53 protein-coding genes (2 of these 53 cut by a window edge) are annotated in these 55,151 nt (G+C 71.7%); 21 read left to right on the forward strand and 32 right to left on the reverse strand.

Features of this window, described 5'->3' with window-relative positions; translation table 11 throughout:
* Positions 1-17: the final stretch of an MFS transporter gene (locus tag ACWC2B_RS23465; RefSeq protein WP_450719610.1), read on the forward strand. Its footprint begins 1,366 nt before the window's first position; only the last 17 of its 1,383 coding nucleotides appear in the window; its start codon lies off the left edge, out of view; its stop codon occupies positions 15-17.
* A 47-nt stretch (positions 18-64) separates the two neighbouring features.
* Here ACWC2B_RS23465 and ACWC2B_RS23470 read toward each other — a convergent pair whose 3' ends face one another.
* The 6 genes from ACWC2B_RS23470 to ACWC2B_RS23495 form a co-directional block, all read right to left on the reverse strand.
* Positions 65-1,981: a helix-turn-helix domain-containing protein gene (locus tag ACWC2B_RS23470; RefSeq protein ID WP_450719612.1), complete on the reverse strand. Its 1,917-nt coding sequence runs from the start codon at positions 1,979-1,981 to the stop codon at positions 65-67.
* Positions 1,982-2,090: 109 nt separating this feature from the next.
* Positions 2,091-2,894: a 3-hydroxybutyrate dehydrogenase gene (locus ACWC2B_RS23475; RefSeq protein WP_450719614.1), complete on the reverse strand. Its 804-nt coding sequence runs from the start codon at positions 2,892-2,894 to the stop codon at positions 2,091-2,093.
* A 56-nt stretch (positions 2,895-2,950) separates the two neighbouring features.
* Positions 2,951-3,433: an NUDIX hydrolase gene (locus tag ACWC2B_RS23480; protein WP_450719616.1), complete on the reverse strand. Its 483-nt coding sequence runs from the start codon at positions 3,431-3,433 to the stop codon at positions 2,951-2,953.
* 34 nt (positions 3,434-3,467) lie between these two features.
* Positions 3,468-5,084 (reverse strand): apolipoprotein N-acyltransferase, encoded by a 1,617-nt coding sequence (lnt, locus tag ACWC2B_RS23485; protein WP_450719618.1) that lies wholly within the window; start codon positions 5,082-5,084, stop codon positions 3,468-3,470.
* Positions 5,085-5,151: 67 nt separating this feature from the next.
* Complete coding sequence (locus ACWC2B_RS23490; protein ID WP_450719620.1) at positions 5,152-5,739, reverse strand: hypothetical protein; 588 nt, start codon at positions 5,737-5,739, stop codon at positions 5,152-5,154.
* Positions 5,740-5,785: 46 nt separating this feature from the next.
* A complete protein-coding gene (locus ACWC2B_RS23495; RefSeq protein WP_450719622.1) occupies positions 5,786-6,568 on the reverse strand; it encodes a glutamate racemase in 783 nt (260 codons plus the stop codon).
* An 81-nt stretch (positions 6,569-6,649) separates the two neighbouring features.
* Between ACWC2B_RS23495 and ACWC2B_RS23500 the strand changes: the two genes are divergently transcribed.
* Positions 6,650-7,825, forward strand: coding sequence for a glycosyltransferase (locus tag ACWC2B_RS23500; RefSeq protein ID WP_450719624.1), 1,176 nt, complete (start codon positions 6,650-6,652; stop codon positions 7,823-7,825).
* Between the two features lie 6 nt (positions 7,826-7,831).
* Here ACWC2B_RS23500 and ACWC2B_RS23505 read toward each other — a convergent pair whose 3' ends face one another.
* Complete coding sequence (locus tag ACWC2B_RS23505; RefSeq protein WP_450719626.1) at positions 7,832-9,193, reverse strand: TerD family protein; 1,362 nt, start codon at positions 9,191-9,193, stop codon at positions 7,832-7,834.
* 244 nt (positions 9,194-9,437) lie between these two features.
* Here ACWC2B_RS23505 and ACWC2B_RS23510 point away from each other — a divergent pair, with 244 nt between their 5' ends.
* From ACWC2B_RS23510 to ACWC2B_RS23525, 4 genes are all read left to right on the forward strand, one after another.
* Positions 9,438-9,893: a DUF6643 family protein gene (locus tag ACWC2B_RS23510; protein WP_450719628.1), complete on the forward strand. Its 456-nt coding sequence runs from the start codon at positions 9,438-9,440 to the stop codon at positions 9,891-9,893.
* 57 nt (positions 9,894-9,950) lie between these two features.
* Positions 9,951-10,784, forward strand: coding sequence for an MOSC domain-containing protein (locus tag ACWC2B_RS23515; protein ID WP_450719630.1), 834 nt, complete (start codon positions 9,951-9,953; stop codon positions 10,782-10,784).
* Positions 10,785-10,922: 138 nt separating this feature from the next.
* Positions 10,923-11,528, forward strand: a complete 606-nt coding sequence (locus ACWC2B_RS23520; RefSeq protein ID WP_450719632.1) for an Rv1733c family protein — start codon at positions 10,923-10,925, stop codon at positions 11,526-11,528.
* 113 nt (positions 11,529-11,641) lie between these two features.
* Positions 11,642-14,044 (forward strand): right-handed parallel beta-helix repeat-containing protein, encoded by a 2,403-nt coding sequence (locus ACWC2B_RS23525; RefSeq protein ID WP_450719634.1) that lies wholly within the window; start codon positions 11,642-11,644, stop codon positions 14,042-14,044.
* Here ACWC2B_RS23525 and ACWC2B_RS23530 read toward each other — a convergent pair.
* Complete coding sequence (locus ACWC2B_RS23530) at positions 14,014-16,341, reverse strand: hypothetical protein (protein ID WP_450719636.1); 2,328 nt, start codon at positions 16,339-16,341, stop codon at positions 14,014-14,016. The two genes, ACWC2B_RS23525 and ACWC2B_RS23530, sit on opposite strands and share 31 nt — an antisense overlap.
* 190 nt (positions 16,342-16,531) lie before the next feature.
* Here ACWC2B_RS23530 and ACWC2B_RS23535 point away from each other — a divergent pair, with 190 nt between their 5' ends.
* Positions 16,532-17,392: a DeoR/GlpR family DNA-binding transcription regulator gene (locus ACWC2B_RS23535; protein WP_450719638.1), complete on the forward strand. Its 861-nt coding sequence runs from the start codon at positions 16,532-16,534 to the stop codon at positions 17,390-17,392.
* Positions 17,393-17,510: 118 nt separating this feature from the next.
* The gene (locus ACWC2B_RS23540) at positions 17,511-17,993 is read left to right on the forward strand and encodes an SRPBCC family protein (RefSeq protein ID WP_450719640.1); all 483 of its coding nucleotides are present in this window, start codon (positions 17,511-17,513) and stop codon (positions 17,991-17,993) included.
* 21 nt (positions 17,994-18,014) lie between these two features.
* Here the strand turns inward: ACWC2B_RS23540 and ACWC2B_RS23545 are convergent, their stop codons facing one another.
* From ACWC2B_RS23545 to ACWC2B_RS23555, 3 genes are all read right to left on the reverse strand, one after another.
* The gene (locus ACWC2B_RS23545; RefSeq protein WP_450719642.1) at positions 18,015-19,628 is read right to left on the reverse strand and encodes an FAD-dependent monooxygenase; all 1,614 of its coding nucleotides are present in this window, start codon (positions 19,626-19,628) and stop codon (positions 18,015-18,017) included.
* A gap of 144 nt (positions 19,629-19,772) precedes the next feature.
* Positions 19,773-20,678, reverse strand: a complete 906-nt coding sequence (locus ACWC2B_RS23550) for a universal stress protein (RefSeq protein WP_450719644.1) — start codon at positions 20,676-20,678, stop codon at positions 19,773-19,775.
* Between the two features lie 61 nt (positions 20,679-20,739).
* Entirely contained in the window at positions 20,740-21,840 is a 1,101-nt protein-coding gene (locus tag ACWC2B_RS23555; protein ID WP_450719646.1) for a PLP-dependent cysteine synthase family protein, read from the reverse strand.
* Between the two features lie 218 nt (positions 21,841-22,058).
* Here ACWC2B_RS23555 and ACWC2B_RS23560 point away from each other — a divergent pair, with 218 nt between their 5' ends.
* Together ACWC2B_RS23560 and ACWC2B_RS23565 are read left to right on the forward strand one after the other, a co-directional pair.
* On the forward strand, positions 22,059-22,388 hold the full coding sequence (locus ACWC2B_RS23560; protein WP_450719648.1) for a hypothetical protein: 330 nt from the start codon (positions 22,059-22,061) through the stop codon (positions 22,386-22,388).
* Positions 22,389-22,539: 151 nt separating this feature from the next.
* Positions 22,540-23,064 (forward strand): ATP-binding protein, encoded by a 525-nt coding sequence (locus ACWC2B_RS23565; protein ID WP_450719650.1) that lies wholly within the window; start codon positions 22,540-22,542, stop codon positions 23,062-23,064.
* Between the two features lie 82 nt (positions 23,065-23,146).
* Here ACWC2B_RS23565 and ACWC2B_RS23570 read toward each other — a convergent pair whose 3' ends face one another.
* The 3 genes from ACWC2B_RS23570 to ACWC2B_RS23580 are packed head-to-tail and all read right to left on the reverse strand — an operon-like array spanning position 23,147 to position 26,765.
* Entirely contained in the window at positions 23,147-25,702 is a 2,556-nt protein-coding gene (locus ACWC2B_RS23570; RefSeq protein ID WP_450719652.1) for an ABC transporter permease, read from the reverse strand.
* Positions 25,699-26,481 carry an ABC transporter ATP-binding protein gene (locus tag ACWC2B_RS23575; RefSeq protein WP_450719654.1) on the reverse strand — a complete coding sequence of 261 codons (783 nt, stop codon included), beginning with the start codon at positions 26,479-26,481 and terminating at the stop codon, positions 25,699-25,701. Before ACWC2B_RS23575 ends, ACWC2B_RS23570 begins: the two co-directional genes overlap by 4 nt.
* Positions 26,478-26,765, reverse strand: a complete 288-nt coding sequence (locus ACWC2B_RS23580) for an SHOCT domain-containing protein (protein WP_450719656.1) — start codon at positions 26,763-26,765, stop codon at positions 26,478-26,480. The genes ACWC2B_RS23575 and ACWC2B_RS23580 overlap by 4 nt, the downstream gene beginning before the upstream one ends.
* A 153-nt stretch (positions 26,766-26,918) precedes the next feature.
* Here ACWC2B_RS23580 and ACWC2B_RS23585 point away from each other — a divergent pair, with 153 nt between their 5' ends.
* Genes ACWC2B_RS23585 through ACWC2B_RS23595 form a run of 3 tightly spaced genes read left to right on the forward strand, consistent with a single transcriptional unit; the run spans position 26,919 to position 28,987 of the window.
* Positions 26,919-27,503 carry a TetR/AcrR family transcriptional regulator gene (locus ACWC2B_RS23585; RefSeq protein WP_450719658.1) on the forward strand — a complete coding sequence of 195 codons (585 nt, stop codon included), beginning with the start codon at positions 26,919-26,921 and terminating at the stop codon, positions 27,501-27,503.
* A gap of 33 nt (positions 27,504-27,536) precedes the next feature.
* Positions 27,537-28,109: a DUF4865 family protein gene (locus ACWC2B_RS23590; RefSeq protein WP_450719660.1), complete on the forward strand. Its 573-nt coding sequence runs from the start codon at positions 27,537-27,539 to the stop codon at positions 28,107-28,109.
* Positions 28,103-28,987: a phosphotriesterase family protein gene (locus ACWC2B_RS23595; RefSeq protein WP_450719662.1), complete on the forward strand. Its 885-nt coding sequence runs from the start codon at positions 28,103-28,105 to the stop codon at positions 28,985-28,987. Before ACWC2B_RS23590 ends, ACWC2B_RS23595 begins: the two co-directional genes overlap by 7 nt.
* Before the next feature lie 20 nt (positions 28,988-29,007).
* On the opposite strand, the gene ACWC2B_RS23600 is transcribed toward ACWC2B_RS23595, so the two are convergent.
* Positions 29,008-30,228 (reverse strand): ROK family protein, encoded by a 1,221-nt coding sequence (locus ACWC2B_RS23600; RefSeq protein WP_450719664.1) that lies wholly within the window; start codon positions 30,226-30,228, stop codon positions 29,008-29,010.
* Between the two features lie 266 nt (positions 30,229-30,494).
* Here ACWC2B_RS23600 and ACWC2B_RS23605 point away from each other — a divergent pair, with 266 nt between their 5' ends.
* The gene (locus ACWC2B_RS23605; protein ID WP_450719666.1) at positions 30,495-31,709 is read left to right on the forward strand and encodes an MFS transporter; all 1,215 of its coding nucleotides are present in this window, start codon (positions 30,495-30,497) and stop codon (positions 31,707-31,709) included.
* A gap of 114 nt (positions 31,710-31,823) precedes the next feature.
* Here ACWC2B_RS23605 and ACWC2B_RS23610 read toward each other — a convergent pair whose 3' ends face one another.
* Entirely contained in the window at positions 31,824-32,237 is a 414-nt protein-coding gene (locus ACWC2B_RS23610; RefSeq protein ID WP_450719668.1) for a MarR family winged helix-turn-helix transcriptional regulator, read from the reverse strand.
* Between the two features lie 161 nt (positions 32,238-32,398).
* On the opposite strand from ACWC2B_RS23610, the gene ACWC2B_RS23615 reads away from it, so the two are divergent.
* On the forward strand, positions 32,399-32,686 hold the full coding sequence (locus ACWC2B_RS23615) for a DUF6332 family protein (protein ID WP_450719670.1): 288 nt from the start codon (positions 32,399-32,401) through the stop codon (positions 32,684-32,686).
* On the opposite strand, the gene ACWC2B_RS23620 is transcribed toward ACWC2B_RS23615, so the two are convergent.
* The 3 genes from ACWC2B_RS23620 to ACWC2B_RS23630 form a co-directional block, all read right to left on the reverse strand.
* Positions 32,647-33,312, reverse strand: a complete 666-nt coding sequence (locus tag ACWC2B_RS23620; RefSeq protein ID WP_450719672.1) for a response regulator — start codon at positions 33,310-33,312, stop codon at positions 32,647-32,649. The two genes, ACWC2B_RS23615 and ACWC2B_RS23620, sit on opposite strands and share 40 nt — an antisense overlap.
* Entirely contained in the window at positions 33,309-34,571 is a 1,263-nt protein-coding gene (locus tag ACWC2B_RS23625) for a sensor histidine kinase (protein ID WP_450719674.1), read from the reverse strand. The genes ACWC2B_RS23620 and ACWC2B_RS23625 overlap by 4 nt, the downstream gene beginning before the upstream one ends.
* 119 nt (positions 34,572-34,690) lie before the next feature.
* The gene (locus ACWC2B_RS23630) at positions 34,691-35,389 is read right to left on the reverse strand and encodes a TetR/AcrR family transcriptional regulator (RefSeq protein ID WP_450719676.1); all 699 of its coding nucleotides are present in this window, start codon (positions 35,387-35,389) and stop codon (positions 34,691-34,693) included.
* A 170-nt stretch (positions 35,390-35,559) separates the two neighbouring features.
* Between ACWC2B_RS23630 and ACWC2B_RS23635 the strand changes: the two genes are divergently transcribed.
* Complete coding sequence (locus ACWC2B_RS23635) at positions 35,560-36,015, forward strand: nitroreductase family deazaflavin-dependent oxidoreductase (protein ID WP_450719678.1); 456 nt, start codon at positions 35,560-35,562, stop codon at positions 36,013-36,015.
* Between the two features lie 59 nt (positions 36,016-36,074).
* On the opposite strand, the gene melA is transcribed toward ACWC2B_RS23635, so the two are convergent.
* Genes melA through ACWC2B_RS23655 form a run of 4 tightly spaced genes read right to left on the reverse strand, consistent with a single transcriptional unit; the run spans position 36,075 to position 40,654 of the window.
* On the reverse strand, positions 36,075-37,385 hold the full coding sequence (gene melA, locus ACWC2B_RS23640; RefSeq protein WP_450719680.1) for an alpha-galactosidase: 1,311 nt from the start codon (positions 37,383-37,385) through the stop codon (positions 36,075-36,077).
* An 11-nt stretch (positions 37,386-37,396) separates the two neighbouring features.
* On the reverse strand, positions 37,397-38,284 hold the full coding sequence (locus ACWC2B_RS23645) for a carbohydrate ABC transporter permease (RefSeq protein WP_450719682.1): 888 nt from the start codon (positions 38,282-38,284) through the stop codon (positions 37,397-37,399).
* A complete protein-coding gene (locus ACWC2B_RS23650; RefSeq protein ID WP_450719684.1) occupies positions 38,281-39,279 on the reverse strand; it encodes a carbohydrate ABC transporter permease in 999 nt (332 codons plus the stop codon). The genes ACWC2B_RS23645 and ACWC2B_RS23650 overlap by 4 nt, the downstream gene beginning before the upstream one ends.
* Positions 39,280-39,310: 31 nt before the next feature.
* Positions 39,311-40,654, reverse strand: coding sequence for an ABC transporter substrate-binding protein (locus tag ACWC2B_RS23655; protein WP_450719686.1), 1,344 nt, complete (start codon positions 40,652-40,654; stop codon positions 39,311-39,313).
* Positions 40,655-41,008: 354 nt separating this feature from the next.
* On the opposite strand from ACWC2B_RS23655, the gene ACWC2B_RS23660 reads away from it, so the two are divergent.
* Positions 41,009-41,743, forward strand: a complete 735-nt coding sequence (locus tag ACWC2B_RS23660) for a TNT domain-containing protein (protein ID WP_450719776.1) — start codon at positions 41,009-41,011, stop codon at positions 41,741-41,743.
* Between the two features lie 40 nt (positions 41,744-41,783).
* On the opposite strand, the gene ACWC2B_RS23665 is transcribed toward ACWC2B_RS23660, so the two are convergent.
* Positions 41,784-43,049 (reverse strand): geranylgeranyl reductase family protein, encoded by a 1,266-nt coding sequence (locus ACWC2B_RS23665; protein WP_450719688.1) that lies wholly within the window; start codon positions 43,047-43,049, stop codon positions 41,784-41,786.
* Positions 43,050-43,226: 177 nt separating this feature from the next.
* On the opposite strand from ACWC2B_RS23665, the gene ACWC2B_RS23670 reads away from it, so the two are divergent.
* Both ACWC2B_RS23670 and ACWC2B_RS23675 read left to right on the forward strand, forming a co-directional pair.
* Positions 43,227-44,591, forward strand: coding sequence for a M20/M25/M40 family metallo-hydrolase (locus ACWC2B_RS23670; protein WP_450719690.1), 1,365 nt, complete (start codon positions 43,227-43,229; stop codon positions 44,589-44,591).
* Between the two features lie 92 nt (positions 44,592-44,683).
* Positions 44,684-45,394 (forward strand): MBL fold metallo-hydrolase, encoded by a 711-nt coding sequence (locus ACWC2B_RS23675; protein WP_450719692.1) that lies wholly within the window; start codon positions 44,684-44,686, stop codon positions 45,392-45,394.
* Here ACWC2B_RS23675 and ACWC2B_RS23680 read toward each other — a convergent pair.
* Positions 45,353-46,393, reverse strand: coding sequence for an NUDIX hydrolase (locus ACWC2B_RS23680; RefSeq protein WP_450719694.1), 1,041 nt, complete (start codon positions 46,391-46,393; stop codon positions 45,353-45,355). The genes ACWC2B_RS23675 and ACWC2B_RS23680 overlap by 42 nt on opposite strands.
* 244 nt (positions 46,394-46,637) lie before the next feature.
* Here ACWC2B_RS23680 and ACWC2B_RS23685 point away from each other — a divergent pair, with 244 nt between their 5' ends.
* Positions 46,638-46,814 (forward strand): hypothetical protein, encoded by a 177-nt coding sequence (locus ACWC2B_RS23685; protein WP_450719696.1) that lies wholly within the window; start codon positions 46,638-46,640, stop codon positions 46,812-46,814.
* Positions 46,815-46,852: 38 nt separating this feature from the next.
* On the opposite strand, the gene ACWC2B_RS23690 is transcribed toward ACWC2B_RS23685, so the two are convergent.
* The 7 genes from ACWC2B_RS23690 to ACWC2B_RS23720 form a co-directional block, all read right to left on the reverse strand.
* On the reverse strand, positions 46,853-47,776 hold the full coding sequence (locus ACWC2B_RS23690; RefSeq protein ID WP_450719698.1) for a phosphatase domain-containing protein: 924 nt from the start codon (positions 47,774-47,776) through the stop codon (positions 46,853-46,855).
* 8 nt (positions 47,777-47,784) lie between these two features.
* Complete coding sequence (locus ACWC2B_RS23695; protein ID WP_450719700.1) at positions 47,785-48,990, reverse strand: T4 RnlA family RNA ligase; 1,206 nt, start codon at positions 48,988-48,990, stop codon at positions 47,785-47,787.
* A 79-nt stretch (positions 48,991-49,069) separates the two neighbouring features.
* A complete protein-coding gene (locus ACWC2B_RS23700; RefSeq protein ID WP_450719702.1) occupies positions 49,070-49,342 on the reverse strand; it encodes a hypothetical protein in 273 nt (90 codons plus the stop codon).
* Between the two features lie 207 nt (positions 49,343-49,549).
* Positions 49,550-50,473, reverse strand: a complete 924-nt coding sequence (locus tag ACWC2B_RS23705; RefSeq protein WP_450719704.1) for a carbohydrate ABC transporter permease — start codon at positions 50,471-50,473, stop codon at positions 49,550-49,552.
* Positions 50,470-51,399 (reverse strand): carbohydrate ABC transporter permease, encoded by a 930-nt coding sequence (locus ACWC2B_RS23710; RefSeq protein WP_450719706.1) that lies wholly within the window; start codon positions 51,397-51,399, stop codon positions 50,470-50,472. Before ACWC2B_RS23710 ends, ACWC2B_RS23705 begins: the two co-directional genes overlap by 4 nt.
* 73 nt (positions 51,400-51,472) lie before the next feature.
* Complete coding sequence (locus ACWC2B_RS23715; RefSeq protein ID WP_450719708.1) at positions 51,473-52,768, reverse strand: ABC transporter substrate-binding protein; 1,296 nt, start codon at positions 52,766-52,768, stop codon at positions 51,473-51,475.
* 416 nt (positions 52,769-53,184) lie between these two features.
* Positions 53,185-54,138, reverse strand: a complete 954-nt coding sequence (locus tag ACWC2B_RS23720) for an ROK family protein (RefSeq protein WP_450719710.1) — start codon at positions 54,136-54,138, stop codon at positions 53,185-53,187.
* A 159-nt stretch (positions 54,139-54,297) separates the two neighbouring features.
* On the opposite strand from ACWC2B_RS23720, the gene ACWC2B_RS23725 reads away from it, so the two are divergent.
* A protein-coding gene (locus ACWC2B_RS23725; protein ID WP_450719778.1) for a LacI family DNA-binding transcriptional regulator crosses the window boundary here: on the forward strand, positions 54,298-55,151 show its 5' portion. The gene runs 184 nt beyond the window's last position; the window shows 854 of its 1,038 coding nt (coding positions 1-854); the start codon lies at positions 54,298-54,300; its stop codon lies beyond the right edge, outside the window.

A 55,151-nucleotide genomic window follows, 5' to 3' on the forward strand; every position in this document is an offset into this window, starting at 1 on the left:
ATGCCAGAACTGCCTGAATGTTGGCGGGAGTTGGGTGGGGTGCAGTGTGGTGGCGCCCCACCCTTCAGGGCGTTATGGCTGGTGCCGCCACATGGAGGCGCAGGGCCAGTTGGATCTCCAGGGCGCGGGCAGGTGTCTGCCAGTCGGAACCCAGGAGGCGGCCGATCCGCTCCAGGCGCTGGGCCACCGTGTTCACATGAACGTGCAGATGCTCCTTGGTGCGGGCCGGGCTCATGCCGTTCGCGAAGTACGCGTCGAGGGTGCGGACCAGGTCGCTCCTGCGCTTCCTGTCGTACGCCACGACCGCGCCGATCGTGCGGTCGACGAAGCCGCCGATGTCCTGGGTGTCCGCGAGCAGCAGCCCGAGGAAGCCGAGATCCTGGGCTGCGGCTCCCTCGCCTGCGCGGCCGAGCAGCCGCAGCGCCTCCAGGCAGCGGCGGGCCTCCGCGTACGCGGAGACGATCGCGGCGGGCGTCATGGCGGGAGCCGCGACGATGGCGGACGCGCCGACCGTGACCGGCTCGTGGAGCGCGGTGCTCAGCTGCTTCGCCGTCTGCCGGGCGACCTCGGCCGGGGTGTCGCCGGGGCCGAGCGGAAGGAGCAGCACCGTACCGCCGTCGCGGGTCGAGGCCAGGCCGTGCCGGGTCGCGGCCAGGTAGGCGGCGGCGGAGCCGATGCGCCGGCGGTCCGCGGTGCGGCGGGCGGCGGTGCCCGGGTCGAGGCCGTCGAGTCGGGCGGCGAGCACCACGTGCGGGGCGTCGAGGTCGGCCCGCAGCCTGGCGGCGCGTTCGCGCAGCAGCCGGGGGTCGCGGCCCGGCGCGTCCAGGAGGTCGTCCAACAGCTCGCCCCGCACCCGCTGTTCGGCCTCGCCCGCCGAGCGCCGGGCGAGCAGCAGGAGTGAGGTGACCATGGCGGCCCGCTCCAGGGTGCGCCGGTCGACGGGATCGAGGCCCGGCTGGCCGTGCAGGACGAGCGCGCCGAGGAGTTCGCCGCCGGCCGAGACTCCGGCGAGCCAGTCCTCGCCGTGGCGCATCGCGTGGCCGTCGGTGCCGCTGAGGCGCAGGACGGCGGTGTGCGGTGAGTCCGTGTCGGCGAACTCGACTGTCCCGTCGAGGACTTCGGACACCGCGTCGGCCACGTCGTGGACTCCACCGTCGCGCAGCACCAGTTCGGTGAGCCGGTCGTGTACCTCCGAGGCCCGTTCAAGGACCGCGCTGTGGTCCCGGATGGTCTCGTTGGCCTTCTCCAACTCGGCCAGCGCCGACCGGGTTTCGGCCAGGAGGTTGGCCGTGTCGATGGCGACGGCGGCGTGCGCGGCGAAGGAGCCGAGCAGGGCGATCTCCTCGCGGGCGAAGACCCGCGGGTGACGGTCGGCCGCGAAGAGCACCCCGATGACGGTGCTGCCGAGCATCAGCGGCACCCCGAGAATGGCGACGAGTCCCTCGTCGCGTACGCCGGTGTCGATGGTGTTGGTGTGCTGGAAGCGCTCGTCGTCGAAGTAGCTGGAGGTGACGTAGGGGCGGGCGGTCTGCGCGACGAGCCCGCCGAGCCCTTCGCCCATGCCGAGGCGCAGTTGCTGGAAGCGGGCGGCCACCGATCCTTCGGTGACCCGCATGTAGGTGTCGCCCGCCGTCGGGTCGTTGAGGCTGAGGTAGGCGACCTCCGTGCGGAGCAGCGAGCGGGCGCGCTGCACGATGGCGCGCAGCACGGCGTCCAGGTCGCGCAGGCCCGCGAGGTCGTGGGCGGTCTCGAACAGGGCGGACAGCTCGGCCTCGCGGCGTCTGCGCCCTTCGAGGTCGGCCCGTACGCGCAGGGCGAGTTGTTTCGCGGCGTCCAGGGCGGCGAGCGCCCCGGGTGGCGCGCCGTCGGCGCGGGCGAGGAGCGCCGGGCGGTCGTACGCTTCGGCCGGTGCGCCTCGTGCGAGAAGTGCCAGGTAAGGGGCTTCGGGGTGGTCGTGGGGATGTGCTTGATCGTGGGACATGGTCACAGGGATACCTGCCGGACGGGCGGCCTCGCCAGGCCTGTGGACAACTCTTGAGGGGTGCAGGACAAGGTGCGGAACGGACGGGGAGATCGGCGGCGACCGGCGTTCAGTGCGCGGTCCAGCCGCCGTCGAGGGCGAGTGAGGTGCCGGTGATGAAGGAGGCCTGCGGGGTGCAGAGGTAGGCGACCGCTTCGGCGACCTCGTACGGTTCGACGAGCCGCTTGAGCGCCGCGTCCTTGAGGAGTACCTCGGTGAGCACGCGCTCTTCGGGGATGCCGTGCGCCGTCGCCTGGTCGGCGATCTGCCGTTCCACCAGGGGCGTACGCACATATCCGGGGTTGACGCAGTTCGAGGTGACCCCGTGCGGGGCGCCTTCGAGGGCGGCGGTCTTGGAGAGGCCTTCGAGGCCGTGTTTGGCGGACACATAGGCCGACTTGAAGGCTGAGGCCCGCAGGCCGTGCACCGACGACAGGTTGACGATGCGGCCCCACCCCTGCCCGTACATGTGCGGCAGCGCGCCCCTGATCAGCCGGAAGGGGGCTTCCAGCATCACGGTGAGGACGGTGTGGAAGACGTCGGGCGGGAACTCCTCGATGGGGCGCACCAGTTGGAGCCCTGCGTTGTTCACCAGGATGTCCGTTCCGGCGGCGGCCTGTTCGGCGGCGTCGAGGTCGGTCAGATCGAGCACGAGGGGTTCCACGGTGCCGCCGAGTCCGGTGGCCTGAGCGGCGAGTTCTTCGAGGCCTGTCGTGTCCCGGTCCACCGCTGTGACCTTGGCTCCGGCCGCGGCGAGCCGCAGGGCGCAGGCCCGGCCGATGCCGCCCGCGGCGCCGGTGACGAGCGCGGTGCGTCCGCCCAGGTCGACGGTGACGGAGTGCGGGAGGGGCGCGGGGGTGAGGGGCGCGGTCATGCTCTCGACCCTAGGCAGGCCGCCCTTCACCGACCCATGTGGTCAGCGCACATACTTCAGGGGCCCGTACTGGGCTGGAACCATGTGGGGCTGTCCGACTGTGCCTGCTTGATGCGGAACAGCGCGAAGTCGCTGAGGTTCGGCAGTGCGTCCATGGCGAACCAGCCCACTTCGAGGGACTCCTCGTCGTTGACGCGGGCCTCGCCGCCGGTGGCCCGGCAGCGGAAGGTGATGTCGAGAAACTGGCACTGGTCGCCGTTGGGGTAGGTGATGGTGCTGTGCCCGGCCTCCACCAGGACCACCCGCTCGGCGACGCACCGTACGCCGGTCTCCTCGTACACCTCGCGCACCGCGGTGTGGGCGGGCTCCTCCCCCGGCTCGGGAATCCCGCCGATCGTCGACCACTTGCCGTTGTCCGCCCGGCGGCCGAGCAGGACCCGGCCCTCGTCGTCGAAGACGATCGCACTCACACCCGGCAGCAGGAGCAACTGGTGCCCGGCGAGGGCTCGGATGTCTTGAATGAAGTCAGGAGTTGCCATGCCCCGACCCTAGCGGCCGTCAGGAACCGGCCAGTCAGCTCCCGGTGTCGCGACGCCCCCGTACGGACCTGGTGATCGCCCAGGCCAGGCCCGCGGCGGCGGCCGCGACGAGCGCCCACTCGGGCAGCGTGCCCAGCTTGGTCGCGGGTGTCTGCGAGGAGCGCAGCGGCACCTTGGCGACGAGCGAGGCCGGGGTGAACATGGCGGTCTTCTGGACGACCTTGCCGTCGGGCATGATCACGGCACTCACCCCGCTGGTGACCGGAACGGTGACGGTCCTGCTGTGCTCGACCGCCCGCACCCGGGACATGGCAAGCTGCTGGTAGGTCATCTCGCTGCGGTCGAAGGTCGCGTTGTTGCTCGGCACGGAGATCACCTGGGCGCCCGCGGTGACGGTGTCGCGCACCGCCCAGTCGAAGGCGGCCTCGTAACAAGTGGCGATGCCGACCTTGGTGCCGCCCATGGTGAACAGGCCCGGCTTGGTGCCGCGGTTGAAGTCCTCGCGGACCATCGAGGTGTAGCCGGGGGTGAAGGTGCTGATGAGGCCGCGCAGCGGGATGTACTCGCCGAACGGCTGGATCTGCCGCTTGTCGTACGTCGCGACGGGGCCCAGCTTGGGATCCCACTGGACCTGCTCGTTGTAGAGCTTCGTGCCGAAGCCGCCGACGACCGCGCCGACCGAGATGGGTGCGCGTATGGCCTTGGCGGCCTGGTCGATGACGGCACGGGCGTCGTCGTCCACGAAGGGGTCGACGTCGGAGGAGTTCTCCGGCCACAGGACGAAGTCGGGCTGCGGCTCCTGGCCGGCCTTGACCTTGTCGGCGAGCCGCAGCGTCTCGCGTACGTGGTAGTCGAGCACGGCCCGGCGCTGGGAGTTGAAGTCGAGGCCGAGGCGGGGCACGTTGCCCTGGATCACGGCGACGGTCGCGGTGCCGTCCTGAGCCGTGTCACTGACGAGGCCTCGGACGCCGAGGGACGCCGCGACCGGCACGACGACCGTGAGCAGCGCGGCCGCCGCCGCTCCCTTACGGACGCTCCCGGTGCTCCGGACCTTGAGCGCCTGGCGGACGCATTCGTACAGTCCGAAACCGCACAGCGCCACGGCGAAGCCGAGTACGGGGGTGCCGCCCAGGGCGGCGAGCGGCAGGAAGGTGCCGTCGGCCTGCCCGAAGGCGACCTTGCCCCAGGGAAAGCCTCCGAAGGGGGCGCGGGCGCGGGCCGCCTCGGCGGCGACCCACATGGTGGCGGACCACACAGGCCACAGCGGAAGCCTGGAGACCACGGCCATACCCGCCGCGGCCGCGCCGATGAACAGCGCCTCGATCGCGGCCAGCCCCAGCCAGGGCCCGGGGCCGACCTCCACTCCGGTCCATACGAGGAGGGGGAGCAGGAAGCCGAGGCCGAAGAGGTAGCCGAGGCCGAGGCCCGCCTTCCAGCTTCGGCCGCGCAGGATCCAGCCGAGGACGGCGAACGCGGGCAGGGCCAGCCACCACAGGGGCCTCGGCGGGAAGCTCAGGTACAGGAGCACCCCACTGAGCGCGGCCGCGGCGGGCCGGGCGAGACGGTTCAGCAGTGCCCGCGGCCGCGAGGGTGCGGCAGGCTGCGGTCCGAGCTGTTCCGGCTCGGTTGTGGGGGTTTCGGTGGTGCTCACCCGGCGGAGTCTACGGCGGGTGGCTGTGTACCGGGGAGTCCGGTCTCACGGCACCCGGCGCGGAAGGTCAGGCCTCGACGGGCTTGCCGGTGCCGAGCAGCCGCAGCCGGTCGCGGATGACGCGTACCGCCGCTTCGGCGTCGTCGACGGTGACGGTGAAGACGCGACCGTCGCCGAGCTTGAGCGCCACGCCCTCACCGCGGCGTACGACGACGGCGGTGCCGATCTCGGGCCGCCAGCGATAGCCCCAGCCTCCCCACTGGCGCGGGGTGACGCGGGGGACGAAGTCGGCTCCGACCACATGGTCCAGGGGGATGGTGCGGCGCGGCAGCCCGATGTGGCCGCAGCGCACTTCCAGACAGTCGCCGTCGACCTTCACCGAGACGTGGACGAAGGCGAGGGTCCCGAAGAGCACCAGGAGCCCGGCCGCCAGGCAGCCGACCACGGACATCAGGAGCGGTGCGATGCCGGAGGTCCAATTGGAGTCGACGGCCAGCTCTACGCCGAGCGCGATGCAGGCCGCGCCGCCCGCCGCGAGGAGCCACTGGACGCGGTTGGTCGCCCGGCCGGTCCAGACCTCTGGCGCCTGCTCGGCGGCACCGGATCCGTGCTGGGACTCGGGGGGCGTGGGGTACTCCGGGGACGGTTCCCTCATGTGTAGCAGCGTACTCAGGTTCCGCTGCCGTGGCATCGTTCAGCGCTCAGTGAGCGGGACTGACGGCCTGTAGCAGGCGGCCTTCGGGGTAGGCGAGCGCGACGTCGGGCAGGGTGCCGGTGCGGCCGCTGAGCAGGACGGTCAGGCCTCCGACCTGGGCGGCTTCCGGTGCGGGGACGATTCCTGCCCGGCGCAGGCCCTGGGCGGCGACGGCCTCGGCGCTGCCGAAGAAGGTGAGCGGGCCGCCGTCCGGGCGCAGGGCCGTACGGATGCGTTCGGCGACCAGCTCGTAATGGGTGCAGCCCAGGACGACGGTCCTTACCTCCGGCGGCGTGAGAGCGGCGGCCACGGCGATGGCACGGTCGATCGCGGCGTCGTCGGCGTGCTCCACGGCTTCGGCGAGGCCGGGGCAGGGCACCTCGGTGACGGGGACGCCGTCGGCGAATTCGCTGATCAGTCCGCGCTGGTAGGGGCTGCCGGTGGTGGCCGGGGTCGCCCAGATCGCGAAGGGCTCGCGGCCGGCCGCGGCGGGCTTGATCGCGGGGACGGTGCCGATCACCGGGATCTCCGGTTCCAGGGCGGCACGGATCGCGGGCAGGGCGTGCACGGACGCGGTGTTGCAGGCGATGATCAGGGCGTCCGGTTCCAGGGCTGCGGCGGCCCTGGCCACGGCGAGGGCGCGCTCGGTGACGCCTTCGGGGGTGCGCGGACCCCAGGGCATGCCGTCGGGGTCGTTCGAGATCACGAGTTCGGCGTCGGGCCGTAGCCGGCGTACCGCCGCGGCCGCGGCGAGCAGGCCGATTCCGGAGTCCATGAGCGCGATCTTCACCCGGTCACCATAGTCGACGGGCTCCGGCGAAACCGGCCGAGGTCCCGTGTGGAGCACGGGATGTGGGGCAGACTGCGGCGGATGAGCGCCCTTGTGTGGATCGCCCTGGTGTCCCTGGTCGTCTGGCTCTGGCTGCTGCTCGGGCAGGGCTTCTTCTGGCGCACCGACCAGCGGCTGCCGCCCCGTGCGCGGCTCGAACATTGGCCGGATGTCGCGGTGGTGGTGCCGGCCCGCGACGAGGCGGAGGTGCTGCCGCTGAGCCTTCCGTCGCTGCTCGCGCAGGACTATCCCGGCCGCGCGGAGATCTTCCTGGTGGACGACGGGAGCTCGGACGGCACCGGCGAGCTCGCCCGTTCCCTGGCCGAGCGGCACGGGGGTCTGCGGCTGAGCGTGGTGCCGCCGGGTGAGCCGGAGGAGGGCTGGACCGGCAAGCTGTGGGCGCTGCGCCAGGGCATGGCGCTGGCGCGGGCGCGCGAACCGGAGTACCTCCTGCTCACCGACGCCGACATCGCGCACGCGCCGGACAGTCTGCGCGAGCTGGTCGCCGCGGCTCGCGGCGGCGGCTTCGACCTGGTGTCGCAGATGGCCCGGCTGCGGGTGGCGAGCGGCTGGGAGCGGCTGATCGTCCCGGCGTTCGTGTACTTCTTCGCACAGCTCTATCCGTTCCGCTGGATCAACGCCCGAAGGCCGCGCGCCACGGCCGCGGCCGGCGGTTGCGTGCTCCTTCGTACGGAGGCGGCGGAGCGGGCCGGGATTCCGGATGCGGTGCGCCAGGCGGTGATCGACGACGTGTCGGTGGCGCGCGCGGTACGCAGGTCCGGCGGGCGGGTCTGGCTGGGCCTCGCGGACCGGGTCGACAGTGTGCGCCCCTACCCGCGCCTCGCGGACCTGTGGCGGATGGTCTCGCGCAGTGCGTACGCGCAGTTGCGGCACAACCCGCTGGTGCTGCTCGGCACCGTCGCGGGCCTGGCGCTGGTCTACCTGGCGCCGCCGGTCACCTTCGTCGCGGGCCTTGCCACCTCCAGCGCGGGGGCCGCCTGGGCGGGCGGTCTCGCCTGGCTGGTGATGACCGGAACGTATCTGCCGATGCTCCGCCACTACCGCCAGCCGCTGGCGCTCGCCCCGACGCTGCCGTTCACGGCGCTGCTGTACCTGCTGATGACGGTCGACTCGGCCGTGCAGCACTACCGGGGGCGGGGCGCGGCCTGGAAGGGCCGCACCTACGCCCGGCCCGAGGCCGCGCCCGAGGAGCGGTGAGGCGGGCTACTTGCGGCCGGGCGTCCAGTTCATGCCCCAGCCGTAGGCCTGGTCGATGGTGCGCTGCGGGCTGACGCCGCGCGCGGGCACCAGATAGCGGGCCTCGCGCTGGACGACCAGGTCGCCGCCGTTGTTGGTGATCAGGGCGAGCGCGCAGACCGTGGAGGGGACGGTGCACTCGTCGAGGAAGAACTCGATCGGTGCGCCGAACTGCGGCTGAAGCGTCACAGTGGCGTGCAGATCGGCGAAGCTGCGGGCGCCCTCATAGATGGTGACGAAGATCAGCAGGCGGCGGAACTTGGCCTTCTGGTCGAGATTGACGGTGAGGTTCTCGCCCGATTCGACCGCGCCGGTGCGGTCGTCGCCGTCGAGATGGATGTACGGGGGCTGGTGGAGCGCGCCGAAGGCGTTGCCCAGGGCCTGCACGACGCCCTTGCGGCCGTCGGAGAGCTCGTACAGGGCGCACAGGTCGAGGTCGAGATCGGAGTGGTTGGCGGCGGCGCGCCCCAACTTGGCTCCCCAGCCGCTGAATTGCTTGCGGCTCTGCCAGTTGAGATTGACCCGCATCGCACCCGAAGTGCCGCCCTGTTTGGCGAGCGAAACCCTGGGCGCCTCCTTCGTGAGGGTGACTTTCGACAGGCGCACAGGTGACGGCTGCGTCAACGGCGGAGCCGTCGGAGGCACCGGAACCTGGCCGGCCGGCTCGGGCCACACAGGGGCCGGGGGCGGGGTGTAGGCGGCCTGGGCGGGAGGCGGAGCCAGGGTGAAGGGCGCCTGCGCGGGAGGCGGAGCCGGACTGACAGGCGCCGGGGGCGTGACGGGCGGCTGCTGCGGCTTGTCGACGGTGATCCCGAAGTCCGTTGCCAGGCCTTCGAGTCCGCTGTCGTAGCCCTGGCCGACCGCGCGGAACTTCCAGGCGCCCTGGCGGCGGTAGAGCTCGCCGAGGATGAAGGCGGTCTCGACGGTGGCGTCCCGGGGGTCGAAGCGTGCGAGCTCCGCGCCGGTGGCCGCGTCCAGGACGCGGATGCCGAGACCGGGGACGCGACCGAAGGTTCCGCCGTCGGCCGAGGCGGCGAGCACCACGCGCTCTACGGCCGGTTCCACCCGCGCGAGGTCGATGGACAGGGTGTCCGTCACCGCGTCGGGACCGGACCGCTTGCCCTCGTGGCGTACGGCGCCGGACGCGTGCGTGGGCTGGTTGTAGAAGACGAAATCGGCGTCCGAGCGCACCCGGCCGCCGGCCAGCAGGAGGGCCGAGGCATCCACGTCGGGGACACCGGGGCCGGACCGCCAGGCCAGTTCGACGCGTACCGAGTGCGCAGGCACCGGAACATTGGCTCCTTTAAGCATGGACATGCTCTCCCCCATCACTCGCCGCGGTGCCGAAAGATTTCTGCACCGTCAACCTAACGCCCGATCGCCCGCCGGGCACCTCTCCGGTCCACCCGCCGGTAACCCCTGATGACCTTGCCCTTTACAGGATTCCAACGCCGCAGCGCGACCGATTTTCCCAAGTTCGCTCACATTGATGACGCCCGGCCACTCCGAACACGCGAAACAACCCTCTTATCGGGCTCCCCAACGACCACATCGTGGGCTTAACTTATGTGCCATGACCTCCCCCCGCTCCACCTATGGCGGCGGTTACTACTCCGCGCCGTTCTTCCCGGACACCCCCATCTACGACTCCCTCGTCGCAGAACGGGGTACGCCTCAGATCGCCCCGATCCGAGTGCCTTCCCTCTACGACACCGGCAGCAACTACCTGCCGGCGCTTCCGTCGGCGCTGCCCGCGCTGCCGGCCGCCCCTTCGCAGCAGAGCCCTTCCTACGCCTCGTCGTACGGATACCAGCAGCAGATGCAGCAGCCGGTGCCGCTGCAGCACGCGCCCGCTCCGTACATTCCGCAGCAGCCCTCGGCCCCGCGCGGCTACCAGGGGCAGCAGGGCATGCCGCAGCGGCCGATGCAGGGCACCGGGTACGAGGCCATGCGGCCCGCGGCGCCCCGGCCGGCGCCCGCGCCGTACGAGGATCCGTACAACCGGCCTTATCAGGGCACCGGGTACTGATCAAGGGCGGGACCGGCCGCCCGGACACTTGTCCGAGGCGGCTGGCAGAATGTGTTTATGAGCAACGGACTTGATGCGGTTGTCCACGGGATGCGCATTCATCCCGTCAAGTCGGTCGGGGGATACGGCACAGCACAAGCGGCGGTCGAGCCATGGGGGCTCGCCGGGGACCGCCGCTGGATGCTGGTGGACACGCACGGCACAGCCGTCACTCAACGCGAGCAGCCGGGCCTCGCCCTGAGCAGTGCCGCCACACTGCCGGGCGGAGGCGTGCGCCTTTCCGCGCCCGGACGCGACGATCTGATCGTCGAGCCGCCGGAGCCGGTGGCGGCCGTCGGCGTCACGCTCTTCGGCAACAAGTTCAAGGCGGTGACCGCCGCCGATGAGGCCCATGCGTGGTTCAGCGCCTATCTGGGCACTGAGGTGCGGCTCATGCATCTCGACGATCCGGCACGCCGCAGGGCCATCAACCCCAAGTACGCGCCGAACGGCGAGACCGTCAGCTTCGCCGACGGATACCCGCTCCAGGTCGCCACGCGCGCCTCGCTCGACGCCCTCAACTCGCTGATCGCGCAGGGCGACCACCCCGCCGAGGGCCCCCTGCCGATGAACCGGTTCAGGCCCAATGTGGTCCTCGACGGGACCGAGGCCTGGGCCGAGGACACCTGGTCGCGGATATCGATCGGCGAGGTCGCCTTTCGGGTGGTGAAGCCCTGCGCCCGGTGTGTCATCACCACCACCGACCAGGCCACCGCGGAGCGCGGCAAGGAGCCGCTGCGCACCCTGGCCCGGCACCGCCGGATCGGCAGTTCGCTGGCGTTCGGCCTCCTGGTGATCCCGGAGGGCACCGGCACCATCCGCATCGGTGACCCGTTGAAGGTGCTCGCATAGCCCTGCGCCCCGTGGGAACTCCTTTGGGTAGCGGACGCGTTGGACAGGACAAGCCGGGTGGATCAGATCCCTGTTCGTGCCACCCGCGCGCATGCCGTCCCGTCTGGGCGGCACGAAGCGGAAGGGGGTGCGTGGCCCGTGCGAGCCATCACGGGAGTGTGGCGTTGGCGGCACAATCCGCTGCGCCGCCGCACCGACTTCGCGGAGGCCTGGGTGGCGCTCGTAGCCCTGGTGCTCATGGTGTTCGCCGTGCCCGCGGTGGGGGTGATCTGCGGATCCCTCACCGATGCGAGCCTGCGCCAGGCGGTCACCGAGCAGCGCCGGCACCGGCATGTGACCTCGGCAGTGGTGGTGCGCCGGGCCGAGCAGCGGGCGACCGTCGCCGAGCCCGACGGCTCGATGGGCCGCTCCCCGCGCACGAGAGTGGTCGCCAACTGGACGGCGCACGACGGCAGTTCACACAGCGGCACGCTGACCTCGCCGTTGAAGGCGCCCGCTCCGGGCGCCACTTTCGCGATATGGACCGATGACCGCGGCCGCCCCGCGCCCCGGCCGATGGCGCTGTCCGCGGCCGACACCCACGCGGTGTTCTCGGGGATCTGCGCGGCCGCGGCGGCGGCCGGACTCGTCGAGGGCGTACGGCGGTTGATCGTATGGCGTCTGATACGCCGGCGGTATGAGCGACTGGACCGGGCGTGGGCCCGGTACGGTCCGGACTGGGGCCGTACCGGCGCGGGCAGCTGACCGGTCAACTCACCGGCCCCGCGCGCGCTACGGTGGACCATCAGTCGCACATACGAGGTCACGGTCGAGGTGTGTGCGAGGTCGCACGCACGAGGTGGGGGCACGACAGCACCATGGCTCAGGGCACGGTCCAGGTGACGCACACGGGCACGTCGAGGTGGCGCCGCCGCACGGGTGAGTACGCCTCTCTGGCCGCAGCTCTGGAGGCCGCCGGCGACGGCGACGTCCTGACCGTCGCCCCGGGCACCTACCGGGAGAACCTGGTGCTGCGCCGCTCCGTGACACTGCGCGGCCCCGAGGGCGCGGTCGGTTCGGTCCGGATCGCGCCGGCCGACGGGGTGGCGCTGACCGTGCGCGCCTCGGCGACCGTGCGGGACCTGTACCTGGAGGGCCAGGACGCGGCGGCGCCGGCGCTGCTCGTGGAGGACGGTGCGCCCGAGCTCGTCGATCTGCGGGTGGTGACGCGCTCCGCGGTCGGCATCGAGGTCCGGGGCGGGGCGCGGCCCACGGTGCGCCGCTGCACGGTGGACAACCCGGGCGGCGTCGGCATCGGCGTATTCGACGGCGCGGGCGGGGTGTTCGAGGAGTGCGAGGTCGTCGCGGCCGGGCAGTCCGGGGTCTCGGTGCACAGTGGCGGACACCCCCGCCTTGAACGCTGCCGGGTGCACCACTCCGGCGGCGCCGGGCTGGCCGTCAGTGGCGAGGGCAGCGGTCTTGAGGCGCTCGGCTGCGAGGTGTACGAGATCAAGGGCGCCGGGGTGCAGATCGCCTCGCGCGCCTCGGCCCACCTCACCGACTGCACGGTGCACCGGACTTCGGCCGACGGCATCACCCTGGACACGGACGCGGTGCTCACGCTCGCCGACTGCGACATCCACGACATCCCGGAGAACGCGGTCGACCTGCGCTCGCGCTCGGTGCTCACGCTGACCCGCACCAAGGTCCGCCGCTTCGGGCGCAACGGCCTGTCGGTGTGGGACCCGGGCACCCGCGTGGACGCCGACCTGTGCGAGATCCACGACAGTACGGGCGACTATCCGGCGGTGTGGGTCAGCGACGGCGCGACCGCGGTCATGGAGGGCTGCCGCGTCCATGACGTACCGGACGCGATCTTCGTGCTCGACCGGGGTTCACGCGCCGATGTCGTCGACAGCGATCTCACCCAGGTCCGCAACACCGCCGTGTCGGTGAGCGACGGCGCGACCGCGCAGCTCGACGACTGCCGGATCAGGGAGGCGTCGACCGGCGCCTGGTTCCGTGACCACGGCAGCGGCGGCATCCTCGCCGGCTGCACCATCGACGGTGCGCAGACCGGCGTCATCGTCACCAAGGGCGCCGATCCCCGTATCGAGCGCGTCACGGTCACCTCCCCGGCCGAGGCCGGCTTCTACGTCTCCGCCGAGGGCCGGGGCACCTTCCACGGCTGCCGGGTGACCGGCAGCGGCGGCTTCGGCTTCCATGTCATCGACGGCTGCCGTACGACGCTGACGCGCTGCCGCACGGAGCGGTGTGCGCGCCGGGGGTATGAGTTCTCCGAGGACGGCGCGGTCGTCGAGGACTGCACCAGCGACGAGAGCGGCGCCAGGGCGGGGGCGGCCGAGCCGCCCGCCGTGCAGATCGCGACGCAGACCATGGGGCTGCTCTCCGCCGTCCCCGGCCCGCGCCCCGTCGAGTCCCCCGCAGCGGAGCCGGTCGCCGAGCCGACGCGGACTCCGGGTGCCGTGCTCGGTGAGCTGGACACGCTGGTGGGCCTGGAGAGCGTCAAGCGAGAGGTGCGGGCGCTCACCGACATGATCGAGGTCGGCCGCAAGCGGCAGCAGGCCGGCCTCAAGGCCGCCTCGGTCCGCCGACACCTGGTCTTCACCGGCTCCCCCGGCACCGGCAAGACCACGGTGGCGCGCCTTTACGGGGAGATCCTGGCCTCCCTCGGCGTCCTGGAGCGCGGCCATCTGGTCGAGGTGTCCCGCGTCGACCTGGTCGGTGAGCACATCGGGTCCACCGCGATCCGCACCCAGGAGGCCTTCGACCGGGCACGCGGCGGGGTGCTCTTCATCGACGAGGCGTACGCCCTGTCCCCCGAGGACTCGGGCCGTGACTTCGGGCGTGAGGCCATCGACACGCTGGTGAAGCTGATGGAGGACCACCGTGAGGCGGTGGTGGTCATCGTCGCCGGGTACACGGCGGAGATGGAGCGGTTCCTGAGCGTCAACCCTGGTGTGGCGTCCCGTTTCTCACGGACCATCAGGTTCTCGGACTACTCCCCCGAAGAACTCCTGCGCATCGTGGAGCAGCAGGCCGACGAGCACGAGTACCGGCTCGGCTCCGGTACGGCGGAGTGCCTCCTGAAGTACTTCACGGCGCTGCCGAGGGGCGCCGCGTTCGGCAACGGGCGCACCGCGCGGCAGACGTTCGAGTCGATGGTGGAGCGGCATGCGGGCCGGGTCGCCCAGCTGGCCGATGCCAGCACCGACGATCTGACTCTGCTCTATCCGGACGATCTGCCCGAACTGCCCTGATCCGTCCGCTGGTTCGGCACGCCGCTCGCCAACTCGGCCAGGAGCAGGGCCCGTTCGCGGCCGAAGGCGGGGTCGGCCTGGTAGTCGGAGTGTCCCAGGATCGGTGCGGGCAGTGGGTGTTCAAAGGTCCGGCCGTAGGCGAGCGGGTCGAGCAGCGGGCCCTTGTCGACGTCGCCGCCGGTCAGCACGGGCCCGCCGATGGGGTCGGTGGCGCGCCACAGGTTCCGCCAGCAGTGCACCTCCTGGTGCAGGGCCTGGAGCGGGGCGGGGCCGAAGTAGGTGGGGAACCAGCGTCCGTAGAGCCGCTCGACCGGGCAGCCGTAGGTGAGCAGGGCGACCCGGCGCCGGGTGGCGGCGGGCAGTTGCCAGACGGCGGCCGTGGCGAGCACGCTGCCCTGCGAGTGTCCGGAGATCACGAGGCGGCCGCCGGTGCGCTCGGTCCAGGTGTTCATCCGCCAGGCGAGGTCCGGCACGGCCCGCTCGGCGTAGCAGGGCGGCGCGAAGGGGTGTGCGGCGCGCGGCCAGAAGGTGCCGACGTCCCACAGGATGCCGACGGTGCGGCGAGCCGCCGCGTCCTTGTAGGCGCGCCGGCCCCAGGTGACGAAGAGCAGGAAGCCGAAGCCGGTGCACCAGGAGCCGAGCGACTGGGCGGCGTCGGCGGCGAAGGCGACAGGCGTGGCCGCGCCGTCGGCCGCCTGCTCCGGCACTTCGCCGGTCCACCAGGCGCCGACGAGGGCCGCGGCGCCCAGCAGCAGGGACGCTCCGGAGACGATGCCGAGGAAGAGGGCGGCGTGATCGGTGAGCCCGGCCATGGCGCGAGCGCGCGCGATCTGACGGGTGCGGGCGGTGTCGGGCCGTTCGGTGGGGTAGTCGGCCATGACGTGCGGGGCGTCGGAGCGGGCGGTGCGCCAGGTGCGTACGGCGAAGAACAGCACGACGGGGACGAGCAGGGCCAGCAGGGCGGGGATCACCGAGGCCTGCCAAGTCAGCAGCGCGGGCGGCCCGTTGAAGGCCCCTCGGTGGGTGGCTCCGTGGTCCACCCAGGCGGCGACGCGCTGGGCGACGCCGCCGGTCATCACGCCGCCGAGCGCGCAGGCGAGCATGGCGACGGCGGGGCCGCCGAGTCCGCACAGGGCGGTGGCTTCCCCGGGCGCCCGGCGTCGCAGATGCCGGGCCACGGCGGCGATGGCGACGATCAACACTCCCTGGGCGAAGGCCAGGAAGCCGAAGGAGCGGTCCCCGGGCAGGGTGCCGGACGAGGTCCAGTCGGCCCGGTCCCAGGCCGCGTACAGCAGGGCGAGCGCGAGCAGGGCGAGCGAGGTGACGGGCAGCCACGCGGTGACGGCCCGGTCGAGCCTCTCGTCGAGCTGTGTTTCGGTACGCCCTCGACGGCACACCACCCACACCACAACTACCCCCGCCACAGCCAGAGTTGACTCCAGGAGCAGTCCGAGCGTCTCGAAGAGGGCGCTGGTGGCGGTGCGGTCGTAGCGGGCGGCGGCGGCCGTGACGCCGGCGGCGGTGGTGAGGAAACCGGCGGCGGTGTGGGCGGCGCGCAGCCGGGCGACCAGGCGCCTGCCGTACCAGAATCCGGGCCTGCTGAAGGCGGGCTTGACGGCCTCGGCGGGGTCGGCGGCGGGATTGGCGTTCAACGGCTGCTGGGACTCGTACGCGCTCCAGGTGCGGTTGGAGAGGTACCAGAGCAGGAGGGTCAGGCCCGCGGGCGCGAGCGCCGCGAGGGCCAGGCGCCGGCCCGGCTGTGACCACCAGCCGTGGTGGGCGACGGAGGTGAAGCCCAGCCAGTACCACGAGCGTGAGCAGGCGGCCGTGCCCGCGCACTGCCATGCGGTGAGATCGAGCGCGACCTCGCAGGCGGCGGCGACAAGCAGCACCGTGAGGCTGAGCGCGATGAGCCGCACCAGGACCCCGTACAGCCGGATCGCCCAGTGCGGCTCCTTGGCGGGCGGCCGCATCCAGTGGGCAAGGTTGATCACCATGAACGGCAGCAGGAGCAGCCACAGGGCGCGGGCGCTGTTGCCGGAGGTCAGATTGCACCAGACGTACGCCTCGGGCACCGGGCGGTCGCGGTAGCGCTCGGGGTGGGCTTCGGCGTCGGCGTCCTCACTGCGCCGGTAGATCGCGGCGGTGTCGTCGCCGGTGACGCACACGGTGCGGGGGTCGTCGAGCATCTTCTGCGGTGTGGTGCCTCCGACGCCGTGGACCAGCAGTTCGAGGGCGGGTCCGCCGCTCTCGACTGCTGGGGCACCGGCCTGGGCGGCGGGTGTGGCACGGGACACTTCTGCGACTCGCTCTCGTGATGGCAGGATCGGCGGCGCGGGTGGCACGGAACATTCAGGATCTCGGATCCGGGTGCCTTGGTGCAGTGCTCTCACTGAATCTCCCCGTGACAGGATGGGGTGTCCGTAGCCGGGGGTGCAGATGTGCCCGGCGAGTGTGTTCGACGATGTGGAAGGGGCCGGCCCGGCAGTGAGCGACCACCAGAATCTGCTCGCGGAGCAGCGGCGTGCGCTGATCCTCGATGAGGTCAGACGGCGTGGCGGAGTCCGGGTCAACGAGCTCACCCGGAAGCTCAACGTCTCGGACATGACGGTCCGCAGGGATCTGGACGCGCTGGCGCGCCAGGGCGTGATCGAGAAGGTGCACGGCGGGGCGGTGCCCGTCGCGGAGGCCACGGCGCACGAGCCGGGCTTCGAGGCGAAGTCGACGCTTGAGCTGAGCGCCAAGCAGGACATCGCGCGGGAGGCCGCCAGGATGGCCGTGCCCGGCAGCGCGATCGCCCTGGCCGGCGGTACGACGGCGTACGCGCTGGCCCAACAGCTGGTGGACGTACCGGAGCTGACGGTGGTGACCAACTCGGTGCAGGTCGCCGATGTGTTCCACGCCGCGCAGCGCTCGCCCGCGGGGGCGGGGCCGCGGCCGGGGGCCGCGACCGTGGTCCTGACGGGCGGTGTGCGGACGCTCTCCGACACGCTGGTGGGGCCGGTCGCCGACGCGGCGATCCGTTCGCTCCACTTCGATGTGCTGTTCATCGGGGTGCACGGCATCTCGATGGAGGCCGGGCTTTCCACGCCCAACCTCGCGGAGGCGGAGACCAATCGCCGCTTCGTACAGTCGGCGCGGCGGGTCGTGGTGATCGCTGATCACACCAAGTGGGGGACGGTGGGGCTCAGTTCGTTCGCCTCGCTCGACCAGGTCGACTCGCTCGTGACGGACGCGGGCCTTTCGGACCGGTCCCGCGAGGAGATGACCGAGCATCTGCGGGACCTCGTGGTGGCGGGGGAGATCCCCGACAACGGCAGCGAGAACGGCGGCCCCGCAGACATCTGACGGCCCGCCAGCTATGGTGTGCGGGCTCTGCCGCGCCGGTCCCGTACGGGCTCCGGCGCGGCTCGCTCGCGTTCAACGCGCGCTTTCAGCGCCGCCCGACCGCCAGGAGGTATGCGTCATGGCTCGCCGACTCAGGTCCGTGAAACTCGACTTCGCCGAGTCGGCGCCGGTGCGCCTGGTGTTCACGGCCCATGTCTCGGCCGGGCCCGCCGCCGTCTACCGGGCCCTGGCCGAGGAAGTGTCGGACACGCCTGCCTGGTTCTCCTCCGTCGCCTCGGCCCGGCCCCTGGACGGCGGGGCCGGGCGCGAGATCAGGCTGCGGGGCGGGGTGTTCTTCCGCGAGACGATCATGGCGAGGGAACCGGGCGAGCGCTACGCCTACCGGATCGACGAGACCAACACCCCCGGTGTGCGCGCCCTGCTGGAGGAGTGGCGGCTCACTCCGGCGGGGTCCGGGACGACCGTGCGCTGGACGATGGCGAGCGAGGGGCCGGCCCTGTTCCGCCTGATGATGCGGGCGGCGGGTCCCGGCGTCGGCCAGTCCTTCAAGGGCGCGATGCGCAAGCTGGACCGCCGGCTCTCGGGTGCGCCGGCGGCCTGATCCTCCCCAACTGACCTCCGCTCAATGGCTGGTGACGGACCGCCATATGGCGTCGAGGGTGTCGGGGGTGAGCCCTTCGTCGGACCGGGCGGCGACGAAACCGTCCGGGCGGACGAGCAGGGCGCCTTGCGGAGGCAGCCCGACCAGGCCGAGCCAGGCGCCCTCGCCGTCCCGCAGAACCTCCTCGCCCTGCCCCAAGTCCGGCTCAACGCCGCGAATATGATGCACCGTCAGCGGAAGCGTCTTGGCCGCGTCGGCCCAGGCGGCGTCCGACTCGGCGTCCCCGCCGGTGAGCAGGGTGAAGCCCGGGCCGCACAGGTCGAGGGTGGAGACGGTGCTGCCGTCGCGGTCGAGCCAGAGGTGCGGGGTGCGGGTGCCGGTCTGGCCCGCGAGCAGGTCGACCGTGTCCCCGGCCGGGTCGCCGTGGACGGCGGCGGATGCGTACCGGTAGCGGGTCATGATCTCGCCGGTGCCCAGCTGACGGTCGAGAGCCTCGGCGTTCCGCGGCGTACGGATGCCGTAGCGGGCGAGGAAGTCGGTGCGCAGCCAGGCCTGTTCGGCGACGAGGAGGCCACGGGGGCGCCGCTCGGGCTCGTAGGTGTCCAGGAGGGCTTCCGGCGCCTGTGCGCGCAGGACGGCGGCGAGCTTCCACGCCAGGTTGTGCACGTCGGCGATGCCCGTGTTGGCGCCGAAGCCGCCCCAGGGGGCGTGCCGGTGGGCCGCGTCTCCGGCGAGGAAGACCCGGCCGCTGCGGTAGGAGTCGGCGACCGCGGTGCCGGTGTCCCAGGCGGCGCGGGCGAGCAGGTCGATGCGGAGCTCGGGGTCGTCCGCGCCGATGGCGGTGCGCAGCAGGGCGACGCACCGCTCGTCCGGGTAGTCGCGCGGGCTCTCGCGCTCCGGGTCGTAGGCCAGGTGGAAGGACCATTCGTCGGTGTTGTTCTTGGCCAGGAACAGGCCGGACACCTGGGGGCCGGCGATCTCGCACTGACTGAACGTGCGGTCGCGCACCAGCTCGGTGAGGTCGGCGCGGAAGTAGAGGTTGAGGTAGTGGTGGGTGGCGGGGCGGGTGGTGCTGGTGATGCCCAGGGTGGTACGGATCGGGCTGCCGCCGCCGTCGGCCGCGAGGAGGTAGTCGGCGTACACGGTGGTGGTGCGGCCTGTGGTCCGGTCCCTGAGGGTGGCGGTGACCCGGTCGTCGTCCTGGGTGAACGCGGTCAGTTCGGTGCCGAAGCGGATGTCGCCGCCGCGCTGTTCGGCCAGTTCGCGCAGGACCGGTTCGAGGAGCACCTGGGGGCAGAAGCAGAAGGCTGAGGGGCTTTCATCGACGCCGACCATGGCGCCGGTGGCGAAGACGTGGCGCAGGTCGAGCGCCTCGGAGTCGGCGATGCTCCGGCCGGTGCGCGCGCCGCCGAACGTGCCCATCTTGAGGGCGGACGCGCTCGCGGCCTGCACGGCGTCCTCGACGCCGATCTGCCGGAAGATCTCCACGGCGCGTGTGTGCATGCCACGCGAGCGGGGCAGCACCGTCGGCTCGGTGTTGCGCTCCACCAGGATGTGGTCGACCCCGTGGTACTCCAGGCACAGGGCGGCGGTCAGACCGACCAGTCCCCCGCCGACGATCAGTACAGATGGCATGACAGCTCCCCGTGTTCCCCGTGCCGTTCAGTGGATCTTTCCCACCGTAGACAGCAAAGCCACCGCCGGGGGCAAACTGCGGGTCAACGCTGTGACTGGCTCAACGAGGCGTCGGTGGGCGGCAGTTGACGTGGCCGGAAACGGTCACTCCTGCTCCCGGACCGGCACCACCGCCACCGGGCACTCCGCGTGGTGCAGCACCGCATGCGCCACCGAGCCCATCAGGAGGGAGCCCGGCTTCAGGCGGCGCCGGTGGCGGCCGACCACGATCAGCGCGGCCGAGGCCGAGGCGTCGACGAGGTGGCCCGCCGCGTCGGCGGGTGCGATCACGGCGTCCACCTCGACCTCGGGGTACCGCTCCTCGAAGGGGCGCAGCCGCTCGGCCTGTTCGCGCTTGACGTCCCGCTCGACGGGCTCGTACTGATCGGCGTCCAGCCTGCCCGGCGGGAACTCGCCCGCGACCATCAGGGCGGTCGGGGCCGGGGCCGGGTAGGCCGAGAGCACCTGGAGCGGTACGTTCCGGGCCCGGGCCTCCACGAAGGCGAACTCGATCACGTCGTCGACGGTGTCGCCCAGGTTGAGCCCGAGCACGACGCGGCCCGTCGTCCGTTCGTCCGCGCCCGTGCGGGCCTGGGGCGGCACGACCACCACCGGGCAGGGCGCCCGGGTGGCCACGGCCAGGCTGTTGGAGCCGAGCAGCAGGCTGGCGAAGCCGCCGCGGCCTCGGGAGCCCATCACCAGCATCCGGGCCGAGGCGCCCAAGGCGTGCAGCGCGTCGGGCACTTCGCCCTCAAGCGAGTCGAACCGCACCGAGGGCAGTCCGTCGCGGCCCGAGAGCGCCGCGCGGACCCGGTCGGTGACCGGGTCGTTCAGCGCCGGGCCCGGGCCGAGTGCGGAGCGGCGGGCCGCCCACAGCTGCGCGGCGTCGGGCAGGACATGCGCGATGACCAGGTCGGCGGCCAGTCTGCGAGCGGTGGGAATGGCCCATTCCAGGGCTCGCAGACTGTGGTCGGATCCGTCTACGGCGACAACTACAGGGCGCGTGTCCATGACGTCACCCTGGCACGCGGCGCGGGGTCCCGCACGGGCAGAAGGTCCCGTTCCGGACAGCTCACCGGGCCGGCCAGACCCCGGTCTCCAGGAAGGTGTCGAGCGTCTCGGCGTAGGGGGCGATGTCGAGGCCCTGCTCGGCGAGCCAGCTGTCCGAGTAGTACTTGTCGAGGTAGCGGTCGCCCGGGTCGCAGAGCAGGGTGACGATGCTGCCGGTGCGGCCCTCGGCGACCATCTCCGCGACGATCCGCAGCGCGCTCCACAGCCCGGTGCCGGTGGAGCCGCCCGCCTTGCGGCCGATCGCCTTCTCCAGGGCGCGTACGGCGGCGACGCTCGCCGCGTCCGGGACCTTCATCATCCGGTCGATGGCGCCGGGCACGAAGCTCGGCTCCATGCGGGGCCGGCCGATGCCCTCGATGCGCGAGCCGCAGTCGCTGGAGGCGAGCGCGTCGCCCTGGGTCCAGCCGTCGAAGAAGCAGGAGTTCTCCGGGTCGGGGACGCAGATCATCGTGTCGTGCTGCATGTAGTGCACATAGCGCGCGATGGTCGCGGAGGTGCCGCCGGTGCCGGCGGTGGCGACGATCCAGGCGGGCTCGGGGTAGCGCTCCAACTTCAGCTGCTGGTAGATCGATTCGGCGATGTTGTTGTTGCCGCGCCAGTCGGTGGCCCGCTCCGCGTAGGTGAACTGGTCCATGTAGTGGCCGCCGGTCTCGGCGGCGAGCGCCGCCGACTCCTGGTACATCTTCATCGAGTCGTCGACGAAGTGGCACTGGCCGCCGTGGAATTCGATCAGGCGGCACTTCTCGGCGCTGGTGGTGCGGGGCATCACGGCGATGAACGGCACGCCGATCAGCTTGGCGAAATATGCCTCGGAGACGGCGGTGGAGCCGCTGGACGCCTCGATGACGGGTTTGCCCGGCCGGATCCAGCCATTGCACAGGCCGTACAGGAACAGCGAGCGGGCGAGGCGGTGCTTGAGACTGCCGGTGGGATGCGTCGACTCGTCCTTGAGGTAGAGGTCGATGCCCCAGGCCTCGGGGAGGGGAAAGCGCAGGAGATGGGTGTCGGCGGAGCGGTTGGCATCGGCCTGGACCTTGCGCACGGCTTCCTTCAGCCAGGCGCGGTACTCCGGATCGCTGCGGTCCACATCGATGGTTTCCATGCCACTCCTCGTCGTGTCTTCGTGCCGCCCCCACGCTTGACGATACCGCTCCCACCTGCACAAACGTTCCCTTTGGGGATCCATAGGAGTGGCTTGTGGGGCGCCTGGTGAGCGCTGGACGGCGCTGGCCCGGACCCGATCCTCCGTGCGCCCTGGTGCGTAGGCTCGTGGTTGTGCAGACTGCCCACCAGGAACGATGCGAAGGGGGCCGGATGGTCATGGCGGAACCCGAGTTCAGTGCGAAGGGCGTACGGATCGAGCGGTGGACCCGCTCGCTGACCCGAGCGGGCCAGGTGCTGATCAAGGACGGCCGGCTCGCCCTGCTCACCAGCAATGGGCGGGAGATCGACAGCGCGCCCGTCGATGCGGTCAGCGCGGCGCGCCCCCGGCTGCCGTGGCTGGCCAAGGAGGACCGGACGGTGGCGCGGCTGAATGGCACCCGTTACCGGTTGACGATGGGCGAGGAGCCGGACCACTCACGCGGCTCCGATCTGACCCAGCGATTCCTGCAGGCCATCCGGCAGACGACGCACGGCGCGCACGGCTGAAACGCGTGTGGCCCCAGGGGCGGAGTTGCGGAGTGCGAACCCTTGGGCCACGCTGGTGTCCACATCACTGAGGGTTTACCGGCGGTGACGCTCTGAGGAGAGCCGCCGGACCAGACAGCTACTTCCGGACCTCATTCGGGGAGTCGCAACCGTGATCAGCCAGCCAAGCAGGCAGTGCACGGTGGAGCTCCAAGCCCTGCCGTCGCGGATCGGACAGGTCCGCAGAATCGTATCGGCGCAGTTGCGCTACTGGCATCTGGACCCGTTGATAGACGAGGCGGCGCTGGGCGTCACCGAGCTGCTCACCAACGTCCACCGGCATGCCGAGCCGGACAAGATGTGCACCGTGGAGATCGAGCTGCTGCTCGACCGGCTCACCATCTCCGTCCACGACCACGATCCGACGCTGCCCGCCGTACGCGACGCCGAAGCACTCGCCACCAACGGACGCGGCCTTGCCCTGATCGCCGCGGTCAGCGAAAGCTGGGGAGTGCGTGCGCTGGGCGAGTCCGGCAAGACCGTGTGGTTCACGCTTGCCGCGCCCTCCCCCGCCGTGGCCCTGCCGCCGTACCCGCTGTACGGGGCGAAGCCGAACACGCCCTTCACGGAGACCCGGCCCTCGCGTGCGGTGCGCGGCCGGGCGACCGCCGTCACCCGGTCGCCCGTCGCGGGTTGAGAGCCGGTGCCCGAACCCGGCCCGGGCCTGGGACGGACCGGGTTCAGACACAGGCTCTGACCGGGCAGGACGCCGGTGGGTGCTATTCGGTCGCGATCGCACGGAGTACGTCGAGTCGCGCCGCCCGGCGCGCGGGCCGCAAGCCCGCCACCGCCCCGGCCAGCAGGCCCACGAGTGCGACCACCGTCAACTGGAGCGGCGGCAGCGCGAAGGCGCTGGTTCCCGCCGAGTCGGATGCCTTGACGAGCACCCAGCCGAGGAACGCGCCGAGCCCGAGCCCGCCCGCCGTGCCGAACGCGGCGACCAGCACCGACTCCCAGCGGACCATGGCCCGCAGCTGGCCCCTGGTCTGGCCGACCGCGCGCAGCAGCCCGAGTTCACGGGTGCGTTCGTGGATCGCGAGGGTCAGGGTGTTGGCGATGCCGAGCAGGGCGATGACGACGGCGAGCGCGAGGAGGGCGTAGACCAGGGTGAGCATCATGTCGATGCCGCTCGCCGAGGACGCGGCGTACTCGGCGCGGGTCTGCACCTCCGGGTTGCCGTACGCGGCGGCGGTCCGCTCGACCGCCTTCTTGCCGTCGGCGAGCGGGACGCCGGGCTTGAACGAGACCGCGACGAGGCTGTCGGAATCCTGGACGCGGTGCGGGGCCCAGGCCTCGCGGGTGAGCAGATAGTCGCCGGCCAGTTCCTTCTCGGCGTACACCGCGCGGACGGTGAAGGTCTGCTTCTGCCCGTCGGGGAAGGCGAGTTGGGCCGCGGAGCCGGGGTGCCAGTCCTTCTTGCCGGCTTCGTCGGCGGAGACGGCGAGGCCGTTGGTGCCGAGGCCGCTCAGCGATCCTTCGATCGTGCCCAGGTCGAGTACGCCGGAGAGTTTCGTCGGGTCGGTGACGGTCAGGGCGCGCCCGCCGCCGTCGACGTCCGCGACGCCCTTGCCGAGCCCGACGGCGGTCTTCACCTCGGGCAACTTGCCTACCGCAGACGCCAGTTGGGGGCTGATGCCCGCGCCGCCCGCGCCGAACGCCCGGGCGCTGACGGCGACATCGCCCGCGAAGGACTTCGACACCGTCTGGTCCATGGTCGTCTTCAGCGAGGCGCCGAAGACGGTGAACAGGGAGACGACGGCGACGCCGATCATCAGCGCGGTCGCGGTGGCGGCGGTCCGCTTGGGGCTGCGCAGCGCGTTGCGCCGGGCGAGGGAGCCGGTGATGCCGCGCACCTTGTCGAGCGGGCCGCCGAGGAAACCCACGGCGTACGTGGACGCGACGGGGCCCAGGACCACGAAGGCGGCGAGCGTCAGCGCCGCGCCGACCCCGGCGAGCAGCACGTTCGGGCCGGAGAGCACTCCGGCGAGGGTGACCGCCACACCGGCCGGGAGCAGGGTGCCGCCGGTGAGCCTGCGCGGGCGGGAGGCGCCGGACTGGTCGACGGCCGTCTCGCGCAGCGCGGCCAGCGGTGCGGTGCGGCCGGCCCGCAGGGCGGGCAGCAGCGCCGAGCCGATGCAGACCAGGACGCCGACGGCGATCGGCAGGGCCACGGAGAGTCCGCTGATCACCAAGTCCCCGTCGGGGAAGGGGAATCCGATGGCCGGGAAGAGCGCCTGAAGGCCGGCCGCGATGCCGATGCCGGCGAGTACGCCGACGGCCGATGCCGCGATCGCGACGGCCGTGGCCTCGGCGAGCGTAGCGGCGGCCACCTGCCGTCGGGAGGCGCCGAGCGCGCGGAGCAGGGCGTTCTCGCGGGTGCGCTGGGCGACGACGATCGCGAAAGTGTTGTGGATGGAGAAGGTGGCGACGAGCAGGGCGATGCCGGAGAAGACGAGGAGGAGGGTGGTGAAGAGGTCGAGGAACGTTCCGGCGACCATGTCGAGGCTCTCGGCGGACGCCGCCTTGCCCGTGATGGCCTCAACTCCGTTCGGCAGTACGGGAGTCAGCCGGTCGATCAGTTGCTGCTGGCTGATGCCGGGGCCGGCGCGGACGGCGATGGAGGAGGCCTCGCCGGGCTTGGGGGTGAGGTACTTCTCCGCGTCGGCGAGGGTCATTCCGGCGTAGGTGACCTGCCCCATGCCGTCCTGGCCGCCGAAGGTGGCGATGCCGACGATGTGCACGGTGACGGGGTCGGGGGCCCGCAGCACGGTCGTGTCTCCGAGCTTCAGGCCGCCCTTGTCGGCAGCACCCCGGTTCACGACGACCTCGCCGGGAGCCTGCGGGGCGCGACCCTGGGCCAGTTGGTACGGGTTGAGTTTCGGGTCGGTGATCCAGTTCCCGGCGCGGGTGGGCGGGCCCTGGCCGCCGATGGGCTTGTGGTCGGCGCCGACGAGTTGGGCCGAACCCTCGACGACGGGGACGGCGGCCGCGACGCCGGGGGTGTCCTGGATCTTCGTCACGAGCGAGGTGTCGACGGGGCGGCGGGTGCCCTGGCCCTGTCCGGAGACGGTGACGACATTGGTGCTGCGCACGACGGCGTCCGTGCCGCCGTTGGCGGTGGTGAAGAGGGTGTCGAAGCTGGCGCGGAGGGTGTCGCCCATGACGAGCGTCCCGGCGAGGAAGGCGACGCCGAGCAGGACGGCGACGAACGTGCCGGCGAAACGGCGCTTGTGGGAGCGCAGGGAGGTGAGGCTGAGGCGCAGTGAGGCGTTCATGTCCCTTGCCTCCCAGGGGAGTTGACGGCGTTCCCGCTCTGCGGGAGCAGGCGCATCCGGTCGAGGACGCGGTCCGCGGTGGGGTCGGGCATCCGGTCGACGAGGCGGCCGTCGGCGAGGAAGAGGACCTCGTCGGCGTGGGCGGCGGCGACCGGGTCGTGGGTGACCATGACGACGGTGCGGGCGGTCTGGCGGACGGTCCGGCCGAGCAGCCGAAGGACTTCCTCGCCGGAGCGCGAGTCGAGGTTTCCGGTCGGCTCGTCGGCGAAGACGACGTCCGGGCGGCCCGCGAAGGCCCGGGCCACGGCGACCCGTTGCTGCTGGCCGCCGGAGAGTTCGCCGGGGCGGTGGTGCAGCCGGTCGCGGAGGCCGACGGTGTCGATGAGCGCGTCGATCCACTCGCGGTCTCCGCGCTGCCCCGCGAGGTCGAGGGGCAGCGTGATGTTCTCGGCGACGGTGAGCGTGGGGATCAGGTTGAACGCCTGGAAGACGAAGCCGAGGCGTTCGCGGCGCAGAAGTGTGAGCCTGCGGTCGTCGAGCGTGCTCAGGTCGGTGTCGCCGATGAAGGCGGAGCCGGCGCTGAGGGTGTCGAGTCCGGCGGCGCAGTGCATGAGGGTGGACTTGCCGGAGCCCGAGGGCCCCATGATCGCGGTGAAGCGTCCGGCGTGGAAGTCGACGCTCACCCCGTCCAGGGCCCTCACTTCGGTGTCGCCGGTGCCGTAGACCTTCACGGCGTCGACGACCCGGGCGGCGGCGACGGTGCGGACGGCGGTGCTCATGCCGCACCGCCCTTGCCCGGAGGAGTCAGGTTGGTCCGCCCGAAGTGTTCCTCCAGAACGGAGATCCGGCGCCAGTACTCCTCCTCGTCGATCTCGCCGGCGGCGAACCGGCGGCCGAGGACGGCGATGGGCGAGCGGTCGTCCATGGGCGGGCGCCACGATCCGCGGCGGCCCCGCCATCCGGTGCGGCGCAGCACCGTGACGACGGTGAAGATCACGGCCGCCCAGACCAGCGGCACGAAGAAGATCCAGGGTCCGGGTCCCGCGTAGGCCAGGGTGTTCATCTCGGTCAGCTCCCTCGGTGGGCGTGGTTCCTTTGTGCTTCGAGCCTCCCGCCGCACGGGGGTCCGAGTCGTCGTACGGCCAGCGGCAGTCGGCGTACCCCGCAGGGAGTAGATCGGGTTCCGGTGACTGCTCTGGATTCTGTACCTACTGGTATGTACAGTTGCTTCATGAGCACTCCGGAGCGTCTGATCGAAGCCACCCGCGAGCTGTTGTGGGAGCGGGGGTACGTAGGCACCAGCCCGAAGGCGATCCAGCAGCAGGCGGGCGCGGGGCAGGGCAGCATGTACCACCACTTCGCGGGCAAGCCCGATCTGGCGCTCGCCGCGATCCGGCGCACCGCCGAGGAGATGCGCGGCGCCGCCGAGGCCACGTTCGGGGGCGGCGGCACGGCGTACGAGCGGATTTCGGCGTATCTGCTGCGCGAGCGCGATGTGCTGCGCGGCTGCCCGGTCGGGCGCCTCACCATGGATCCCGAGATCATGGCCGACGCCGAGCTGCGCGCACCGGTCGAGGCGACGCTCGACTGGCTGCGCGGCCGGCTCGCCGAGATCGTCCAAGAGGGCCTCGATCAAGGCGAGTTCGGCGCGAATCTGGTGCCACGCGAGATCGCCGCGGCCGTGGTGGCGACGGTTCAGGGCGGCTACGTCCTGGCCCGCGCCTCCGGTTCGCCGGACGCCTTCGACGCGGGCGTGCGCGGACTGCTCTCCCTGCTGGCTCCGGCTGCCGGCTCCCGCTGAACACTGCCCGTCCCGTCGCCCGAGGAGTACGCGATGCACGCCATGCAGTACGAGATCACACTGCCCGCCGACTACGACATGGAGATCATCCGCAAGCGTGTCGCCACCCGGGGGCACCTCCTGGACGACTTCCCCGGGCTTGGCCTCAAGGCGTATCTGATGCGCGAGCGGGGCGCCGGATCCCCGGTCAACTCCTATGCCCCGTTCTACCTTTGGGCCACCCCCGAGGGCATGAACTCCTTCCTGTGGGGCCCCGGTTTCCAGGGGATCGTCGACGACTTCGGGCGCCCGCGGGTGCGGCACTGGACGGGCCTGTCATACGCCGAGGGGCCCGCGTCCGGGGCCGCGCCCACCACGGCGACCCGCCTGCGCGTGCCCGTCCCGGAGGGGGTCGGACCGGCCGGGTTCATAGCCGACGAGGTGGCCGAAGAGGCGGCGGAGCCCGGAGTGGTGGCGAGCGCCGTGGCTGTCGACCCCAGCCGCTGGGAGCTGGTGCGGTTCACGCTCTGGGAACAGCCCGATCCACCGGCCGATGGCGACCGGTTCCAGGTGCTCCACCTGTCGGAGCCCGGGCGCGCGGGGCTCCGGTCGGGACGGCAGTGGTGAGCGCGGCGCACACGGTGCTCGGCGAGGTGGAGCCCGACCGGCTCGGCGTCGTCGACGCGCACGATCATCTCTTCATCCGCAGCCCGCGGTTGCCGGGCCAGGAGCTGGACGACGTCACGGACGCCGCGGCCCGGCTCGCCGGGTTCGGCGCGCTCGGCGGCGGCACGGTGGTGCAGTGGACGCCGTACGGCATGGGGCGGCGCATCGCCGAACTCCCCGCGCTTTCACGGGAGTCGGGGGTGCACATCATCGCCGCCACCGGACTGCACCAAGCCGCCCACTATGCGGGCGAGTTGCTCGATTCGGTACGCGACCGGCTGGCCGAGCTGTTCGTCGCCGAGCTGACCGAGGGCATCGGCGACACGGGCGTGCGGGCGGGGTTGATCAAGGTGGCGGGCGGCTTCCACGGGCTCGACGAGCACGCCACGCTCACGATGCGGGCGGCCGCCGAGGCACACCACCGCACGGGCGCTCCGATCGCCGTCCACCTGGAGCTGGGCACGGGCGTACTCGACGTACTCGACCTGCTGTGCGGGGAGTTGGAGGTGCCGCCGCGCTCCGTCATCCTCGGCCACCTCAACCGCTCCCCCGACTTCGCCGTGCACCGCCTGGCCGCCGAAGCGGGGGCCAACCTCGCCTTCGACGGGCCTTCCCGGGCCAACCACGCCACCGACTGGCGGATGCCGGACGCGCTGCGGGCGCTCGCGGACGCCGGGTTCGCCGACCGGCTGCTGCTGGGCGGGGACACCGTGACCCCGGACACTCCGGGCATGCCGTATCTGCTGCGCCGGGTGCGGCCCAGGCTCGAACTCACCCTGGGGAAGGGGGTGTTGGAGGACATCCTCGTCACCAACCCGGCACGGGTCTACGCCTGGTGAGCCGCAGGCCCGGGCGGGGTTCAGACACTGGCTCCCAGCGCGCCGAGCGGGTCGTCGAGCACCGGCTGCCAGGCCAACTCGGCCGCTCCGACGAGGCTGTTGTGGTCGAGGGAGCAGGCGAGGATCGGTACGCCGCCGCTCTGGCCCCACAGGCTGCGGTCGGCCACGACGGCCCGCAGCCGGTCCGGGTCGGCCTCCAGGAGTGCCTTGTGCAGGCCGCCCAGGATGATCCGGTCGGGGTTGAGGATGTTGACGAGTCCGGCGAGGCCGAGGCCGAGCCGGTCGATGAGTTCCTCGGCGGCCTGCCGGATCGAGACGTCCGCGTACTCGTGGCGCAGCAGGGCCCGTGACTGTTCGAGGAGCGACACCTCGGGCCCGGGGGTGCGGCCCGCCGCCGTGAGGAAGGCGAGCGGGTCGGCCTCGACGTCGAGGCAGCCGCGGCTGCCGCAGTAGCAGGGGCGGCCGTCCGGGTTGACGGTGAGGTGGCCGACCTCCAGGGCAAGGCCCGAACTCCCGCTGTGCAGACGGCCGTCGAGAACGAGCGCGCCGCCGACGCCGCGGTGGCCGGTGGCGACGCAGAGCAGGTCCTTGGCACCCCGGCCCGCGCCGTGCCGGTGCTCGGCGAGGGCCGCGAGGTTGACGTCGTTGCCGGTGAAGGCGGGGCCCGTGATGCCGGCCGCCCTGACCCGTTCGGCGAAGATCTCGCGTACGGGGGCGCCCGCGGGCCAGGCCAGGTGGAGCGGGTTGAGCGCGGTGCCTTCCGGTTCGGCGACGGCGGAGGGCACGGCGAGACCGGCGCCCACGCAGCGGCGGCCGGTGCCCTTGAGGAGGGCCGCGCCCGCGTCGACGACCTCTCCGAGCACCTGGGCCGGGTCGGCCGAGACGATCACGCAGCCGGGGTCGGTGGCGACGATCTCGCCGCCGAGGCCGACAAGCGCGGCCCGATAGCCGTCCGCGTGCACCTGTGCGGCGAGCGCGACGGGCCCGGTGTCGTTGACGGCGAGCCGGTGCGAGGGGCGACCCTGGGAGCCGGCCGCGGCGGGCCGGGAGTCGACCTGGATCAGGCCGAGCGCTTCGAGTTCGGCGGCGACCGCGCCCGCGGTGGCGCGCGTGACGCCCAGTTCGGCGGTGAGCACGGCACGGGTCGGCGCGCGGCCGGTATGCACCAGTTCGAGCGCGGGTCCGAGCGCGCTGCGGCCCCGCTCCAGCCTGGTCCGGGTGGTCGTCACCTTGCCGTTCATGGGGGCGAGTCTCCCATGATCCCGGACGGAAGCGGTTCTTCCGGCAGTTGGCCGGGCAATGGGTCCGGCGCTGCGGCCGGGTGGCCGTGACCTGGCGATGCATCCTGCCTGCGCCGACCCTGCCAGGGGCGCGGGGAACTGCGCGAGCAACCCCGCACGGCCCGCAGGCCAAAGGTCCGCTCCCCCGCCCCCCGGAGGGGAACCGCCCCGCTCCCGCCGCCCCCAACCGGTTGATGCACCCGCCCCTCCGCCCCTATCCTGACTTTGTGCCGCTACTAAACAAAGTCCGGACGGCCGCTCCGGGGGGACCTGGCGAGAACACCGCCGCACCCTCCTTGTCCCGCCTCCGCCGCGCCCTGACCCTCTTCTTCGCCCTCGACGGCTTCCTCTTCGCCGGCTGGGTGGTCCGCATCCCCGCCATCAAGCAGCAGACCGGAGCCTCCGCGGGCGAGCTGGGGCTCGCCCTGCTCGGCGTATCGGCCGGGGCGGTGGTGACGATGGTCCTGACCGGCCGGCTCTGCCGCCGCTTCGGCAGCCACCCGGTGACCGTCGTCTGCGGCGCGTTGATGGCGCTGGCCATCGCGCTGCCGCCGCAGACCCACTCGGCGCTGTCGCTCGGCCTGGTGCTCCTGGTGTTCGGCGCCGCGTACGGCGGCATCAACGTGGCGATGAACAGCGCGGCCGTCGACCTGGTCGCGACGCTGCGCCGCCCGGTGATGCCGAGTTTCCACGCGGCGTTCAGCCTCGGCGGCATGGTCGGCGCGGGCGTCGGCGCGCTGGTCGCATCGGGCCTCTCCCCGACCGCGCACCTGCTGGCCCTCACCGGGGTCGGCCTCGTGGTGACCGCGCTGGCCGGGCGGGTGCTCCTTCGCCATCCGGCGCCGGTGCACGCGAGCACACCCCACACCGAGGGGCACCGACTCGACGGGCGGGCCCGGCGCCTGGTGCTGCTCTTCGGCGTGATCGCGCTCTGCACGGCGTACGGCGAGGGCGCGATGGCGGACTGGGGCGCCCTGCACCTGGAGCAGGACCTGTCCGCCGCGCCGGGTGTCGCGGCCGTGGGCTACTCGCTGTTCGCCCTGGCCATGACGGCCGGGCGGCTCTCCGGCACCGCGTTGCTCGAACGGCTCGGCCAGACCCGCACGTTGGTCGCGGGCGGGCTCACGGCCAGTGCCGGGATGCTGCTCGGCGCGCTGGCCCCGACGGTCTGGCTCGCGCTCGCCGGCTTCGCCGTGATGGGCCTTGGCCTCGCCAACATCTTCCCGGTCGCCGTCGCGAGGGCGGGCGCTCTCGCCGGACCCGGCGGGGTGGCCGCGGCCTCCACGCTCGGCTACGGCGGCATGCTGCTCGGGCCGCCCGCGATCGGGCTGCTCGCCGAGTGGTCGTCGCTGCCGGTCGCCCTGACCACGGTCGCGGTCCTGGCCGCGGGCGCCGCACTGATCGGCTACACCGCACGGCACGCGACGGCGCCCCAGGGTTGAAGGGCAGTTCAAGCCACAGTGCCGAACGGGGGTTCAACTCGCCGCGCCCGCAGGCGAGTTGATCGCCATCGCGCACCTACGGCCTGCTGCGGGCGGCCGGCCGCCGACGTGAACCTACGGCTTCCTGCGGGCGGCCCGGCCGCCGAGCATCCGGGCCAGCACCGCGCGCTGGACCGGCAGCGCCTCGGCATGGCGGGACCTGCCGGACTCGGTGATCTCCACGCTCACCCCGCGTCGGTCCTCGCTGCACATCCCCCGCGTGACCAGGCCGTCCTTCTCCAGGCGGCCGATGAGGCGGGACAGCGCGCTCTGGCTGAGGTGGATCCGCGAGGCCAGCTCCTGCACGCGGAACGCGCAGCGCGGCTCGTCGTCGCGCCCCTCGGCCAGGACGTCGAGGACCTCGAAGTCGCTCGCGCCGAGCCCGTACGCATGGAGCTCCCGGTCGAGTTCGCACGTGGTGCTCGCGTGAAGGGCGAGGAGCTCCCGCCATTCCGCCACGAGCAGGCGCTCGGTCTTCTCAGCTGCCATGGCCGCACGGTAGCAGAGCTGGGCAGTTTTGTTGCATCGGCATTAAATGCGCCCGCACTCAATGCGCGCGCATGTAATCTCGGCCATGCGAGCACCGGGGGGGAGGGACGGCCGGTGGGCGATGGTTGCCCACCGGCCGTCCCTGCTGTGAGACTTCGCGCATGGGGACACGGAGCCGGGCCGAGCGGGACGCCATCACGATCGAGATCGGATACGCGCTGGCCAGTGCCCTGTTCGCGGCCGGCCTGGTCTTCGGCGCGATCGGCGGCTCCGGCTACGCGCTCGCACTCCCGCACCCCCTGCGGCGGGTGCTGCTGCTCATCGGCGGCGGCTGCGCCCTCATTGTCTTCGTCTGGCGGACCGTGCACGTCCTGTGGCGCTTTCCGTACGGGGCCGGCCCGGGCCCGCGTCAGCCCAGCCAGCCGGGGCGGACCAGACCCGACTCGTAGGCGAGGACCACCAGTTGGGCCCGGTCGCGGGCGCCGAGCTTCACCATCGCGCGGCTGACGTGGGTCTTCGCGGTCAGCGGGCTGACGACGAGGCGGCGGGCGATCTCCTCGTTGGAGAGCCCGATGCCGACCAGGGCCATCACCTCCCGCTCCCGGTCGGTGAGTTCGGCCAGGGTGTCGGCGGCGGCCGGCTCCTTGGAGCGCGCGGCGAACTCGGCGATCAGACGCCGGGTCACGCCGGGTGACAGCAGGGCGTCGCCGTCGACGACGGCCCGGACCGCGCGCAGCAGTTCCTCCGGCTCGGTGTCCTTCACCAGGAACCCGGAGGCGCCGGCGCGGATCGCCTCGAAGACGTACTCGTCGAGCTCGAAGGTGGTGAGCATGACCACCTTCACCCCCGCCAGGGCCGCGTCGGAGGTGATGCCGCGGGTGGCGGCGAGACCGTCGAGCCGGGGCATCCGGATGTCCATCAGGACGATGTCGGGCCGCAGTTGGCGTACCAGACCCAGCGCCTCCTCACCGTCGGCGGCCTCCCCCACCACCTCGATGTCGCCCTGGGCGTCGAGCAGCGCCCGGAACCCGGCCCGCACCAGGAGCTGGTCGTCGGCAAGCAGTACGCGGATCAAGGGATCTCCTTCGGGTGGGCGGCCAGCGGAAGCCGGGCGGTCACACGGAAGCCGCCGGCCGGGACCGGCCCCGCGTCGATCGTGCCACCGAGCGCGGCGGCCCGCTCCCGCATGCCGATCAGGCCGTTGCCGCTGCCGCCCGCGTCGCCCCCGGACGGCGGTCCCTCGTCGTCGATCCGCAGCACGAGGGCCCCGGGTTCGTAGCGGACGGTGACCCGTGCGGTGCGTGCCGCGGAGTGGCGTACGACGTTGGTGAGGGCCTCCTGCACGATGCGGAAGGCGGCCAGATCGGTGCCGGGCGGCAGTGCCCCGCGTCTGCCGGTGGTCGTGGTCTCGACGGTGAGTCCGGCGCTGGCGGCCTGCTCGACGAGTTCGGGGAGCCGGTCGAGTCCGGGGGCCGGGGAGCGCGGCGCCTCCCCCGGTGCGCGCAGCGTCTCCAGGACCTGGCGCACCTCGCCGAGCGCCTCCTTGCTCGCGGACTTGATGGTGGTCAGCGCGGTGCGGGCCTGCTCGGGGTCGGAGTCGAGCAGCGCGAGACCGACGCCGGCCTGGACGTTGATGACGGAGATGCTGTGGGCGAGCACGTCGTGCAGTTCGCGGGCGATCCGCAGCCGCTCCTCGTCGGCCCGCCGTTTCGCCGCGGCGGCCCGCCCGGCCCGCTCCCTGGCCCACTGCTCCCTCCGTCCGCGCACGATCTCGGCGACCGCGATGATCGCCACCGCCCAGGCGGCGACGCCCGCTTCCTGACTCCAGGGCGCGACGGTGTCGCCCGCCGGGGGCAGCCAGCGGTAGAGCCAGTGCGCGACGAGCAGGTGCCCCAGCCAGAGCATGGCGATCGCGCCCCAGGCCTGGCGGCGGCATCCGGCGATGACCGCGGCGAAGCAGCCGACCATGACGGGCAGGAAGACCGGCCCGTAGGGATATCCGGCGCCGAGGTAGACCATGGCGGCCACCGAGGCGCCGAAGACCGCGACGACCGGGTGCCGCAGGCGGATCAGGAGCGCCGCGCAACTGACGACGAGGAGCACATGGGCGAGGGCGTCGAGCGGGGCCCGGCCGGCCTGGGAGTGTTCGGCGAAGTGGGATCCGACCAGGACGAACACGGTGAGCGCGGCCGTCGAGACCCAGGGCAGCCGAGCCCCCCGCCCGCCCTCGCCGTCGGGCCCCTGAACCCAGCGCCGCAGCAGGAGCGACGGCCCCTCCTGCGGCCGGGGTGGGCCGTCGCAGCGGGCGGCGCGCGGTGACTGCTGCTCTTCCATACCGGCCACGCTAGACCGGGGCCGGCCGCCGGGGCGTCAGCCGTGCGAGGTGATCACACGTACTACGCGGGGAGTACGGGGTTGAGCGGGGAGTGCCGGGCTACGCAAGGAGTACATGGCTAGCCGGGGAGCACCAAGCCCACCGAACGGGCCAGTTGCTCGGCGGCGTGCGTGAAGAACGGCTCGCGGTCCTGGACGACCCGCTGGAACTGGCCGAACACCTCGAACGACACGAGCCCGAACAGCTGCGACCAGGCCGCGACCAGGGCGACGGCCACCGCCGGAGGCAGGTCGGGCGCGAAGTCCGCGGCCATCCGCTCGGCCTCGGCGCGCAGGGGCGCGGCGAGCGGCGGCGGCGCGATGCCCTTGCCCTGGTGGGCGTCGCGGGCGATGGAGATGAGGACGAGCCCGACGCGGGCTGCGGGGCCGATGGTCGCCTGGGGCGCGGTGTAGCCGGGGACGGGCGAACCGTAGATCAGGGCGTACTCGTGGGGATGGGCCAGCGCCCAGGTGCGCACCGCGCGGCAGACGGCGGTCCACCGAGTCGCGGGCGACGCCGCGGCGCGCTGCTTGGCGAGGGCGTGCTCGGCGGCTTCGCCCACGGCGTCGTAGGCGTCGACGATGAGGGCGGTCAGCAGATCGTCGCGACTGGGGAAGTACCGGTAGAGGGCCGAGGAGACCATGCCCAGCTCGCGGGCGACGGCACGGAGCGAGAGCTTCGTCGCGCCGTCCGCGGCCAGTTGCCTTCTGGCTTCGTCCTTGATGGCCGCGGTGACTTCGATACGTGCCCGTGCGCGGGCTCCCTGGACGGTGCTCATGGCATCCAGTCTGCCAGTTCGGAGAGCAGTGGCCAACAACGCGACTGTCGCACACAAACCGGAGCGGCGAACATTTATGAGAGCACCGCTCTTGCTTTGGAGCACGGCTTCGATGCACACTGCTCACGAACGAGAGCACCGCTCTCTCTCACCTTCAGGGGAGACACACCATGTCCGCATCCGCACACGTCCAGAAGCCCGGCTGGTTCACGGTCAACGTCCTCAACCGGTCCGTCGCCTGGCTGACCCGGCGCGGACTGAGCGTCTGGGGCTCCCGGGTCCTCGCGGTCCGCGGCCGCAAGAGCGGCGAGTGGCGACGCACCCCCGTCAACCTGATGACCTTCGAGGGCGAGCAGTACCTGGTGGCCCCGCGCGGGCACGTCCAGTGGACGCACAACATGCGGGCGGCCGGCGGCGGCGAGCTGCACCTCGGCAAGAAGGTCGAGGCGTTCACCGCTACCGAGGTCGCCGACGACGACAAGCCCGCCCTCCTCCGCGCCTACCTCAAGCGCTGGAAGGCCGAGGTCGGCGTCTTCTTCAACGGTGTCGGCCCCGACTCCAGCGACGAGGAGCTCCGCCGGATCGCCCCCGACCACCCCGTCTTCCGCGTCACGATCACCCACTGATCCCGCTCCTGCCCCCACGCCTGATCCCACTCTCTCCCCGCACCCCGGGACTCAGGCTCTCAATGCCCGACGACAACCCTCAACTCCGGTTGCAGCAGCGGCTCATGGGCCCGTACGAGGTCGTCGCACAGGTCCCAGATCCGCTCGACGGGCAGCGTCGCCGCGGTCGCCGGATCGCTCATGGCGGCGTGCCGGATGTGGCGCGGCTCGCCGAGCACGGCGGCCCGCACCACCAGGTCGGTCACCGAGACGTAGGCGCGGTTGAGTGCCGCGCACTGCGGCGGCAGGGCGCCGATCCTGGTGGGCTGCACCCCCAACGCGTCGACCAGGCAGGGGACTTCGACGACCGAGTCGGCGGGCAGGTTGTCGATCAGGCCGTGGTTGGGGACGTTGCCGTAGACGGTGCGCGGGGTGCCGGTGACGATGCTGTGGATGATCTGCGGGGCGTACTCCATGGTCCCCTCCACCGGCAGCGGCCGCCCCGAGGCCAGCGCGTCGCGGGTGCGGGCGTAGGTGGCGAGGTTGTCCTCGACGATGTCGAGGTAGACGCCGACCGGCAGGCGCAGCCGGTGGATCTCCGCGTCGTGGTGCAGATACCAGGGCACGTACTCCGAGGAGTGCTCGCTGGTCTCGGTCGGGTAGTGGCCGAGCCTGCGGTACATGTCGACGCGTACCCGGCGCAGCAGTTCGGGGTCCTTGGCGATGGCCTCGTCGAGGAGCGGATACAGGTCCTGGCCGGCGCGTTCGAAACGCAGCACCCAGGACTGGTGGTTGACCCCGGCGGCGAGGTAGGAGACCTCGTCGAAGGGGGTGCCGATCAGCTCGGACAGGTCGTGCATCGTCCAGTACACGGAGTGGCACAGGCCGACGGCCCGCAGCGCGGGGGCCACCCGGTGCAGATAGAGCAGGTTCATGGCCATCGGGTTGGTGTAGTTCAACAGGTGGGCGTCCGGGCAGAGTTGAGCCATGTCGGCGGCGAGCGAGCGCAGTAGCGGAAAGGTGCGCAGGGCACGGAAGATGCCGCCGATGCCGAGGGTGTCGCCGATGGTCTGGCGCAGCCCGTAGCGGGCCGGGATCTCGAAGTCGGTGCGGGTGGCCCGGGCCGTGCCGATCTGGACGGTGTTGATGACGAAGTCGGCGCCGTCGAGCGCCGCGCGCCGCTCCAGGTGCGCGCTGACGAGCGGCGCCGCGCCCAGCTCGGCCGCGATGTGGTGGGCCGCCGCTTCACTGGTGGCGAGGCGTTCGGGGTCGATGTCATGGAGCGCGATGCGGGCACGGGCGAACTCGGGGAAGGCGAACAGGTCGGCGAGCAGCCCCTGGGTGAATTCCACGCTGCCGGCGCCGATGAAGGCGATCTTGGTCTCGGTCATGGCACGCTCCCTCACCCCTTCAGCCCGCTCGACGTCAGCGACTGGATGAAGGTCTTCTGCGCGAACAGGAACGCGAGGAGGACCGGGAGGACCGTGACGACGTTGCCCGCCATCACCGCGGACCACTTGGTGTGGTGCTGGCCCTGGAAGGTGGTCAGGCCCAGTTGCAGGGTGTAGTGCGCGTCGTGGTTGATGGCGATGAGCGGCCAGGAGAGGTCGTTCCAGGTGGCGAGGAAGGTGAGGACGGCGACCGTGGCGAGGGCCGGGCGGGCCAGCGGCGCCACGATGGAGACCAGGACCCGCAGCCGTGAACAGCCGTCGATCCAGGCCGCCTCCTCCAGCTCCCTCGGCAGGGACAGGAAGAACTGCCGGAAGAGGAACACCGCGAACGGCGTGACCAGGGACGGCACGATCAGCGCGCCGAGGGTGTCGATGAGCCCGAGCCACTTCATGACCAGGAACGTCGGGATCATGGTCAGCTGGAACGGCACCGCCATCGTCGCGAGCATCAGCCCGAGCAGCAGCCGCGACCCGGCGAACCGCATCCGTGCGAAGGCGTAGCCGCCGAGCGCCCCGAGGACGAGGTTCGAGGCGACGGCCACGGACGCGACGATGCACGAGTTCAGGAACCAGCGCGGGAACATCGCGTTGCCGAGTACGTAGCGGTAGCCGCCGAAGTGGATGCCGTGCGGCCACAGCGCGGGCGGGAACCGGTTGATCTCCGCGTCGCTCATCACCGAGCTGAGGATCAGCCACACCAGCGGGAGCGCGAAGCCGATCGAGAGCGGCGCGAGGAGCAGGTGCCAGGGGCTGAACGGCAGCCGGCGGCGCCGGGCGGTGCGGCTGCCGGGGGCGCTGACGGAGGCGGCCGCCCCCTGGGTCATCGTGGGCGCGGTCATCGGCCCGCTCCTTCCGCTCGGGCAACGCCCGCTCCTGGTACGGCAGTTGCTCCCGTACGCTCTCGATGGCGCCGGTACAGGCGCAGCACGACGGCCGCGGCGACCAGGCCGATCGCGAGGACGTAGGCCGCGGAGGCGCCGTATCCGGCGGTGAAGTTCTGAAAGGCCTGCTCCCAGACGAAGTAGACGATGACGGTGGTGGCGCCGAGGGGGCCGCCCTTGGTGGTGACGTACACGAGGTCGAAGACCTGCAGGGCGATGATGAACTGCCACAGCACCAGGAACACCGTGACCGGGGTCAGCGAGGGCAGCGTGACGTGGCGCAGCACCTGGGCCCGGTTCGCCCCGTCGAGGCGGGCCGATTCGACGAGTTCAACGGGCACGTCCTGGAGCGCGGCGAGGTAGACGATGACGCAGAAGCCGATGCCGCTCCACAGCGAGATCAGCAGCAGGACGTAGAGCGCCTGTCCCGGGTCGGAGAGGAAGCCCTGCGAGGAGACGCCGAGGTGGTGCAGGAGCGCGTTGGCCACGCCGAACCCGGGGTCGAAGATGAACGAGAACAGCACGCCCTGGGCGGTGGCCGAGACCACGAACGGGACGAACACCAGCGTGCGGTACAGCCCGACGAGCCGTATCCGCCGGTTCAGCGCGAGGGCGAGCGCGAGCCCGCCGGCCAGGCTGAGCGGTACGTAGACGCCCGCGTAGATCAGGGTGTTCTTCACGGCGGTGCGGAACGCCGGGTCCTTGCTGAGGGCGTGGTAGTTGTCGAGCCCGACCCAGCGGCCCGGCGTGACCAGGTCGTCCGCGCGGAACGAGAGCAGCAGCGACCACAGCAGCGGTACGACGCTGAGCCCGAGGATCACCAGGACCGCCGGGCTGATGAAGGCCCAGGCCGTGGCGGTCTCGCCGCGCGCCCGGCGGCGCCTGGCGGCGCGGGCGGCCGGGGTCGGGTCGAGCGTGAGCGGGCGGGGAGTCCGCGGCCCAGTACTTCTCATCTCTCGGACCCTTCTGGTCACGGGGTCGGCTTCAGCGCGGGATCAGCAGGGCGGCGTCGGCCTTCTCGACGCACTGGCGCATGGCCTTGTCCGGGGAGGAACGCCCCAGCAGGATCGCGACGACGGCCTCGCCGAACGCCTGCGAGATCTGCGGATACGCCGGGTGCACGGGCCGCACCCGCGCGGACTCCAGGGCCTTGGTGAACACCGGGATCCCCACGGTCTTCGCGGAGTGGTCGGCCCACGCCGGCAGGCGTGCGCTCTCCGCGCTGAGCGGCAGGCTTCCCGCTCCCATGTCCCACTTGACGTCCTGCTCGGGCGCGATGAGCCACCGGACGAATTCGACGGCGGCCTTCGAGCGTGCGGAGCCGTTGTCGAAGACGGTCCAGGTGTCGGGGCCCGAGATGGTGACCGGCTTCCCGCTGTAGGAGGGCAGCGGCACCACCGCGTAGTCGACCTTCGCGGTGATGATGTCCGCCAGCGTCCAGGGGCCGCCCATCACCATGCCCATGCGCCCCGACAGGAAGACCTGGTACATCTGGGCACTGCCCGGCTTGGGGTCTATGTAGACGCTCTTGCCGGCGACGAGCGAGGCGATGGTCTCCAGGGCCCGGCGGCCCTGGTCGGCGAACCCGATGCTCTTGCCGCCCGGCCCGATGATCTCCCCGCCGAGGTCCCACACCATCGGCCAGAGCCGCCAGGTGGTGTCCTCGTCGCCGACGCCGGGCCAGCCGGTGCCGAAGACGCCCTTGGAAGCGTCGGTGAGTTTGTGGGCGGTGTCGATGAACTCGTCCCATTTCCAACCGGGTTGGGGCAGCGGAATCCCGGCCCGCCGGAACAGGGTCTTGTTGCAGACGACCGCCATGGAGTCGACGAGGGAGGGCGCGGCGCGGACCTTGCCGTTCACGGTCACCGCGTCCCGCAGCGAGGGCCAGTAGTCCGTCCAGGGCACGGGCCCACCGCGCATGGCCGTGGTGAGGTCGACGACGCGGGGGCTGCGGGCGATGCTCGCGATGTCCGAGCCGAAGACGTAGGCGATGTCCGGGTACGAGCCCGAGGCAAGGGCGGCCGTCACCTTCTGGAGCATCACGTCCGAGGTCGACCCGCCGCCCGTATCGACATGGATCTTGGGGTGGGTGCGGTTGAACTCGGCCACCAAGGCCTCGATCGCCTTCTTCGACGTGTCGACCTGGCCGTGCCAGAGTTCGACCGTCACCGTCCCGTCCGGGGCGACGCCTTCCGCGGAGCCGCAGGCCGCGAGGGCAGGTGCGGCGACGGCAGCCACCGCGCACCCCGCTCCGGCCCTCAGCAGCGCGCGGCGGTCCGGCGCTCTGTGGGACGAAGGGGCGGTGGAGTGATCCGGGCCGGCGGGCATGATCCGCTCCATCCGTCGCGGGTACGTCCCCGCCTCGGACCCGGGCTCGGATCCTGGCGACTCGGGCCGGTCCTGGGACCCCGGGCAGGGGACCTTGTCGGCTGGGCGCACCTCTCGCGGTGCCGGACCGCGCCGCGATCCGGGCCACTGGCTGGATGAAAGCGCCTTCTGCCGCCGGGCGCAAGAGTCCCGGGGCCGTGTCGTCGGGGTGCTCCGCCGGATGGGGTTGGCAGGGCTGTGCGCAACGGGCCCGATCCGGCCCCCGACCGGTCGCTATTCGGCCGAACTCGCGACCGGGGGCACACAAGTCACTTTCTTCCCAGTAGATGTGATGACTCATCATCTCTGAGGAGGATCTCGGTGAAACCCCTGCGCAGACTGCGCGTTCTCGTCGGGACGGCGTTCGCGGCCCTCGCCGCCACCGCGCTGATAGGCACCGGCACCGCGCAGGCGGCCACGGACGGCGGCGCGGCTCCAGCCCTCGCGGCCCAGCGTCCGGCCGCGTGCTCCGGCACGTACCAGGGCGACGAGCGGCTCGGCCCGCAGAACCTGCCCCGGCCCTGGAACGGGCCGGTGGGACCGCTGGTCCTCGGCTACCACCGCACCGGGCACCTCACCCCACAGACATTCCTGGCCACGTTCTGGGACACGACCGCCGGGTCCTGGAAGTACCCGCCCAATGACGGCTTCGCCAACCGCCCCGACGGCACCCCGGACAAACACGCGGTCGCGCTGCGCGTCGGCGAGGACCTGGACCGGTTCGGTTCGGAGTACGGCTCGTTCCTCGCCCCGGCGGGAGCCCGCTACAGCCGGCGGGCGCTGCCCCCGCAGAGCCTGATCACCCGTGAGGCGGCCTACCCGTGCGCCTATCACGCGTACGAGGTCGTGAAGTCGTTCACCGTGTGGCAGGGCCGGATCGCGCCCTGGTTCGAGCAGCCCGGCGGCGGTCGGCAGATCAAGCTGGACCCGGCGTTCGTCGACCCGGGCCAGGGCCAGTCCCTCAACGTCAAGTGGCTGCTCGACCACGGCTATCTGAAGGCCGAGACCAACCCGGTGGCCGCGGCGAGCGCGCTCGCGGGCATCGGCTGAGCCGGGCGGGCCGGGGCTGGTCGGCCCCGGCCCGTGCCGGTCAGCGGTCGACGGCGTCCAGGGCGCGCCGCGCCATCGGGTGCGAGCGCACCAGACCCGCCAGCGTGGTGGCGCCGCGGGTGATGTCCGCGAATGCCTTCCACGCGGGCCGGAAGCCGGTGATCGCGGCGTGCAGCAGCAGCGGGCGCTTCTCGAAGAGGCTGAGCATCCGGCGGCCCACCCCCATCTCGACGCCGAGCCCGGCCTTGATGGCGAACGCGTAGTTCAGCGCCTGGCGGCGGGCGTCGACGGCGTCCTGCGACTCGGCGATGCGCACCGCCCACTCCCCCGCGAGGCGGCCCGAGCGCAGCGCGAAGGAGATGCCCTCCCGTGTCCACGGCTCAAGGAGGCCCGCCGCGTCGCCGCAGACCAGGACGCGACCGCGGGACAGTGGCGAGTCGTCGCTGCGGCAGCGCGTCAAGTGGCCGGAGGACACGGCCGGTTCGAAGCCCGCGAGGCCGAGCCGGGCGATGAAGTCCTCCAGGTAGCGCTTGGTGGCGGCGCCTTCGCCGCGCGTCGAGATCACGCCGACGGTCAGGGTGTCGCCCTTGGGGAAGACCCAGCCGTAACTGCCGGGCATGGGGCCCCAGTCGATGAGCACCCGCCCGGCCCAGTCCTCGGCGACGCTCGGCGGCACCGGGATCTCGGCTTCGAGGCCCAGGTCGACCTGCTCGGTCTTCACCCCGACGTGTGCCCCTATGCGGCTGGCGCTGCCGTCGGCGCCGACGACGGCCCGGGCGAGCACGGTCTCCCCGTCGGCGAGGACGACGGCGACGGTGCGCCGGTCGGGCACGGCCGAGCCGTGCTGCTCGACCTTGGAGACGGTGACGCCGGTACGGACCACGGCGCCCTCCTTCTCGGCGATCGCGACCAGGCCGGCGTCGAACTCCGGCCGGTTGATCAGCCCGAACAGCATCTTCTTGGACCTGCGGGTGCGCGTCAGCTTCCCGTTGAGGGAGAAGGTGACCGCGTGCACCCGGTCCTGGAGCGGCAGTTCGAAGCCGGGCGGCAGGGCGTCACGCGAGGGGCCGATGATGCCACCGCCGCAGGTCTTGTAGCGGGGCAGTTCGGCCTTCTCCAGGAGCAGCACCTTGCGCCCCGCGACCGCCGCCGCGTACGCGGCCGACGCTCCCGCCGGTCCCGCGCCGACCACGACGACATCCCAGACGGGCCCCGCACCCGGTCCGGTCACCGATGCGGCGGCGGGCTCGCCCTGGTGCTCTTCCAGCGGTCCGTCCGTCCCGGCGTCTGCGTTCTCGCTGCTCACGATGTGCCTTTGCTCCCCGTCCGACCAGTGGCCCCTGCTGACGACCGCATCCTACGGGGCAGTAGCCCCGCCCTCCTGTCCTGGCCCGTTGTGGGAGGATCGGCCATATCTTCGCTGTACACACACGTGCACCTGCGTATCTGTACATACAACGTCGCACCCACGAGGAGCGTGCCCATGACCGCCCATCCGATCGCCGAGACCATCGCCTCACTGATGCCCCGCGCCAAGACGGAGCTCACGGAGCTGGTCGCGTTCCAATCGGTGGCGGACGAGGCGGTGGCGCCGAAGAGCGAGTGCGAGGCCGCCGCGAACTGGGTGGCCGACGCGCTGCGCGCCGAGGGCTTCCAGGACGTCGCCCTGCTCGACACCCCGGACGGTTCGCAGTCGGTGTACGGGCTGCTGCCCGGCCCGGTGGGCGCGCCGACGGTGCTCCTTTACGCGCACTACGACGTGCAGCCCAAGCTGGACGAGTCGGCGTGGGTGACCCCGCCGTTCGAGCTGACCGAGCGCAACGGCCGCTGGTACGGCCGCGGGGCCGCGGACTGCAAGGGCGGGTTCATCATGCACCTGCTCGCGCTGCGCGCCCTGAAGGCCAACGGCGGCGTCCCCGTCTCCGTCAAGGTCATCGTGGAGGGCTCGGAGGAGCAGGGCACCGGCGGTCTTGAGCAGTACGCCGAGGCGCACCCCGAGCTGCTCACCGCCGACGCGATCGTCATCGGCGACACCGGCAACTTCCGGGTCGGCCTGCCCACGGTGACGGCGACGCTGCGCGGCATGACCATGATCCGCGTCCAGATCGACACCCTTGAGGGCAATCTGCACTCGGGTCAGTTCGGCGGCGCCGCCCCGGACGCGCTGGCCGCGCTCATCCGCGTACTGGACTCGCTGCGGGACGAGAACGGCCAGACCGTCATCGAGGGCCTGGCCGCGGACTCCGAGTGGGACGGGCTGCAGTACCCGGAAGCGGAGTTCCGCCAGGACGCCAAGGTCCTCGACGGGGTGGCGCTGCCCGGCACCGGCACCGTCGCCGACCGCATCTGGGCCCGGCCGGCCGTCACGGTCATCGGCATCGACTGCCACCCGGTGGCCGGTGCGACGCCGTCCATCCCGGCGAGTGCCCGCGCGCAGATCAGCCTGCGGGTGCCGCCCGGCCAGGACGCGGCCGAGGCGACCAAGCTCCTTTACGCGCACATCGAGAAGCACGTCCCGTGGAACGCCCGGGTCACCTTCGAGCAGGTGGGCCAGGGCCAGCCGTTCCGCGCGGACATCAACAGCCCGGCGTACACCTCGATGGCCGAGGCCATGGCGGTGGCGTACCCGGGTGAGGAGATGCAGTCCTCGGGCATGGGCGGCTCGATCCCGCTGTGCAACACCCTGGCGGCGCTGTACCCGCGGGCCGAGATCCTGTTGATCGGGCTGAGCGAGCCGGAGGCGCAGATCCACGCGGTGAACGAGAGTGTGTCTCCCCAGGAGCTGGAGCGCCTGTCGGTCGCGGAGGCCCACTTCCTGGTCAACTACGCGCAGTCCAAGCAGAGTTGAGCCAGTACGGGCTCGGAGGTTAAGCGCTCGGCGGACATCGCCCGGAGCGTAGATCCGTGCGGCGGGCGATGGCACCGACGTACGTTCGCCGCATGGATCTCGTAGAAGTCCTCCCCCGGCTGCACATGTTCCGCTTCCCCATCGGCCAGGCGTATCTGTGGCGCGACGACGACGGGCTCACACTCGTCGACGCGGGCGACGCGAACGCGGCGGCGCCCATCGAGGAGGCGATCCGCGGACTCGGGCTCGACCCGGCCGCCATCCGCCGCATCGTGATCACACACTGCCATCGCGACCACTTCGGCGCGGCCGGCGAGCTCGCCGAGCGCTACGGCGCCGAGGTGATCGCGCACCGCCTCGACGCCCCGGTGATCAGGGGCGAGGCGCCGATGGCCGAGCCGGTACTCCTGGACTGGGAGGTTCCGCTGTACGAGCGCGGCCTGACGCTTCCGGAGGCACCGCCGACCCGGGTGGACCGCGAGGTCGGCGACGGCGATGCTCTGGGCTTCGGTGACGGCGCGGTCGCCGTCCACTGTCCCGGCCACACCGACGGCTCGATGGCGGTCCATCTGCCGCGGCACGGCGTGCTGTTCACAGGTGACAGCGTGGCCGGGGTCGGTCAGGTGATGGTGGGCGTCTTCAACACCGACCGGGAGCGGGCGCTCGCCTCGTTCCGCCGCCTCGCCGGTCTCGGCGCGGACACCGTGTGTTTCGGGCACGGCGACCCGCTGACCGAGAACGCGGCGGCGGTCATGAAGGCCTCAGCCGACCGGGACTCCGGCCTCCAGGTTGAGCACGGTTGACCGCTCCCGGGCCCGCAGTGCCCAGCGCAGCCGCTCGAAGCGGGCGGGCGGCAGCAGCTGCGCCGCCTCCTGCTCGCTGACGAAGCGCCAGCCGCGCAGTTCGGCGCCGGGCAGCAGCACCTGCCCGGCCCGCGCACTGTCGAGCCGGCCGCCGTCGAAGAGCATCCGCAGGCCGCCGAAACCGGGGGGCCTGGGAGGTTCCCAGTCGACCACCAGCAGCCTCGGCACGCGGTCGAGCCGGACGCCGAGTTCCTCCTCGACCTCGCGGACGCCGGCCCTGGCCGGGGCCTCGCCGCGCTCGACGACACCGCCGGGGAACTCCCAGCCGGGCTTGTAGGTGGGGTCGACCAGGAGCACCCGGTCCTGTTCGTCGAAGAGCAGCACCCCGGCGGCGAGCGTCTCGGCGGTGGGCTCGGGGGTCTGCACGATCTCGCACGCGCGGGCCGCTCCGGAGCGGACCGCGTCGGCTATTCGCTCGGCGGTGCCGCGCGGCGTGAGCGCGCTGTTGTCGACGGTGTAAGCGTCGGCGGCGATCCAGCCGAGCGCGCGCCGGAAGGGCTCGATGTGCTCGTACGCCCATTTGCGGACCCGCTGCTCGTCGGCCTCGGGGTCGTCGGGGAACTCCACCCGAGCCGCGATCCGCGCCCGCAGGATCGTTTCCTCCTGAGTGAGGACCACATGGCGTACGGGTATGCGGCGGGCCGCGAGCCCACCGAAGATCTCGTCCCGGTAGTCCTGCCTCAGCAGGGTCATCGGCACCACGAGCACGCCGCCGACCTCGGCGTGCAGCGCGGCCGCGCCGTCCACCACCAGGCGTCGCCAGATCGGCAGGTCCTGGTAGTCACTCACCTGGTCGAGCATCTTCTGCGGCAGCAGGTACCGCAGTGCCCCGCCGATCACCTCAGGGTCGTAGAACGTGCTGTTAGGGATCAGGTCGATCAGCTCGCGCGCGGTGCTGGTCTTGCCCGCGCCGAACGCACCGTTGACCCAGACGATCACGGTTCCCCCTCTTCGGTAGCCCCCAGTGGACTGTCCGCAACACCCTGCCACGGAAACCCGCGCACCGGCTGTGGCCCTCCTTGATCACGTACCCAACTGTGGCCGGGCTGTTGCCTGCCGGCCGCCACCATGGGGCCCTCCGCGGCGTCTTGGTGTACGGGCACCGGCCACGGGGGGCCGTAACGCCGACGGCCAGGGCGTCGTTGTGCGGGTGCCAAAAGAGACGACAAGGGGGTGCGACGAAATGCGTCGTACGGTACTGGAACGCTTTCCCGCGGGCGGCCCGCGCGGCCACTGGCCCGCCGAGGAGTTCGCACGTGACCGCAGGAACGAAGGGCTCGCGGCGGAGGTCGTGATGGACCTGGAGAGCGACGCCTTCCTGGTCGTCGTCTCCCGCCCGGTGCCGGAACCGGTCGGCTGACGCCGCCGCGACCGCCTTCACAGCGGGCGTGGACTCCCTCAGAAATCACCGTAGTTGACCTGCCAGGTGGGCAGGCCCATGCGGCGCCAGATCGCGACGACCCGGTCCCGGTCGTCGAGGCTCACGCGGACGTTGAACCGGTGACGGACATGCGCGTCGAACAGCTCGGCCTTCACCAGGTCGTCGCGCCGCCCGTCGCCGGCCGGCCGCATCCACAGCTCGTCGTACGGCACGTCGTGCGCGGCGAGCCAGGCCTCGGTCTGCGGCCGGAACTCCTCGCCCCGGCCCGAAAGGAGCACGATCGTGTCCCCGTGCGCCTGCCGGAAGCCGGTCAGGGCGTCGCGGACGGACCCGTTGAGCCCGTCCTGCTCGCAGCGCGTGAAGTCGTACGGGTTGCGGTCGAGGTTGATGGCGAGCGTGCCGTCGATGTCGCACATCACCGCGCTGGGCAGGGTCTCGTCCGGGGTGTAGGGCTCGACCTCCGCGAGGACGACGGTGTCGTTCATCCAGGCGTCGGTGAGCCGCCATCCGTTGCGTACGGCCTTGGCGTGCTTGTCGGCGAGGAGGCGGATGATGTCCTCGCCGACCGGGTTGGCGCGGGCCGCGTCGCGCCGCAGGCACTCCTCGACCGGCACGTCCGTGAAGTCGTGCACGACGAACCGGGCCCGGCCCGCCACGGCCGCCTTGAGGCGCTTGGGGATGTTCGGGGTCAGATGCGTGTTGTCGACCACGACGTCGAACCCGGCGGCGATCGTCTCGCGCACGGCGGCGTCCTGGACCGCGAGGACGGTCTGCTCGGCGGTGTACGACCGCTCCCGCCCCTCGCCCGCGTTGTCGAACATGCCGCGCAGGTCGTCGAGGTTGACGCGGCGGCACTGGCCGCCGGAGTCCGCCACGAGCTTGCGGGCGGCGGTGGTCTTACCGGAGGCGGGCAGTCCGGTCATGACGTGCACGGTGGGCATGGAGCGGTTCAGCTTTCTTCGTCGTTCGTGAACGGGTCGGCGGCCGTCGGCTTGACGGACCGCCAGATCATGAGGTCGATGCCGCGTCCGTCGAGCAGTTGGAACACGGCCGCGCGTACGGTGCGGTTCTGGATCCGCCGGGCGGCGCGGGCGAACGCGCCACGGTCCTCGGCCAGTTGGGCGATGTCGCCGTACCGTTCGGCGGCGAGGCGGGCCAGTTCGGCGGCCTGCCCGTCGAGGCGTGCCGCCACGCTCTGCACCCAGGTGTCGAACTCGTCGGGGACCTGCTGAAGCATAGCTTCCAGCGGGTCTGCGCCGTCCGCGGTGAGTTCCGCGATCTCGCCGGGCGCGCAGCCGAGCGCTTGGGCGACCCGCTTGGGGTCCTCGCCGGCGAACCGGCGGATGCCGAGGTAGCGCCAGATGTCCCGCTCGGTGATGCCGGTGAGCACCTTGTGCAGCCGTACGTACTCGCTGATCTTGGCCTTGACCCGCAGCCCGGAGGCGTACCGCAGGACATAGCCCTCGGCGTCCGTGCCGGTGGCCTCGCGGCCGTCGGCGTGGACGTTGGACTCGGCGCGTGCGAGGAGCTCGGCGAGCGGCATCGCGGGCCACGTCCGCGCCACCGAGCCGACCGGCGCCCAGTCCTCGGCGGCCCGGGAGAGACCGATCTCCTCGCCCGTCGCGTCGTACGCGGCGAGGAGCACGAGGTCCCGGCGGCCGCCGTAGTCGACGACGATCCGGTTCTCGGGGTAGAGGATCTCCGCGAGGTAGGTGACACCGGGCCGCAGCGCCGTCGTGTCCCGCCCCTCCAGCCAGGCGGTCGCCCAGGCGGCCTGTTCGGAGGTGAACGAACCCCGGGAGGCGACCCGCCAGCGGCCTTCGTAGTGGAAGGCGATGCCGAGCGAGCCGTCGACCTTGTCGTACACCTCGAACGGCTCGTCGGGCAGCGGCGGCGCGTAGGGGCGGCCGTGGGTGTGCTCGCCGACGTTGAAGAACTTGGGCAGGCAGTGCGCGACGACCGTCCCGCTCACGTCGTCGACCACGAGCCCGCGGCAGCGCGTGGTCACCTCGTCCCAAGCCTGCTCGTACTGGCACGCCCTCGTGTAAGAGAGGATCGACAGCGGCAGTTCGGGGTGCTCCTTGCGGACGACGTGGCCGGCGTCGATGGCGGCGGCCAGGCCTGCGGGCGGGACTATACGGTCGAGGTCGATCACTGCTTGCTCCTGGGAAGGGTGCTGTCACCTGCAGCTTGACCGATCCCGACCGGCGGAGCGAGGGAATTTCGATCAGCGCTCAGGCCGCGAGCGGGATGCTGGGCGCGATGAAGTAGCCGTCCCGGTCGTACCAGCGGATCTCGGTGATCCGCACGTCGTGGAACCCGGTGCGCTGGAAGATGGGATCCATGAGCGCGGCCCCGTCGGGGGCGTCGGCCGTCTCCAGGTCGAGGATGGTGACGGTGGGGTTCAGGGGACTCGGCCGCCGGGCGACCTCGCGGCCGGGCAGCGGGTTGTGCGCAGCGTCGAAGTCGTGCAGGAGTGCGGTGGCTACGTGCAGTTCGACGGTCATGGCGACCTCCGAGATCAGGCTGCGGCTGCCCGTGCGACGGCCGGGCGGCAGCAGGCGCGAATCCGCTTGGGGTCGCAGACCTTCTGGCGAACGCCTTGAGGGGCGGTGGACCGGCGCTTGAGCCGGGGTCGACGGCTGGTCGCGGGGACGACGCGCCCGGGTGCCTTCCCGGGCCCGCCGCCCTGACGCTCCGTCAATTACCTGCTGCTATCCCTTGCTCGAACCCAGCGTGAGCCCCGCGATGAAGTGCCGTTGCAATAGCAGGAACACGATCAGGGTCGGGAGCGCGACGATCACCGAGCCCGCCGCCAGCAAGTTGTAGTCCGTGAAGAACTGGCCCCTCAGGTTGTTCAGCGCCGAGGTGATGGGGAGCTTGTCGCCGTCGGACATGAAGACCAGGGCCCACAGGAAGTCGTTGTACATCCAGGTGAACTGGAGCGTCGCCAGCGCCGCGAGGGCCGGGCGGCACAGGGGCAGGGTGATGCGCCAGTACTGGGTCCACACACCGGCGCCGTCGACGATCGCCGCCTCCAGGATCTCCTGCGGCAGGGTGCGCATGAAATTGGCGAGCACGAAGACGCAGAAGCCGACCTGGAAGCCGACCTGCACGGCGATGACGGCCCAGTACGAGTCGAACATCGTCATCGAGTCGGACATCCAGTACGGCAGCGGGATGCGGTTGAACACCACGTACAGCGGGGTCACGATCACCTGCTGGGGCAGCAGGTTGCCCGCCGTGAAGAGCATCAACAGGACGACTCCGCCCCGGAGTCGCAGGCGTGAGACGGCGAAGGCCACGAACGAGGCGAAGAAGAGGACGAGGATCACGCCCGGCACCGCGATGATCAGGGTGTTGACGAAGTACTTCGTCATGCCCGCGTCGGTGAAGGCCTGCTTGTAGTAGGCGAAGGAGAGGTGTTTGGGGAGCGAGAGATAGCCGTAGCGGGAGGTCTCGTCGTAGGGGCGCAGTGACGCGTACACGGCGAGCAGCAGGGGCGTGAGGAAGGCGAGCGAGACGGCCATGAGGAACGCGTGCACGCCGAGGCGGCCCGGGCGCACCCGGCGCCGGCGGGTGGCGGGTGCCGTTGCCGGGGCGGTGGTCGTGGGCGCGGGCGCGGTGTGGGTGGTCATCGGTTCTTCTCCCCTCGGATCTCCTGAACCAGGTACGTGATGACGAACCCGAGGGAGACGGTCAGCAGCACCACGGCGATCGCCGAGCCGAAGCCGATGCGGCTGGCCTCGCCGATGATGTTGTCGGTGACGAGCACCGAGAGCACTTCGAGGCCGTTGCGCCCGTGGTTGACGGCGTACACGATGTCGAAGGCGCGCAGCGACTCGATGACCGTGATGACGCCGACGATGACGTTCACCGGGCGCAGGGTGGGGAGGACGACGCGGAAGAAGGCCTGGCGCTCGCTCGCACCGTCGATGGCCGCGGCCTCCTTGAGCGAGGGGTCGACGGCTTTCAGGCCCGCGAGGTAGAGGATCATCACGTAGCCGGTGTGCCGCCACGCCGCGGCCAGCAGGATCATCCAGATGTTCAGGTCCGGGTCGCCGAGCCAGTCGGTGGGGTTGTTCCTGTTGCCGAGCAGGGCGTTGAGCGCTCCCTGGTCGCGGGAGAAGACCAGTTGGGCGATGAACCCGACGACGGCGAGGGAGAGCACGACCGGCATGTACAGCGTCGACTGGTAGAAGCGGCTGAACCGTACGCCCCTGTCGATGAGGACGGCGAGCAGCAGCCCGAACGGCGTTGCCACGAGGCCGAGTACGCCCAGCCACATCAGGTTGTGCCGGACGGCGGGCCAGAACGGCGGGTAGTTGGTGAAGAGGTTGGTGTAGTTCTGCGTGCCGACCCATTTGATGTCGCCGATGCCGTCCCAGCTGGTGAAGGACAGGACGACGGAGGCGAGGGTGGGGCCCCACACGATGGCGATGTCGAGCAGGACGGGCAGTCCAAGCAGCACGCCGAGGACGACGAGGTCGCGGGCGGTGAACCGCCTGGAACCCCGTCGCCCTCCGCGCCGCGCGGTGATGAGCGCCACGGCTGAGTACTCCAAGTCGAAGCGAGCGTCGGTCAGTTGGAGGTGCTGGGATCTCGTCGCGGGCCCGGGCGGGGGCGGCCCCGGGCTCTCAGCCCTCGGCGGCGAAGATGGTCTTCTTCTGGCGCTCGATGTCGTTGACGAGGCCGTCGACGTCGTTCGGGTTGCCGATGAACTTCTGGATGGCCGGGATCATCACGGTGGAGGCGAAGTCGGGGCGGGTGTCGCGGTCCAGGAACTGCGAGATCTGCTTGGCCCCGGAGACCAGCTCGACCGCCTTCTTCTGCAACGGGCTGTACTTCGCGGTGTCCGCCCCGGAGTTGACCGCGATGTTGTTCGGGTCGCCCGCGAGGTAGATATCCTCCGCCTTGGGCGTGGCGAGCCACTTGAGCAGGTCCTTGGCGCTCTCCATGGACTGCTTGTTCTTCAGCTCCTTGGCGTTCTTGGCGAGGAGGAAGCCGTCGATGGGTGCCTCGACCGCGTCCTGTCCGTACTGCGGGTTGATCTCCGGGAACGGGAAGAACGCGATGTCGCCCTGGTCGGATGTGGGGAACTGCTGGCCCACGTGCGGCAGTCCGAACACCGCCATGCCCGACTGCTTCTTCTGGAGGCTCTGCGCGGCCTCCTGCCAGGTGCGCCCGTTCGCGCCCTGCTGGCAGTACGGAAGGATGCGGCGCCAGCTGTCGAAGACGTCCTTGACCCGCTTGTCGGTCCACGCCTCCTTGCCGGCCATCAGGCTCTTGTGGAAGTCGTAACCGTTGGTGCGCATGTTGAGGTAGTCGAAGGTGCCCATGGCGGGCCAGCCGTCCTTGTCGCAGAACGCGATGGGATCGAGCTTGTCCTTCTGCATCTGCTTGGCCAGCTCGACGTACTGGTCGAAGGTCTTCGGCGCCGTGTACCCGTGCTCCTGGAACACGCTCGCGCGGTGGAAGACCGCCCACGGGTAGTAGTAGTACGGCACGAAGTACTGCTTGCCGTCCGCGCCGGTGGACTGCGCTTTGAGCGCGTCGGAGAAGCCCTGGAAGCCCGACCAGAGGTCGCTTAGGTCGTACAGCAGGCCCTTCTGCGCGAAGAACTGCATGCGGTAGCCCGCGAACCACATGAAGACGTCGTCCGGCTTGCCCTGCAGATAGCGGTTGATGTTCTCCTGGAAGGTGTTGTGGTCAACGGTGTTGACCTTGATCTTGCGGCCTTCCTTGGACTGCTTCTCGTACGCCGCGAACGCGTCGGCGAATGCCTTCTTCGGGACGGCGTCCGAGGAATTCGAGCCCAGGCGGATCGTCTTGGTGTCCCCGCCGGGCCCGCTGTCGCACGCCGCGAGCAGCGAGGGCAGCGCGACAGCCCCGGCGCCGATCGCCGCACCACGCAGAAGATTCCGCCGAGACATCCGATGTCCTGCCACGCTACCGGGCGCCATAGGACCATTGAACGATGACTGCGCCATGTACCCCTCCTCCGGGGTGCGACCCAACACAACCAAACGCGAGGGTTGGATCACACCCCCAAGTCAGGGTGTCGTCAAGGGATTTGACGCAAAGCCAGGCAACCGTTACCGCTTCTCGTCCAACAGACTTCAACAAGCCCTACCGGAAATGCTCGTCATTCGGTGAGGGGCCGGCAGAGGGATGAAGTCATCCCGCCTTGCGCGGGCGCGGAGGGATGTGACGATGCGTCACCTTCCGGCTCGCGGCCGCCTTTTCAGCGCTCCGACGACTCCTCCCCCGTAGTCGTTCCACCCGCTTAGCCGGTGAGAGGTGTGAGAGGAGTGAGAGATATCGTCCGTCAACTACCAGATTCTGTTCGTCACTTCAGCAATGCCGCCTCGTCCGACCGCCGCTCCGATGCCGCCGCGGCCGCCCCCACCAAACCCGCGTCCGGGCCCATCAGCGCGGGCGCGACGGTCAGGCGCTGGACGAAGGAGAGCGTGGCGTAGTCGCGCAGGGCTCGGCGCAGGGGGGTGAAGAGGACGTCGCCCGCGCCGGCCACTCCCCCGCCCACCACCGCGATGTCGATCTCGACCAGCGTGGCGGTCGCCGCGATGCCGGCGGCCAGCGCCCGGGCCGCACGCTCGAAGGAGGCGACCGCGACCGGATCACCGGAGCGGGCGGCCGCGGCGACGGCGGCGGCCGACGTGTCACCGTCGGGGCCGGGCCGCCAGCCGTTGTCCAGGGCTCGGCGGGCGATGTTGGGGCCGCTCGCGATCCGTTCCACGCAGCCGCGCGCCCCGCACGGGCAGGCGTCGCCGTCGAGGTCGACGCTGATGTGGCCGATGTGGCCGGCGTTGCCGGTGGGACCGGGGTGCAGTTTGCCGCCGAGAACGAGCCCGCCGCCGACGCCGGTCGACACGACCATGCACAGCGCGTTGTCGTGGCCGCGGGCGGCGCCGAGCCAGTGTTCGGCGGCGGTCATCGCGACGCCGTCGCCGACGAGTTCGACGTCGAGTCCGCCGGTGACCGCGCGCACCCGCTCGACCAGCGGAAAGCCGCGCCAGCCGGGGATGTTGACGGGGCTGACCGTGCCCGCCGACGCGTCCACGGGCCCGGCGCTGCCGATGCCGACAGCGCTCGTACGCCCCCACAGCGGGGATCCGGTCAGCTCGGCGAGGACCGCCTCGGCCGCGCGCATCACCGTGTCGCCGTCCTCGTGGGCGGGAGTCGGCCGCTGGGCGCGGACGAGCAGCCGGCCGCCGGCGTCCACCAGGGCTCCGGCGATCTTGGTGCCGCCGATGTCGAGCGCGGCCACGAGGTCGGTGTGCATCGAGGTCGGATCTCCTGGTGAGGGCCGGGTAACAGCAGGTCAAGATGAGAGTCTCCCTGCATGTGACAACGTTGTCCAGGGCCTATGCTCGACGCCACACACACCGTTATGGCACTCGACCGCGCCGGACGGCTCCCGACGACGACAGGACAGCGCACTGTGGCCGAGAACGCCCGCCACCACGAGCCCCGCTACGGCAACCGTCCGACGATGAAGGATGTCGCCGCGCGCGCCGGTGTCGGCCTCAAGACGGTGTCCCGGGTGGTCAACGGTGAGCCCGGGGTGACCCCGGACACCGAGCGGCGGGTGCAGGAGGCCATCGAGGCGCTGGGCTTTCGCCGCAACGACAGTGCACGCGTGCTGCGCAAGGGCCGCACCGCGTCGATCGGCCTGGTCCTCGAAGACCTCGCCGACCCGTTCTACGGGCCGCTCAGCCGGGCCGTGGAGGAGGTCGCGCGGGAGCACGGGGCGCTGCTCATCAACGGCTCAAGCGCCGAGGACGCGGACCGCGAGCAGGAGTTGGTCCTCGCGTTCTGCGCCCGCCGGGTCGACGGGCTGATCGTGATCCCCGCCGGGTCCGACCACCGCTATCTCGAACCTGAGATAAAGGCGGGCGTCGCGACGGTGTTCGTGGACCGCCCCGCCGGGCAGATCGACGCCGACGTGGTCCTGTCCGACAGCTTCGGCGGCGCCCGCGCGGGCGTGGCCCACCTCGTCGCGCACGGCCACCGGCGGATCGGCTTCATCGGCGACCAGCCCCGCATCCACACCGCCACCGAGCGGCTGCGCGGCTATCACGCGGCCATGGCGGACGCGGGTCTGACGGTCGACGACTCCTGGGTGTCGCTCGGCTCGACCTCTCCCGAGCGGGTGCGCGCGGCCGCCGAGTCGATGCTGGCGGGGCCGGACGCGGTCACCGCGCTGTTCGCGGGCAACAACCGGGTGACGGTCACGGCGGTACGCGTCCTGGCGGGCCGCGAGCGCCCGGTGGCCCTGGTCGGCTTCGACGACAT

The sequence above is a fragment of the Streptomyces sp. NPDC001415 genome, from assembly GCF_053597395.1.

Excerpts from the sequence above, each read along its gene's own strand:
- ACWC2B_RS23470 (WP_450719612.1), bottom strand. The coding sequence starts at position 1,981 with ATGTCCCACGATCAAGCACATCCCCACGACCACCCCGAAGCCCCTTAC.
- ACWC2B_RS23475 (WP_450719614.1), bottom strand. The coding sequence starts at position 2,894 with ATGACCGCGCCCCTCACCCCCGCGCCCCTCCCGCACTCCGTCACCGTC.
- ACWC2B_RS23480 (WP_450719616.1), bottom strand. The coding sequence starts at position 3,433 with ATGGCAACTCCTGACTTCATTCAAGACATCCGAGCCCTCGCCGGGCAC.
- ACWC2B_RS23490 (WP_450719620.1), bottom strand. The coding sequence starts at position 5,739 with ATGAGGGAACCGTCCCCGGAGTACCCCACGCCCCCCGAGTCCCAGCAC.
- ACWC2B_RS23500 (WP_450719624.1), top strand. The coding sequence starts at position 6,650 with ATGAGCGCCCTTGTGTGGATCGCCCTGGTGTCCCTGGTCGTCTGGCTC.
- ACWC2B_RS23505 (WP_450719626.1), bottom strand. The coding sequence starts at position 9,193 with ATGGGGGAGAGCATGTCCATGCTTAAAGGAGCCAATGTTCCGGTGCCT.
- ACWC2B_RS23510 (WP_450719628.1), top strand. The coding sequence starts at position 9,438 with ATGACCTCCCCCCGCTCCACCTATGGCGGCGGTTACTACTCCGCGCCG.
- ACWC2B_RS23515 (WP_450719630.1), top strand. The coding sequence starts at position 9,951 with ATGAGCAACGGACTTGATGCGGTTGTCCACGGGATGCGCATTCATCCC.
- ACWC2B_RS23525 (WP_450719634.1), top strand. The coding sequence starts at position 11,642 with ATGGCTCAGGGCACGGTCCAGGTGACGCACACGGGCACGTCGAGGTGG.
- ACWC2B_RS23540 (WP_450719640.1), top strand. The coding sequence starts at position 17,511 with ATGGCTCGCCGACTCAGGTCCGTGAAACTCGACTTCGCCGAGTCGGCG.
- ACWC2B_RS23545 (WP_450719642.1), bottom strand. The coding sequence starts at position 19,628 with ATGCCATCTGTACTGATCGTCGGCGGGGGACTGGTCGGTCTGACCGCC.
- ACWC2B_RS23550 (WP_450719644.1), bottom strand. The coding sequence starts at position 20,678 with ATGGACACGCGCCCTGTAGTTGTCGCCGTAGACGGATCCGACCACAGT.
- ACWC2B_RS23555 (WP_450719646.1), bottom strand. The coding sequence starts at position 21,840 with ATGGAAACCATCGATGTGGACCGCAGCGATCCGGAGTACCGCGCCTGG.
- ACWC2B_RS23560 (WP_450719648.1), top strand. The coding sequence starts at position 22,059 with ATGGCGGAACCCGAGTTCAGTGCGAAGGGCGTACGGATCGAGCGGTGG.
- ACWC2B_RS23570 (WP_450719652.1), bottom strand. The coding sequence starts at position 25,702 with ATGAACGCCTCACTGCGCCTCAGCCTCACCTCCCTGCGCTCCCACAAG.
- ACWC2B_RS23575 (WP_450719654.1), bottom strand. The coding sequence starts at position 26,481 with ATGAGCACCGCCGTCCGCACCGTCGCCGCCGCCCGGGTCGTCGACGCC.
- ACWC2B_RS23580 (WP_450719656.1), bottom strand. The coding sequence starts at position 26,765 with ATGAACACCCTGGCCTACGCGGGACCCGGACCCTGGATCTTCTTCGTG.
- ACWC2B_RS23585 (WP_450719658.1), top strand. The coding sequence starts at position 26,919 with ATGTACAGTTGCTTCATGAGCACTCCGGAGCGTCTGATCGAAGCCACC.
- ACWC2B_RS23590 (WP_450719660.1), top strand. The coding sequence starts at position 27,537 with ATGCACGCCATGCAGTACGAGATCACACTGCCCGCCGACTACGACATG.
- ACWC2B_RS23600 (WP_450719664.1), bottom strand. The coding sequence starts at position 30,228 with ATGAACGGCAAGGTGACGACCACCCGGACCAGGCTGGAGCGGGGCCGC.
- ACWC2B_RS23610 (WP_450719668.1), bottom strand. The coding sequence starts at position 32,237 with ATGGCAGCTGAGAAGACCGAGCGCCTGCTCGTGGCGGAATGGCGGGAG.
- ACWC2B_RS23615 (WP_450719670.1), top strand. The coding sequence starts at position 32,399 with ATGGGGACACGGAGCCGGGCCGAGCGGGACGCCATCACGATCGAGATC.
- ACWC2B_RS23625 (WP_450719674.1), bottom strand. The coding sequence starts at position 34,571 with ATGGAAGAGCAGCAGTCACCGCGCGCCGCCCGCTGCGACGGCCCACCC.
- ACWC2B_RS23630 (WP_450719676.1), bottom strand. The coding sequence starts at position 35,389 with ATGAGCACCGTCCAGGGAGCCCGCGCACGGGCACGTATCGAAGTCACC.
- ACWC2B_RS23635 (WP_450719678.1), top strand. The coding sequence starts at position 35,560 with ATGTCCGCATCCGCACACGTCCAGAAGCCCGGCTGGTTCACGGTCAAC.
- melA (WP_450719680.1), bottom strand. The coding sequence starts at position 37,385 with ATGACCGAGACCAAGATCGCCTTCATCGGCGCCGGCAGCGTGGAATTC.
- ACWC2B_RS23645 (WP_450719682.1), bottom strand. The coding sequence starts at position 38,284 with ATGACCGCGCCCACGATGACCCAGGGGGCGGCCGCCTCCGTCAGCGCC.
- ACWC2B_RS23650 (WP_450719684.1), bottom strand. The coding sequence starts at position 39,279 with ATGAGAAGTACTGGGCCGCGGACTCCCCGCCCGCTCACGCTCGACCCG.
- ACWC2B_RS23655 (WP_450719686.1), bottom strand. The coding sequence starts at position 40,654 with ATGCCCGCCGGCCCGGATCACTCCACCGCCCCTTCGTCCCACAGAGCG.
- ACWC2B_RS23670 (WP_450719690.1), top strand. The coding sequence starts at position 43,227 with ATGACCGCCCATCCGATCGCCGAGACCATCGCCTCACTGATGCCCCGC.
- ACWC2B_RS23675 (WP_450719692.1), top strand. The coding sequence starts at position 44,684 with ATGGATCTCGTAGAAGTCCTCCCCCGGCTGCACATGTTCCGCTTCCCC.
- ACWC2B_RS23685 (WP_450719696.1), top strand. The coding sequence starts at position 46,638 with ATGCGTCGTACGGTACTGGAACGCTTTCCCGCGGGCGGCCCGCGCGGC.
- ACWC2B_RS23690 (WP_450719698.1), bottom strand. The coding sequence starts at position 47,776 with ATGCCCACCGTGCACGTCATGACCGGACTGCCCGCCTCCGGTAAGACC.
- ACWC2B_RS23700 (WP_450719702.1), bottom strand. The coding sequence starts at position 49,342 with ATGACCGTCGAACTGCACGTAGCCACCGCACTCCTGCACGACTTCGAC.
- ACWC2B_RS23705 (WP_450719704.1), bottom strand. The coding sequence starts at position 50,473 with ATGACCACCCACACCGCGCCCGCGCCCACGACCACCGCCCCGGCAACG.
- ACWC2B_RS23715 (WP_450719708.1), bottom strand. The coding sequence starts at position 52,768 with ATGTCTCGGCGGAATCTTCTGCGTGGTGCGGCGATCGGCGCCGGGGCT.
- ACWC2B_RS23720 (WP_450719710.1), bottom strand. The coding sequence starts at position 54,138 with ATGCACACCGACCTCGTGGCCGCGCTCGACATCGGCGGCACCAAGATC.